The organism is Bacillus sanguinis (genome assembly GCF_018332475.1).
Lineage (GTDB): Bacteria > Bacillota > Bacilli > Bacillales > Bacillaceae_G > Bacillus_A > Bacillus_A sanguinis.
In genome coordinates this window covers 1-43678 of sequence record NZ_BOQB01000010.1, presented here as the reverse complement: position 1 = coordinate 43678, position 43678 = coordinate 1, and the positions used below count along the sequence as shown (strand labels likewise).

Here is a 43678-nt window from a genome sequence, read left to right as displayed (position 1 = left end):
GATTTGTTATGTATTTAACAATGCTCTGTTTAGGAGAGTTAGCTGTTGCGATGCCTGACGCAGGATCTTATCAAACGTATGCTACAAAGCACATTTCTCCTGCAGCGGGTTATGTAGTCGGATGGATGTCGTGGCTAAACTGGTCTGCTACGATAGGGATTGAACTGATTGCAGTTAGTATTTTAATGAAACGATGGTTTCCTGATGTCCCGTCATGGATTTGGTGTGTAGTGTTTGCGGTGCTTCTCTTTGCTATCAATGCGTTATCCTCAAGAAGTTTTGCAGAAGTTGAATTTTGGTTTGCGAGTATTAAGGTAATTACAATCATTGCATTTATTATTTTGGGCGGGGCAGCAATGTTTGGTTTTCTAGATATGAAAGGAAACGAACCAGCACCAATGTTCTCTAGCTTTACTGATTATGGTGGATTGTTTCCAAATGGATTATCAGCTATTTTAATTACGATGATTGCAGTTAATTTTTCCTTCCAAGGAACGGAACTAGTTGGTATTGCAGCTGGAGAGAGTGAAAATCCAGAAAAAACAATCCCGAAGGCAATTAATAATACAGTTTGGCGTATACTTGTGTTCTTTGTATTATCTATTTTCATTCTTGCAGGATTATTCCCATGGCAACAAGCAGGAGTGATAGAAAGTCCATTCGTAGTTGTATTTGATAAAATTGGTATTCCTTATGCAGCCGATATTATCAATTTCGTTATTATTACAGCGGTTCTATCCGTTGCGAATTCAGGATTATATGCAACTTCTCGTATGTTATGGTCTATGTCTAATCAAGGGATGATTAGTCCAATTTTCGGTAAGTTATCTAAAAATGGTGTTCCTATTTATGCATTGATTGTAAGTACGGTTGTAGGTTGTCTTTCATTACTATCAGGTATTTATGCGGAAGATACAGTTTATTTATGGCTACTTTCTATTGCCGGATTCGGAGCGATATTAGTTTGGGCATCTATTGCTCTATCTAACTTATTAGCTAGAAGGACATATGTTAAGCAGGGCGGGGATGTGAAGGACTTGAAATTTAAAACACCGCTGTATCCATTCGTACCACTGCTTGCGTTAGTATTAAATTTGACAGTAATTGTTGGTATGGCCTTTATTCCAGAGCAAAGAATGGCATTGTATTGTGGTATTCCATTTATGATTGTTTGTTTACTGTTTTACCGTGCGACAAAAAATAAGGGAAGCAAGATAGAACATGTTGAAAAAGTAAATAAAACAGAAGCAAAAAGTTTATAAATATATTAGAAACTTATGCAAAAAAAGAGACTGTAAAATTGTAAACAGTCTCTTTTTTTGTGAAAATAAAGCTGGAAACATACTATGTATGCAAAGGGGAATTAGCGATGAATCAAGAAGTTTCACAGCTGTTAAAACAAATAGATTTAAGGAAAGAGGAATTACTAGAACTTACAAAAACATTAATTCGTTTTGAAACACCAGCACCGCCGGCGAGAAACACAAATGAGGCGCAACAATTTGTTGCAGATTTTCTAAGAAAACGAAATTTTAGTGTTGATAAATGGGATGTATATCCGAATGACCCGAACGTTGTTGGGGTGAAAAGAGGGATAGAAAGTGACACATATAAAAGTCTTATTATTAACGGACATATGGATGTAGCTGAAGTGTCAGCAGATGAGGCGTGGGAGACTAATCCGTTTGAGCCGTTTATAAAAGATGGTTGGTTAGTTGGGCGTGGTGCGGCAGATATGAAAGGTGGACTGGCTGGAGCGCTATTTGCTATTCAACTTTTACAAGAAGCTGGCATTGAATTACCTGGAGATGTAATCTTTCAATCCGTAATTGGGGAAGAAGTTGGAGAAGCTGGTACACTTCAATGTTGCAAAAGAGGTTATGATGCTGATTTTGCAGTCGTAGTGGATACGAGTGATTTACATATGCAAGGACAGGGCGGCGTAATTACTGGATGGGTCACTGTGAAAAGCCCCCAAACGTTTCATGATGCAACACGCAGGCAAATGATTCATGCTGGAGGACGTTTATTCGGAGCGAGTGCGATTGAAAAAATGATGAAAATTGTGCAAAGTTTACAAGAATTAGAGCGTCATTGGGCAGTTATGAAAACATATGAAGGCTATCCATCTGGAACAACAACAATTAACCCAGCCGTTATTGAAGGCGGACGGCATGCAGCGTTTATTGCGGATGAGTGCCGGTTATGGATAACAGTGCACTTCTATCCGAATGAAACACATGAACAAATAATAAAAGAAATTGAAGAGTATATTGGGAAAGTAGCGGCTGCTGATCCATGGTTAAGTGAAAATCCACCACAATTTAAATGGGGCGGAGAATCAATGATTGTGGATCGTGGCGAAATTTTCCCTTCTTTGGAAGTGGATAGTGAACATGCAGCAGTAAAAACTCTTAGCTCAGTACACGAATCAATTCTATCTAAACATGTAATTTTAGATATGTCTGCAACGGTAACGGATGGTGGTTGGTTTAGTGAATTTCATATCCCAGCTGTTATTTACGGACCTGGTACATTAGAAGAAGCTCATTCAATAAATGAGAAAGTTGAAGTAGAACAGTTAATTGAATTTACAAAAGTAATAACAGCATTTATATATGAATGGTGTCATACGAAAAAATAGATTAGTATGTTGAAATCGTACAGGTATGTATACTTGTACGATTTTTTAGTGAACTATTTCAGAGTTGGATAGAAACAACTGAAATAGTTCTTTGTTTTTCTATGTCTTTCGTTTTAGTTCGATTAATTTCTCTTTCGCTAATTCAACAGCAATTGCATCATCTAAATAGCCAATTGGAAAGAGATAGTCGGGAATAATATCTGTCGATAAAATGAAATACAGTAATGCGCCGCCAAGAACTGCCCGCTCTTCTTTTGGAATCGTTTCATTGCAAAATTGTTGATACATATCCGTTAATTGTTCAATGAAAGGACCAGCACTATCAATTTGTTCTAACTTGCTTGCAAAACTTTCATGAATACGCTTTTCACCCTCTGTTGTTTGAGCATATCGTTCATAGTTTTCAAGTTCTTGTTTTACGCGGGTTGTTGTGTAGTCGAAATCGAATAAGTTAGAGGATTGCAGAGTTTGCTGAATTGTATCAAGAGATGTGTACATATCCGTCTTTTCTTTATTAATGTGAGGAGAATCCGGATACATTTCATCAAATAACAATTGGGGTGGAACTTGCAGACATTCTGCGAATTTTTGTAGGTGTTTTTGTTTTGGCGGTTGTTTACCATTCATAATTCTTGAGATTGTTGCAGGATCAATATTTGTAAGCATTCCGAGTTGGCGCATAGATAAGGCACGTTCTTTTAAAAGTTTTTTTATTAATCTACTAAGCCGCTCATTTGGGTTTTCTTTAGGCATAGAGAAGGCACTCCTTTTTATTGTTGAAAAAATGTTGAGCATTTATTACATGTATATGAAACAGACAGGCACAGTTGCTCAACATTTTCATAAGATGCATGGAAAAGTGAGAAAAAGGGGTGGCTGTTTATGAGTACGGCAGGTCTATTTTCAATTTTTTTAATCGGAATTGCTTCTAATTTAGATAATGCAGGTGTCGGGATTGCATATGGTATTCGTAAAATTCGAATTTCGTGGCTTAACAATTTTATCATCGCATTTTTTGGTTTTTTATTTACTTTATTAGCTGGCTTTTTTGGAAACTGGATAGCGTTATTTATTTCAGAGTTTACTGCAAACCTAATTGGAGCAATCGTTTTAGGGGTAATCGGGGTGTTTATTTTGTGCCAGCCTTTCTTAGGGCAGAGAGATACCGTAAGCTCTAAAGATAGTAATGTACTTATGGGAATTTTACGTGATCCAGAAAAGGCAGATTTTGATGGTTCCAAAACAATTAGTTTTTCAGAAGCAATTGTTTTAGGAGTCGCATTATCTATTAATAATATTGCGGGTGGATTTGATGCTGGGGTAACAAACTTGAATCTGTGGCTTACAGCAACTATTTCTGGAGTGTTTAGTTTTATTTGTATTAGTGGTTTTGCGTATGTAGGAAAACGATTTTTAGCAGCATACTTAGGGAAATGGGCTACTGTGATTGCAGGCTTGCTATTAATTCTTATTGGGATCGATCAGTTGTTGTAAGGAGAGTAGAAAACAAGGTTCGAGTATTTCCTTGGAAATATGGCAAGGGATTGCATATATCGACGTACTTTTCTCCATACTAATACGGATTTCTTTTAAGAAAGGGGGATTTGTATGGGACGCGGAAAAGCATTTGATCATAAGAAAAAAGGGCACGATCATCAACCACCTAAAGGTGCGTTCATTCATAAAGATGTAAATGAACATACTTTGGAAGAGGAAGAACTACCAGTAAATATTGAGGCGTATAAAAATAGTTTAAAAAAACATTAAAAGCACCTACATAGGTGCTTTTTTACCGTATATCTTCAATTAATTGTTCTGACTCTTCATGCATACTGTACTCACTTAATACTTGGATACAAAGCCACTTTAATTCTTCAATCGTATGTTCAAGTTCTTCAGGAAGCACATGATGAATGTCTTCAAGTCCCATTCCGAAATGAATAAGTTCAAGTACTTGATCATCGATGTTCCGATCCATTAACAGTTCAAGTACTTCTAAATTGAATATGTATCGGTGAGCTTCATCGAGTGAAACAACTTTTAACTTCAAGCTTTCTACAATGCTCAATATAAAAAGGAGAATTGTTTTTTCAAGAACAGGCTGTTTTCCCATTTGAAATATTAGTTTCATCTTTCACACCTCCACATATAGCGCTAGGTTGTACTATATTATTCAGGAGGGGGGAGCAAATATGCATGATAGAGAGAAACTTTCATCACGGTTTTTGTAAGGGCGTGGATAGCTGATAAAGTTAAGAGTTTTATGAAATGAAAAAATCCTGCTAGTATAGCAGGATAGCTCTGAATTAAAAAATGCTCCAACCCTCTTGAGCAGAAAGAAGTTCAAGAATTTTAAAACCAGCGATACTATTTCCGTTTGCATCTAAAGCTGGTCCGAAAATACCAATTCCCATTTCTCCTTTTACGCAGCCGAAAATGCCACCAGCTACACCGCTTTTTGCTGGGATACCAACACGAATCGCAAATTCACCAGATTCGTTATACATACCACATGTAACCATAAATGTTTTACAAATCTTTGTAATATGCTTAGGGATAATTTGTTTTTTCTTATATGGATCATATCCATCCATCGCAAAAATTAAACCGATACGTGCTAAATCAATACAGTTTACCTCAACTGCACATTGACGAGTGTATAAGTCCATAAGCTCTTCGATATCACAATCGATAATTCCGTTTTGTTTCATATAGTAACAAAGTGAACGGTTTAAGTAAGCTGTCTCTAATTCTGAATTGGCAACTTTAGAAGAATAATTAATAGTAGGATTATCTGTTATTTCACGTACGAAATGAAGAATGCGCTCCATTTTTTCTTCATTATCTTTTCCTGCTAACATACTTGTAATAGCTAGTGCCCCCGCATTAATCATTGGGTTAAGTGGTTTAGAAGGACTTGTCGTTTCTAACTTAATAATAGAATTAAATGGATCACCAGTCGGTTCCATTCCAACTTTAGAAAATACATATTCTTCACCACGATCTAAAAGTGCAAGTGCAAGTGTAATTACTTTTGAAATACTTTGAAGAGTAAATAGTGTTTGTGAGTTGCCAGCATGGATGTATTCTGTTTCTTTATGGAAAATGGCAATCCCTAAATCATCTGGATTAGCATTTCCTAGTTCGGGGATATAAGTAGCAAGCTTTCCTTTTTTCGTATATGGTTTTACTTGTTCTAACAACTGTTGTAAGTTGTTTGTTTCAATGCACTGCATAGTACCAACGCTCCTATTTCGAATTAACTAAGTTTACTTTTCCCGATATGCTCGGAAATAAATAATAACATGAAAAAGTGGAATGATAAAACGAAAGTTACATGTTCTATAGTAGGTATTTCGTTTCGAGTATTCTATATTAAAAAAGGAGAATTTTCCTTTTATATAACAGTTTGGAAATAGGAGATTTATCCATAAAAAATTCGAAAATAAAAACTACACATCTATACAACTATATGTTATTATGGTTATGTAAATAGAAAGCGTTTTCTAAGGCGTACTTATAATGATAACGATTTCATAAATTTGATAGGGGGAATTAAAATGTTGCAGTTTCTACAACGTATTGGTAAAGCGTTAATGCTTCCAATCGCCGTACTACCAGCAGCAGGATTATTGCTTCGTTTAGGACAAGAAGATGTATTTAACATTCCTGTTATGGCACAGGCCGGTGCAGCAATTTTTGATAATTTAGCACTTATTTTTGCAATTGGTGTTGCAATCGGTTTGTCTATTGATGGTAGTGGAGCAGCTGGACTTGCCGGGGCAATTGGATATCTTGTTTTACAAAATACAACAAATGCTCTAAGTAAGACATATTCAGCAGCAGAGTTAAATGATAAATTAAAAAGTGTTCAAGATTTAGTCGGTTCAGTAGATCCAACTAAATTAGCAGATACAATGACAAAAGTTTCAAAAGCAGCGGCGTTAACGCCGAAAATTAATATGGCCATACTCGGTGGTATTATTGCAGGGGTTGTTGCAGGTTTACTATACAACAAATTCCATAAGATTAAACTACCAGAATGGTTAGGATTCTTTGCAGGAAAACGTTTTGTACCAATTATTACTTCAATCGTAATGCTTCTTTTAGGATTAGTATTCGGTCAAATTTGGCCAACAATTCAAAGTGGTATTGATGCAGTAGCACATGGCATCGTGAACTTAGGTTCAATCGGTGCTGGTTTATTCGGATTATTAAACCGTTTATTAATTCCAATCGGTTTACACCACGTAATGAACACATACTTCTGGTTCGTACTTGGTGACTTTACAAATGCAGCTGGGGATATCGTTCATGGTGATATTGCACGCTTCTTTGCAAAAGATCCATCAGCAGGTATGTTCATGACAGGTTTCTTCCCAGTTATGATGTTCGGTTTACCAGCAGCATGTTTCGCAATGATTGCGGCTGCTAAACCAGAAAAACGTAAAATGGTTACAGGTATGTTAGGTGGTCTAGCATTAACTTCATTCTTAACTGGTATTACAGAACCAATTGAATTCTCATTCATGTTCTTATCACCAGTATTATATGGTATTCATGCTGTATTAACAGGTCTGTCTCTATTCATTACAACAACACTTGGCATTCACGATGGTTTCTCATTTAGTGCCGGGGCAATCGATTACTTCTTAAACTTCGGTATTGCAACAAAACCATTGTTACTAGCAGGAATCGGTTTAATTTACGCAGCAATTTACTTTGTAGTATTCTACTTCTTAATTAAGAAGTTCGACCTAAAAACTCCTGGTCGTGAAGACGAAGAGGAACTAGCTGAAGGTGAAGAAGCTCCAGTTGCAGGTTCAATTGGTGAAACTTACGTATTAGCTTTAGGCGGAAAAGAAAACTTAACAGTTATTGATAACTGTGCGACACGTCTACGCTTACAAGTGAAAGATGCTGGTCAAGTAAACGAAGCAGCATTAAAACGTGCTGGTGCAAAAGGTGTTATGAAACTAAGTAACACGAGTGTTCAAGTTATCGTAGGTACAAATGTTGAATCTGTTGCCGATGATATGAAAAAACACGTATAAATAATTAGATAAGGGGATATCCAAAAAGATTGATGAAATCAGTTCTTTAGAGGATATCCTCTTTTTTTATGTTAAAAATTTAACAGGAATCTTACTTTTATAAATTTTCTTTTTCTTTTTTATGCATATAGGTTGGTAATATGTGCAGTGCGTGATAAAGTAGGGATGACATAGGATGGAGTATCCATAATCTACTAAAATAAATCTTTAGTAGAGGAAGTAAATTATTGTTGAATAAGGGGAAAAAAGCAATCATGGATCACGAAAAAAATAATGCGAATGGGAAATCACGTCGGCCGATTGTATACATAAAAAGAACAATCATTCTCGTCTTACTATTTTCACTTGTATATTTCATGTATACAAAAATTGTTGCGCATAATAAGAAACAAGAAACTTTAAAAGCAGCGGCAGAAATGAAGAAACAAGAAGAGCTAAAAAAGAAAGAAGAAAAAAAGAAACAAGAAGCACCAAAACAAAAAGAGCAGGAAGAACAAGTGAAGCAAGCACAAGCTGCAGAACAGCCTGCTGAGGGACCACCTCAAGAAATTAATGAAAACGCTCAATTAGATCAATATTTACAAAACGCAGGATTTAGTGGGACAGCTGTTATTGTGAAGAACGGAAAAGTTCTTTTGAATAAAGGATACGGTATGGCGAACAAAGAGAAGCAAGTACCGAATAATTCAGAGACAACTTTTTATATTGGTTCTATTTCAAAGGCGTTTGTAGCGACTGCCATTATGCAATTAAAAGATCAAAATAAGTTAAATGTAGAGGATACGATTGCAAAGTATATTCCAGATTTCCCTCAAGGTAACGGTATTCAGTTAAAACATTTATTAACACATACATCAGGAATTCCAGAATATGAGCAGGGAACAGAGGATATTTCTCATGAAGAACTGATAAAACGAATAGGAAACCAAAAGCGTGTTGCAGGTCCAGGAGAAAAATGGAAGTATTCAGATTCGAACTACTCTATACTTGCTTACATTGCCGAGAAAGTAAGTGGCCAACCGCTAGAAGAATATATTAAGCAGCATATTTTTGCACCTGCTGGTATGAAACATTCTGGTTTTGGTAGAGAGTTAGAACAAACAAGATTCCCATCCACGGGTTATAAAATAGTAAATAACAATATGACAACACCTAATATTCCAAGTATGTCACAACTATATGGTTGTGGTGATATATATACAAGTGCACATGATTTATATTTATTTAATGAAGCACTCTTCTCTGGAAAGTTAATTTCAAAAGAGAGCTATGATCAAATGTTTACAGCCGTGAAAAAGGATTACGGATTTGGTTGGTATGTAGACCCGGGCAGTTATTCGAATCACGGTGTAATGCCAGGATGGAATTGCTTAAATGGATTTAGTAAAAACGGAAGTGTGTATGTCGTTTTATTATCTAACATTCAAAATAATATTAAATCGTTTGGTAAAGTGAACAACGATATTTATACGATGTTGCGAAATATTGAAGTGTAAGAAGATGGTATTCCGTTAGAAGCTGTTAAGTATTTCTCCGCAAGCGGTGGTTCTCTTGTTACAGCTTCTATAAGTGAACAGGCAGAATTACCACCAGCGGTTTATTATAGCGTAGCTGCCATTGTTACAATTAAAAATTAAAATATTTATAAAGATAGATGGGATACCATCTATCTTTTTTATGTGATTAGAAAAGATTGTTTCTTTGAAAAATGTATGCCTTACCTATCACAAAAAAAGTCTGCTTTGTATACATTAAGATGTATGGATGTATTTTGTATACATTAAAAATAATAGGAGGAGAAGCATATGTGTCTGTTTAGGAAATATTGGCATAAATTATCCCGATTGTTTAATAGACAATTAGGCTATTTTTTAGATGACAAATTATTACCTGCTGTGGAACGACTTTTATTTTCGCAAAACTTTGCAAGGTTTATTCAAAGAAATTCAAAGAAAGCTACGGAAGAATTTATTGAATCAAGTCAATTTCAATCTATTATTTGTAAAATATTAAAAGAATGTAATACATCACCGTTTAAAGAAATTGCAGAGCAGTATTTGGGTAAAAACGTTGAAATTACTGTGACGGTTGGACAGTTAACAGGTGTGATTGTAGCAGTTGGTGATGATTTCTTAACACTACAAGAAGGAATAGGAACGGAAGTTTTATTACCATTTACAAGTATTATATCAATAAAAGAAGCGTAAGAAAGGAGATTTATATATGTTATTTACTGATGAATTGCGTAACCATGTTGGTGAGTTAGTGCAAGTTGTGACAGCTGTCGAAATTGTTGCAGGTATTCTGTTATCTGTGACAGACGGGGCAGTAAGCGTTCGTACTTCTCCTTCTTATGGACCACCGGAAGATGTAGTTGTACGTATTCCTATTATTTCTTATGTTCGCTTGGAAGGGTAAGAGTGATACAAGTATGAGAGTATCAGTTGTTATTCCAGTGCATAATGAAGCGAGTACTTTATCACAAGTTTTAGTAGAAGTGGAGAAGCTGAAGCCATATGAAATTATCGTAGTAGATAATGGATCGACAGATGGGACAAAAGAAATAGCGTTCCAACATCATTGCCATGTCATTTATTATCAATATTCTCTTGGTAATGATGTTGGACGGGCGATTGGAGCAAGAGAAGCGAAGGGTGACATTGTTTTATTTTTAGATGGTGACATCGTTATTGATAATAAAGAGTTGCAACGTTTCATAAAAGGAATCCGGCAAGGCCACCAAATTGTTGTGAATAATTTAACATGGTCCGTTTATTTAAAAGTGAGACCGCATTATACGACAGTTGGAAAATTTATGTTGAATCGCTATTTGAATAAAAAAGAGCTTGTTGTTGGATCTTTAATCGCAATTCCACACGCAATGAGTAGGGAAGTTATTCAGAAATTTGGCTGGTGGAATTTAGCAGATCCAGCACTGTTTCAAGCGATGGCGATGTCTAGAGGAGTAGATATTGTCGATATGGCTTCGGTCGATGTTATTCATACAAATAAAGTGCGTCCTGTTCATACTGGTACATCACCCGGTTCTCCTTATCCGAAAGCGACTAGTCGTATTATGGGAGATCATTTACGTGCTTTGCAATATGTAATCGAAATATATGGTAAGCGTGGTGGTTTTTCGGAGGGAAATAGGGATAGAGAGTTTATAGGAAAGTATAAACCAGTTGTATTACAAAAGAAAAAAGCAAAATATAGTGCCATTATCCCCGTATCAGAAGAGAAAATGACTATAAGATCTGTTATACAAGAAGTGAAAAAAGCAGGTGTAGATGAAATTATAGTGGTTGCGAATGGAGCTGATATCGAGACAATTAAACAAGCGAAGCTCGAGAATGTTATCGTTATTGAATTCGAGGAAGCGCTCGGACATAATGTGGCCCGAGCGATAGGAGCTATGCATGCCACGGCCGACATTTGTTTATTTGTCGATGGTGATTTTGTTATTCCAGGAAAAAAACTAATTCCATTTTTACACGCTATTGAAGATGGATATGATGTGGCATTAAATGATTTACAGTGTTTATTAGATACGTTTCATCCGGCAGACCCAATTAGTATGGGAAAATATTTTGTGAATTTGGTAGCAAAACGACCAGATTTATGGAATAACTCATTAACAGCAGTACCACATGCTATGCATAAAAAGGTAATAGAGAAAATAAGGTATGATTCTCTTATCATTCCACCGTTAGCTCAAATGAAAGCCATTTTGGAGGGATTCTCTATTACAGCGGTAGAATTTGTAGATGTTATAAAAACAAATCGAGTACGCCCAGAGCAACATGGATTTGTAAATGGGCGTATTCCAGCATTTGACCGTATTTTTGGTGATCAACTTGAGGCAATTGCATATTTATTGCAATCCACAGACGAGCGCGGGAGTTTTACAGATGGAGAGCGGGATAGAAATATAATTCAACAATTGAGAAAGGAAGAAGAGAATACAGATGAGTGCTAGTAGTACAGTTGCTATTATCGGATTAGGGTATGTTGGCCTTCCTTTGGCAGTTCATTTTGCAGAGAGAGGGCATACAGTAATTGGATTAGATAAAGATACTAGAAAAATAGAATCAATTATAAAAGGAGAAAGTTATATTCCAGATGTTTCTTCTAAATTGTTACAAACTTTATTGACTAAAAAAAAATTAATAGCAAATACACCGGATCAAGGTATTGCTGATTTTCAAAATAGTGATTATGTTATTGTCACTGTTCCAACTCCAATTAATGAAAAAAGAGAACCAGACTTAAGTGCCCTCATTTCAGCTTCGCATTATATACAACAAAATCTTCAAAAAGGACAAACCTTCATTTTCGAAAGCTCCACATATCCAGGTACGCTCGAGGAAGTTATTATTCCGATTATTTCTCAAGCAGGACAAAAGGTAGGAGAAGATTTCTATATCGGATATTCCCCTGAGAGAATTGATCCAGCAAATAGTCACTACTCCGTTCAAACGATTCCAAAAGTTATTAGTGGACAAACAGAAAAGTGTAAACAAAAAGTACAGGAGTTGTATAGCACGATCTTTGATGTAGTTGTTCCAGTTAGTTCTCCGAAAGTAGCGGAAATGTGTAAGTTATTTGAGAATATTCAACGCCTAGTCAATATTTCGTTAGTAAATGAGTTAAACACATTATGTGAAAGTTTAGGAATTGATTTTTATGAGGCGCTTGAAGCTGCATCTACAAAACCGTTTGGATTTACCCCATATTGGCCAGGACCAGGAATAGGAGGACATTGTATTCCGGTAGATCCTTTATATTTCCAATGGAGAATAAAAAAGAATGGGACAATCAGTCAATTAATTGAAGCAGCACATGTGATTAATGAAGAAATGCCAGAGAAAATAGTCCGGAAAGTAAAAGGCATGGCGCAGTCACCTACATCAGTTTTAATTGTAGGAATTGCGTATAAGAAAGATGTAAATGATTTGAGAGAATCACCAGCGTTGCCAATTATTGAATTGTTAATAAAAGAAGGATATGAGATAGAATATCACGATCCATATATTTCTTCTGCGAAATTTGGAGATAAAGTGTATCAATCTGTTTCTTTGGATGAACAAGCTATGAAACAAGCGGGTTGTATTTTAATTTTAACTGATCACTCTAATATCGATTGGAAGCTTTTTAAAGGAATGAAGCGAGTAATAGATACACGTGGAATTATAAAGAAGGTGAGTGTATGAGTGCTAAATGTTTAATTACAGGTGGAGCAGGATTCATTGGATCACATCTAGCTGAAGAATTGGTGAAAAGAGGAAATGAAGTCACGATTGTGGATAACTTTTATAAAGGAAAAAATAAATATCATGATGAGCTAATGAAAGAAATTCGGGTTATTCCAATAAGCGTTTTAGATAAAAATTCTATTTATGAATTGGTAAATCAACATGATGTAGTGTTTCATTTAGCAGCAATTTTAGGTGTGAAAACGACAATGGAAAAGAGTATAGAGCTTATTGAAACGAATTTTGATGGAACGAGAAACATTTTACAAGCAGCGCTAAAAGGAAAGAAGAAAGTAGTCTTTGCGTCTACCTCAGAAGTATATGGTAAGGCAAAGCCACCCTTCTCTGAAGAGGGGGATCGATTATACGGGGCAACTTCTAAAATACGCTGGAGTTATGCAGTGTGTAAAACGTTAGAAGAAACATTATGTTTAGGATACGCTTTAGAAGGTTTACCCGTAACGATTGTTCGTTATTTTAATATTTATGGTCCAAGAGCGAAAGATGGTCCGTATGCAGGGGTAATCCCACGATTTATCAGTGCGGCCCTGCAAGGAGAAGACATTCTCGTATATGGAGATGGAAAGCAGACACGTTGCTTTACGTATGTAAGTGATGCGGTAGAGGCAACGATTCGAGCAATGGATGAGAAGGTAAATGGTGAGATTATTAATATAGGTTCTGAGAACGAACAGAGTATAAAAGAAGTAGCAGAAGTAATTAAAAAGTTAACGAAATCTTCTTCAAAGATTATCCAAGTTCCTTTCGAAGAGGTATACCCACATGGCTTTGAAGAAATTCCAAATAGAAGACCAGATGTAACGAAATTAAAAGAACTTGTGCATTTTCAAGCCGCAGTAACGTGGGAACAAGGATTGAAGGAAACTATTAAATGGTTTCGTGAAGAACACAATGGCTAAGTCGCTATCAATTATTATACCTGTATGTAATGAAGCGGATACGATTTCAGACGTTATTCAATCGGTAAAAGGATTAAATCCAATAGAGATTATTGTAGTAGCAAACGGTTGTCATGATGGTACAGAAGAGGTTGCTAATCGTTTAGGGTGTAAAGTAATCAAGTATACAGAGCTACTGGGGAATGATGTGGGCCGTGCAGTTGGCGCAAAACACGCGATAGGTGACGTATTACTATTTATAGATGGAGATTTTGCTATTCAAACTTCAAAATTACAATTATTCCTGAATCCCATTTTACATGATCAAGCCGACATCGTTTTAAATAATTTGGATGCGTTATTTTTAAAGAAACAAAAACCACATTCTGTGGCAGTATGGCGCCAAATATTAAATGCAATGTTAGAGCGTGAAGAGTTAAAAGTTGATTCTTTATTATTTGTACCTCATGCGTTGACGAAAGAAGTTGTTCAAAGTATTGGATATGAAGGTTTTGTTAATCCTATTGTCGCTCATTTACGCCTAGTACAAAGCAAATGGAGAATTAGTCGTCATTGCGCAATTGACGTTATTACGCCGAATAAATTTAGGCCGACCGAGCATGCTGCATATGGCACGGGTCTTTCTCAATCTGAAAAACGGATGATAGGTGATCATATAGAAGCTGTAGCGGAGCGAATAGTAGGTAGCGATGAGCGCGGAGGGTATTATGATGGCGATAGGAAAAGAGATAGCGTTTATCATACTTTAGATTTCGAAGATCTTTATCAAGGATGGGGCGTCACATCTAATTTGTATAAAGGAAAGCAATTATCGGTCATTATTCCTGTACAAGATGAAGAAAAAACAATTGGAAATGTTATAGATGAACTTCGAAAAATTGAACCTTTTGAAATTATCGTTGTTGTAAATGGTTCGTCTGATCAAACAGCAACGATTGCAAAAGAAAAGGGAGCAACAACAATTGTATATAAAGAAGTGCTTGGAAACGATGTAGGGCGTTCACTTGGAACTTACTTTGCAAAAGGGGATATTGTGCTGTTTATAGACGGCGACTTTGTTATCCCGGCTAGGGAGTTATATCCTTTCGCAAAAGCTATTGCAGATGGAATGGATGTCGCATTAAATGACCTAAATCATTATTTAGATTTAAGAGTACCACTTCATCTTGTAACTGCACTTAAATATGCATTAAATTTAGCTTGTGATAGAAAAGATCTAGGAGTAGGATCTCTTATTGCTGTACCGAATGCGTTTAGTCGTAAGTGCTTGAAAGAAATCGGTTATAGATCTTTACTCTCACCTTGTGTAGCACAAGTGAAAGCGATTTTGTCGGGATTCGAGATTGCATGTGTAAGTCGTGTAGAGGTCGATAAGATGAACCGTATTCGCCTTAGTGAACATTTTGCAAAAATAGGCCATCCTCCAGCTGTTTTACGAATTGTAGGTGATCATATAGAAGGATTAGAGCAATTAATTGCATTAGAAGGCAGTCGTGGTGGATTCTATGGTGGGAATAGAAAAAGAGATGTTTTAGAGTAGTAACAAAAAAAGTGTACAACATATGTACACTTTTTGTTCTGTTATAAAAACTATAACAGATTAGGAGATAAGAGTATTACAGCTCTACAATGGGTATTGTTCTTATATTACAAAATAGGACTCGTATATAAGGATACCAAAAAAATACAATTAAGGGAAGGGTTAATTATAAAGACTTTTAAGTGAAGTTAACACTATACATATAGTAGTTTGCTCAACATTTCACAAACATGTCACAACTATTTCGTTCACTTTCGCCAAAAAGTAGTATTCTAAGTGTGTAAGCTGTTATATAAAAAATCTTAGTCCTGTACTAATCAAAAATGGAGGAGATTAGGATGACTCAAGTATTAGAAAATGTTAAAAACGCATGGGAAAACTTTAAAGGTGAAAAATGGAAAGCAGAGATTGATGTTCGCGATTTCATTTTAAATAATGTAAACGTTTTCGAAGGAGATGAATCTTTCTTAGCGGGAGCAACTGAAGCAACGAAACAACTTTGGGATCAAGTAATGGATTTAACAACAAAAGAACGTGAAAACGGTGGCGTTCTTGATATGGATACAAAAATTGTTTCTTCTATTACATCACATGAACCAGGATATTTAAATAAAGATATTGAAAAAGTAGTCGGTTTCCAAACTGAAAAACCATTTAAACGTTCTTTACAACCATATGGTGGTATTCGTATGGCGGAACAAGCTTGTGAATCTTATGGATACGAAATGGATAAAGAACTTAGTCGTATTTTCAGAGACTGGAGAAAAACTCATAACCAAGGTGTATTCGATGCTTATACACCAGAAATGAGAAATGCACGTAAATCAGGTGTAATTACTGGTCTTCCAGATGCATACGGACGTGGACGTATTATCGGTGACTATCGACGCGTAGCGTTATATGGTATTGATCATTTAATTGAAGCGAAAAAAGCAGATTTAAATTTAACTGGCGGTGTAATGAGCGAAGATACAATGCGTTTACGCGAAGAGTTATCTGAGCAAATGCGTGCACTTCAAGAGTTAAAACAAATGGCTGCTTCTCATGGCTTTGATATTTCTAAGCCAGCAACAAATACACAAGAAGCATTCCAATGGTTATACTTCGCATATCTTGCAGCAATTAAAGAGCAAAACGGAGCTGCAATGAGTCTTGGACGTACTTCTACATTCTTAGATATTTATATTGAAAGAGATTTAGCAAATGGTACTTTAACAGAAGAAGAAGTACAAGAAATTGTGGATCACTTCATTATGAAATTGCGTCTTGTGAAATTTGCAAGAACACCTGATTATAATGAATTATTCTCTGGTGACCCAACTTGGGTAACTGAGTCTATTGGTGGTATGGCATTAGATGGCCGTCCATTAGTAACAAAGAACTCATTCCGTTTCTTGCATACATTAGATAATTTAGGACCAGCTCCAGAACCAAACTTAACAGTTCTTTGGTCTAAACAATTACCACAGAACTTTAAAAACTACTGTGCAAAAATGTCTATTAAAACATCAGCAATTCAATATGAAAATGATGACATTATGCGTGCTGACTACGGCGATGACTACGGAATTGCTTGTTGTGTATCTGCAATGAGAATTGGTAAACAAATGCAGTTCTTCGGCGCACGTGCAAACTTAGCAAAAGCATTACTATATGCGATTAACGGCGGTAAAGATGAAAAATCTAAAGCACAAGTTGGTCCTGAGTATGCACCAATTACTTCTGAAGTATTAGATTATGAAGAAGTTATGCATAAGTTTGATATGACAATGGAATGGTTAGCGGGTCTATATTTAAACACATTAAATGTTATTCACTACATGCACGATAAATATAGCTACGAACGTATTGAAATGGCACTTCATGATACAAATGTTCTTCGTACAATGGCAACAGGTATCGCGGGTCTATCTGTAGTAGCAGACTCTTTAAGTGCAATTAAACACGCAAAAGTAAAACCAATTCGCGATGAAAACGGGATTGCAGTTGACTTTGAAATCGAAGGAGATTTCCCTAAATACGGTAACAATGATGACCGTGTAGATGAAATCGCTGTAAATCTTGTGAAAACATTTATGAATAAACTTCGTAAACATAAAACATATAGAAATTCTGTTCATACAATGTCAATCTTAACAATCACATCTAACGTTGTATACGGTAAGAAAACTGGTAACACTCCAGATGGTCGCCGTACTGGAGAGCCATTCGCACCTGGTGCGAACCCAATGCATGGACGTGATACAAAAGGTGCATTAGCTTCATTATTATCTGTAGCTAAATTACCATATGAAGATGCACAAGATGGTATTTCTAATACATTCTCTATTATTCCAAAAGCACTTGGTAAAGAAGATGATGTACAAGTACGTAACTTAGTATCAATGCTTGATGGTTATGCAGTAAAAGAAGGACATCACTTAAATATTAACGTATTTAACCGTGAAACATTAATGGATGCAATGGAACATCCTGAGAAATATCCACAATTAACAATTCGCGTATCTGGTTACGCTGTAAACTTTATTAAATTAACTCGTGAACAACAAATTGATGTAATTAACCGTACAATGCATGAAAGCATGTAAGTGAAAAAAGTGTCCCTCTGCATTTTATAAATAGCAGAGGGAGGCTGTTTCAATAAAGGAGGAAGTAACATGGTAAAAGGAAGAATTCATTCTGTAGAGTCTTGTGGTACTGTTGATGGCCCAGGAATTCGTTATGTCATATTTACACAAGGGTGTTTATTACGTTGTCAATATTGTCATAATGCTGATACGTGGGAGATCGGTAAAGGAAAAGAAATAACAGTCGAAGAAGTAATGCAGGATGTGACATGCTACCTTCCTTTTATTGAAGCTTCCGGAGGCGGTATAACAGTTAGTGGTGGGGAACCATTATTACAGCTAGATTTCTTAATTGAATTATTTAAGAAATGTAAGGAAGCTGGAATTCATACAACAATTGATTCTTCCGGTGGTTGTTATTCGGAAGAACCAGAATTCCAAAACAAGCTAGACATTTTAATGGATTACACAGATTTAGTTTTATTGGATTTAAAACATATTGATTCAAAGAAACATCGTAAATTAACAGGAAAACCAAATGAACATATTTTACAATTTGCTCGTTATTTATCGGATAAAAATAAACCAATTTGGGTACGACACGTATTAGTTCCTGGTATTACGGATAATGAAGAGGATCTACAAAAATTATCTAGCTTTATTCAAAGTCTGTCTAATGTTCAGAAAGTCGAAGTGCTACCATACCATAAGCTTGGTGTATATAAATGGGAGGCACTTGGACATAAGTATCCACTTGCAAATGTAGAACCACCTACTGAAAAAAATGTAGAACAAGCAAGACATATTTTACATGCAGTCTAATCCAAATATTGGGTTAGGCTTTTTGCTTTCTTTACAATAAAACCTAGAGTATATATATTGAAAAGAGTATACTGAAAATAGAATATCCATATTTTTGTAAGGGATAAGTGGAGAAATTTACATAATTGTAAAGGGAAATCAAAATAGTAAAAAGAATTAAGAAGTAAAAGAGTGAGTATCATGGAATAGAGAACATTTGTAAGTTATTGCGAAAGCTCTTATAGGAAAGTATAATGTAAAGATATGAGCACAGATAGGATTAAGGGGTCAATCTTATATGCTTTGCATATCCACGACAGGTACATAGCTGAAAGAGAAGTATTAGAATCTGTTTATGTAATTTTTAAGGAAAATGTTTTTCCTATTGTCGTATATGCAATATGGAGAAACAATAAGCTAGGAGTGGATTTGTTTGATAAAAAACCCCAAGGTTTTAATATTAACTGCACATTACGGTAATGGGCATGTGCAAGTAGCGAAAACATTAGAACAAACATTTCGCCAAAAAGGAATTGAAGATGTAATTGTATGCGATTTGTTCGGAGAGTCACATCCAGTTATAACCGATATTACAAAATATTTATATTTAAAAAGTTATACAATAGGAAAAGAATTATACCGCTTGTTTTATTACGGCGTAGAAAAAATTTATGATAAAAAAATAGCATCTTGGTATGCAAACTTTGGAAGAAAACGTTTGAAATTACTTTTACAAGCAGAGAAACCGGATATTGTTATTAATACATTTCCGATCATAGCTGTACCAGAGTTAAAAAAGCAAACAGGTATTTCAATTCCTGTGTATAACGTATTAACGGATTTTTGTGTGCACAAAATATGGATTCATCGGGAAGTAGATCGTTATTTTGTAGCAACTGATCACGTGAAAAAAGTTATGGTTGATATCGGTGTGCCTGCGGAGCAAATTGTTGAAACTGGAATTCCGATTCGTAGTAGTTTTGAGCTAAAGATCAATCCAGACATTATATATAATAAATATCAGTTATGTAAGAATAAAAAGATTTTACTAATTGTAGCAGGTGCTCATGGGGTATTAGGAAGTGTAAAAGAACTATGCCAATCATTTATGTCGGTATCTGATCTACAAGTAGTTGTCGTTTGTGGGAAAAATGAAGCGTTAAAACAGGATTTATTAGGGTTACAGGAAAAAAATCCTGATGCATTAAAAGTATTTGGTTATGTTGAAAATATTGATGAATTATTCCGTGTTACTTCTTGTATGATTACGAAGCCAGGCGGTATTACGTTAAGTGAAGCGGCAGCATTGCAAGTACCTGTCATTTTATATAAGCCTGTTCCAGGACAAGAAAATGAAAATGCGATGTACTTTGAAAGAAAAGGAGCTGCAGTTGTCATTCGTGATGATAGTGAGGTTTTTGCAAAGACAGAGGCGTTATTACAAGATGATATGAAGCTTCTTCAAATGAAAGAAGCGATGAGAAGCATTTATCGTCCGGAGCCAGCTGGTCATATTGTGGATACAATTTTGGCAGAAAATCATGTAGAACCAAATCATATACCTATTAAATCACCTGCTCTTGCACAACTATTTACGTAGTATGAAACCCTCTTTTATATGTTTAAAGAGGGTTCTTTATTGTTTTTATAAAATAAAGTAGTAACTTATCCACATGAAGATTGCGCTTTCATTAAACAGTGAAGTCGAAATATTAACAACTATATCCACATTGTCCACAATTTTTAGAAAAATATCCACAATTCTAACATTTACTATGCGTTACAACATATAAACGTGTGAAGGATTTGTTGAATTTATTCACAATTCTATAAATTGTGTGGATAACGTTATCCACACAAAAAAGGTTCCTTATTTATAAGGAACCTTTTTGTCTATTCTATCACGTAGAAAAAATATGTAATGAGAATGAATAATTAGGGGGGAAAACTTCTAATTATTCATTCTCACTTTAAATACTTTTCGAGCGATAACCCGCTGCGCGATCTGCTTTGCGAAATTCTCGTTGGTAGAGAACTTCTTGTGTACCAGATAATGTGTTTTTTACTTTGTCACGTTTCTTTTTATCCATTACAAATCACCTCGTGTCCTAAAGTCACTATCTATCGTTTCCAAAGACATGGGGTGATATACGCATATGGCAAAATGTTAATGATTAATTGTTTTTTCTAAAAATTTAGATTATGCTTCTTTTAATTGGTGAGTATCTTGGAATGTTGTATCTCGCATTGTAGCAAGTGTATATTGATCTTTTGGAATTTCATATAAGTTATATACTTCTTCATTTGCGTTAATTTCATCATAAACGGCTTTTCGTGTTTCGTTTGCTAGATTAACATATTGTAGTTTTTCGGCAGCTTTAATAGAACGAATATTTATTTTACGAATACGCATAAAGATTGTTTCGATATCTAATTCATAGAAAAGTTCGCTAAAAAATGAATCTTTCGCCAATTTATTATAGCCTTTTCCATGATAAGGTTTCCCAAGCCATGTTCCGAGAAATCCGGCTTTTTCTTGCACATCAAATAAAGTAATTGTTCCGATAGGGTTACCCCATTCATCTAAAATTGTACGTGAAATTAATTCCCCACGCTCTTCAGCTTCAATCGTTTGTTTCGTTAAAAATAAATATTCCTCATAAGAATAAGCCTTTTGACGCACAAAAGGGAAGACAGCTGGATCCACCATTAACTCGTATAGAACGTGGCTGTCGTGTAAGTCGCGTTTTTTCAACATACTAACTCCTCCTCACACGAGGGTAGCATGACGAAAAAACACCCCACCCTCGAAATTTTTATATCAATCTTTAAAAAATTTCGGGGTGGGAATCGAACCCACTAGAACCAGTTTCTAACGCTGGTGGCGCACCATTTGCCTTCCCCATTCATCAATTTGAAAATGATAATCACGACACAAATTGATTATGGTTTCATTCAGTTTATAATCGTATAATACTTTATCTAGTCAAAAAAATAAACTAGTTTTTTTTATTTTTTTTGTAAATTATTTTTCCATCAATCATGGTTAGTACAGGCTTGGCTAAATAATGGAAAGGATGATGAGTCCATAACACGAGATCAGCGTCTTTTCCAACTTCAATACTTCCAATTCTATCCTCTAAACGTAAATTTCGTGCTGGAAATATAGTGATTCCTTCTAGGGCAGTTTTTTCGTCTAATCCTTCTCTTACTGCGACAGCAGCACAAACATTTAAATATTGGATGGGTGTATAAGGGTGATCTGTTGTTATAGAAACTTCCACTCCATTTTTCGATAATATATGGTAAGTATCCCATGTTTTGTTTTTTAGTTCGATTTTAGAACGGCGTGTAAGAGTGGGGCCAACTGAAACCTTCAAATTGTGTTTCGAAAGCTCATCAACAATAAAGTGTCCTTCTGTACAATGTTCAATGCGTAAATCAAGATTGAATTCTGTTGCAAAGCGTAGAGCAGAACTAATATCATCTGCTCGGTGAGCGTGGATACGTACGGGTATTTCTCGGCGTAATGCTTTTAAGATAGGAAGCATTCGAAAATCAGCTTCATGCCCGTAGTGCTGTGCTTCATAGAATGATTCTCGAAGTAACCCCATAATTCCCATACGTGTTATGGATTCTTTTGTTCCATTACTATGGACCTTTTTAGGGTTTTCTCCAAAGGCAATCTTTAAGCCGGCAGGTTCTTGAATAATCATATGATCAATACAAGTTCCAGCTGTTTTTATTACACAAGTCGTACCACCGATAATGTTTTGACTTCCTGGCATAACGTGAACAGTTGTGATTCCATTTTGTACAGCATCTTGAAATGCAATATCAAAAGGATGGATTCCGTCCAAAGAACGGATATGTGGTGTTGAAACTTCAGATGTTTCATTTGCATCATTGCCAGCCCAACCAGTCCCTTCATCATAGAGACCAAGATGAGTATGGACATCGATAAATCCAGGTAAAAGATGAAGAGCACGAGCGTCTATAACAGTCATATCTTGGGTAGGTTGAATGGAAGGCTTGACCTCGGCAATTCTTTCTCCTATAACGAGTACATCCCCTTGAAATTTTTGGGATGTAATAGGATAGACAATGGCTTGTTTGAGCAATATTTTCATAGGTACCTCATTTCTGTTACTTTACAATGTTAATGGAATTTAAGGGAAAGTAACTGAAAGATTATTTGTGTAATAATGCTCCGGATTCTAGAAAATGAAAGTTTTGAAAGGGGCCCCTGTAAAACTGTGTTTTAGAAGTACTACATTGTATGCGAAAGTATATTTTGTAATGCATGGTCTATTGCCGGAAATGTGTATTGATACCCATGTTCAATTGCTTTACTAGGTAATACATGTTGTCCTTCTAGTACAAGCATACTCATCTCACCCAATAAAGTGTGAAGCATGAATGAAGGGACAGGTAACCAATGAGGTTTTTTCATTATAGTTGCAATGGTTTCTCCAAACTCCTTCATTCTTATAGGTAGGGGAGCTGTAATGTTAAGCGGTCCATCAATTTCTTCTTTGTGTATGATGAAATCAATCAGGCGAACGACATCGTCTATATGAATCCATGATAACCATTGGTTTCCAGATCCAATTGTACCTCCGATATAGAATTGATAAGGGAGTAGCATTTTTGGAAGAGCTCCTCCGTCTGCGCCTAATACAACTCCAAGTCTTGCGTAGATTGTTCGTATTCCGAGAGAACGTGCTTTAGATGCTTCTTGTTCCCATGAATATACTGTATTTGCTAAAAAGTCATTTCCAGGAATCTCATGCTGTTCTGTAAAAGACTCAGTTTCAGACGTTCCATAGTATCCAATGGCACTTGCATTAATAAATGTGTGCGGTTTTATGTTGAGTGTTTGTAATTGTTTAATGAGTCCTTTTGTTGTTTGAATTCTACTGTTAAAAATGGAGTCCTTTTGTTTCTTTGTCCATCTCCTATTAATAGACTCTCCAGCTAGATTAATAACTACATCAATAGAGGAGAGTGGGAAGGTTTGTAAATCTGGAGTCCATTGTACATATTGAAGATTAGGGTGGGAAGTTTCAATAGTTTTGTTTCGAGTAAGAATGTAAACATTATATCCTTTTTGAATAAAAAAAGTAGAAAGGTATTTACCGATAAAGCCAGTACCACCAGAAATTACGATTCTCACAATTATTTCCTCCTCATTATATATATTCTTGAAAAGCAAAAACGTTCCTGGACTATGTTAAAATAATAGAGAGGTGAGAGTATGGCTGTCATTACAAAAATAGAAGTGCAAAAACGATCGAAAGAACGGTTTAATATTTATATTGATAAAGGTCAAGGTGAAGAGTACGGATTTAGTGTGAATGAAGTAATCTTAATAAAACACGGATTACAAAAGGGCTTAGAAATTGATGAAATAGCGTTAGGAAATATTTTGTACAATGAAGAGGTACAAAAAGCATATTTACAAGCAGTCTCCTATTTATCCTATCAAATGAGAACGAAACAAGAAATAGAAGATTTTTTACGAAAAAAAGAAGTGGGACAGGCCATCATCTCTGAAGTCGTTTCGAAATTATTACATGACCGATATATTAATGATAAAGAGTACGCTGTTTTATATACGAGAACGCAAAGTAATGTGAATCGAAAGGGTCCCACTGTTATTAAAAGAGAGTTGTTAAATAAAGGTGTTCAGGATCTAATTATTACGCATAGTTTACAAGAATATCCGAAGGAAAAGCAAATTGAGAATGCTTTCATTCTTATAGAAAAGAAGAAAAGGTCCTATCAAAAGCATTCCTTTTTACAAATGAAGCTAAAGTTAGACGAAATGCTTGTTCGTAAAGGATATTCTAGAGATGTGATTCAAATTTGTTTAGAAGAATTAAAAGACGAAAAAGATGACGAACAGCAACAAGAAGCGTTACACTATCATGGGAATAAATATTATGAGAAATATAAAAAGTATGATGGATGGACATTCGAAAATAAGATGAAACAAGCGTTATATCGCAAAGGATTTTCTATTGATGAGATAGAGATATTTTTGCAGATGAAACGCGAAGAGGGATGAGGGGAAATAAGATGAATATGCCAAAGCGCTACAGTGAAATGACACCACATGAGCTAAGGGAAGAAATTGGAGTTTTGAAAGAGCAAGCGATAAAGGCTGAGCAGCTTGGAATTGTAAATGAGTTCGATGTATTAATGAGAAAGATGGCAATGGCTCGCGCTTATATGACTGATATAAACAAATTCCATATTGGTGAGACATATGAATTGGTAGAAGAACCTGGTATATTATTTGAAATTACGTATTTCAATGGGGTATTTGCTTGGGGACATAAGCAAAATGATAATGAAGAGATTGGAATACCGATTTCCTTATTGCAAGAAAAATAAAAACCAGAGAGCGAATATCTCTCTGGTTTTCATCTTTGGTAGGCGTTACAGGAGATAGGAGATTCTAGAATTGGCGTTTTTTACATTCATTCGCCAATATAATGAGAGACTGGGTTTGTTGCGTCTGTCCGTTAACTTGCGCTTTAGCATGTTTCGGACGAGTCCACGTATGGTTAAATAATTCAGAACGACTATCTAAGCGATCACGGTAGCTCATCTTTATCACCTCGTGTAGGAAGTTAATTTAATTTGTACTATTCTTCCTGCTGATTTGCAGCACGCATACGTTCTTGTGGGTGCGTGTTAATTGTGCCGTTAGGTCGTTTCGAAGCGAAGCGTGATTTCGCTTTCGGTTGACCATCGATTTTGCTGTTGTTTTTTGACTCAGACCAAAATTCGGCTTGTTTACCCATTGCGAACGCCCTCCTCATCATCAGTTGATACCTCTTTAAGAAGTATCAATTATAGAATGTGCAAAATAGAAGAAACTATCCTTTAGAAATGAAGGGATAAATAGGTAAAAGGAGATTAGAAAATGAATGATATTTATGAAGCACTAACGAAAGAACTATTAGACAAAAATGACAAACTTTCTTACGCGCAGGCTCGCGCGTGGGTTGAATTACTATGGGAAGATTTTCAAACAACTTATGCGAAGTCAGGTCGTTACCAAGGTGATGAAATGACTGAACAAGTGGTAAGAACATGGATTAATAACCACGGAGCGCGTCTTCATGAAATGCGTACAAATAATCCGAAATATAGCCATTTAATCAATCAAGAAGATCATTTGAAACATTAAAAAAAGCGACTTAAGTCGCTTTTTTTAATGTGGAAGTAACTCCAGCTTTTTTCGAAGTTTTTCTTCACTAAAAATCCATCCTGTATAGGAACTAATAATATTTAAATTATGATCGAGTTGAACGATTGCAACGAATGGATAATAATCTTTACTGCGATATCGCAAATCAATGAATCGAACTTCATAATAATGATCATAATCGAAAACGTCCCAGCGATACACAGGGGAGAATGATAAAAATGCTGAGATATTTTCATCTTGTTTCGCAGCGCGCATAATAGCATTGTCTGGGAACGGTACCCGGTCGAACTTATCATATACCATGATGTTACCACGATGCCATCTAGCAACGTAGTAATAATCAGTTGTAACGATTGCTAAATGATAATGATAAAATCGATAAGAAGGGGAAATGATTATCTTCTCAACGTTATTGAAACGTTTATATACGACGCTACGTATGTTTCTATGCATCATAATCCGCCCGATATAGTAAACAATCATCAATATATAAGCTGATAAGGCCGTATACCCTTTATGGGAACCTACGAGCATACAAGCAATTGCGAGTAGATGAATAAAGAAAATGACGGTATCGAATATATTAATGATACCGAGCGCTACCCATTTTTTTGTGAAGGGCCGTAATGCCTGTGTGCCGTATGCATTGAAAATATCCACAAAGACATGAAGAAAGACGGCAATAAATGACCAAAGTAGTAGATGCAAATATGGAGCGTCTGAAAAAAAGGCGAAAGAGATGCCACTTATAAGGAATGACCAAAGAATTACTGCAGGAATGGAATGAGTAATCCCGCGATGATTTCTTATATATTTAGCGTTATTACGCAATTTTAAAACTGTATCGATGTCAGGAATATTGGAACCGGCAATTGTAGCGAGCATAACTGCTTGTGGCCCAATATCACTTTGTGCTATGGCTGGATCTAACGTGGCCAAACTGCCTAGAGTAACGCCCATAACAAGGTGAGTGGCTGTATCCATAGAAATCCACCTCCGTTTTTTTATTAATGTAACTCTTTTTATTCGATACCTCAAGTCCTTTGCCTTCTATTTCCTATGTCATCTTACTTAAATTTTTTCCTAAAATCTTTATAATAGTACTTATATGCAAAAAAATGAGGGGGATCAAGTTTGACACTTGAAATATTAAATAATTTTAACATAGAGCAGTTTCAAAATGATTTAATTGGTTGGTTTGAAAAAGAGCAACGCGACTTACCGTGGCGTAAAAATAAAGATCCATATCGCGTCTGGGTTTCAGAAATTATGTTGCAGCAAACGAGGGTAGAAGCTGTAAAACCATATTACGCGAATTTTATGGGGAAGTTTCCTACTCTAGAAGCTTTGGCAAATGCGGATGATGAAGAAGTGTTAAAAGCATGGGAAGGTTTAGGATATTATTCTAGAGCACGAAATTTACACGCGGCCGTAAAAGAAGTAAAAGAAGTATACGGCGGGGTCGTACCGAGTGATGTAAAGAAAATCGAAAAATTAAAAGGAGTCGGCCCCTATACAAAAGGTGCTATTTTAAGTATCGCATATGGTATACCAGAGCCGGCGGTTGACGGAAATGTTATGCGTGTATTATCTCGCATTTTATCAGTATGGGATGACATCGCAAAACCGAAAACGAGAAAAGTGTTTGAAGAAATTGTGCGTGAAATTATTTCGTCTGAAAATCCATCTTATTTTAATCAAGGTTTAATGGAGTTAGGGGCACTCATTTGTATTCCGAAAAATCCAGCATGCTTACTTTGTCCTGTACGTGAGCATTGCAGGGGATATGCTGAAGGTGTTCAAAAGGAGTTGCCAGTAAAAAGTAAAGCGAAGGCTCCTACGATGGTACCAATTGTTGCAGGAGTACTGCAAACGGAAGATGGTCGTTACGTCATTAATAAACGTCCAAGTACCGGGTTATTAGCTAATATGTGGGAGTTTCCGAATGCGGAACTTGGCGAAGGGATTCGGAATCAGAAGGAGCAGCTTACAGATTATATGAAAGAAAAATTTGGGCTCTCGATTTCCATTGAAGAATACGCAATGAATGTGCAACATACGTTTACACATCGCACTTGGGATATATTCGTATTTTACGGAAAAGTAACCGGTGATATTGTTGAAACAGATACATTGAAATTTGTATCGAAAGAAGCATTTGAGCAGTTACCTTTCTCGAAATCGCATCGTACGATTTATGAGAATTGCGTTGAGAAAATTACGATGCAATAAATAAAAAAGTGTTCCCTAGATAGGGAACACTTTTTTAATCGTAAGAAATTTTTGTTCCATGAGTCCAACTAGCCTCACCTTCTTGTAAGCCGCCTCTTGTTTCAATTTCTATTACAATTTCTTTGTAAATACTTTGACCCTCTGCATTTAAATAAGGCAGAATCTGTTGTAATGAATGATGAAAATAAGCTAATTCATCTTCTTGCCACTCACTTTTTGAAACCATCGTTAGTTCAGTCATATCGCGTCCTATATACATATTTCCACCTCCATTTTCTATAGTTTGAATGAGTGATGGGAGATATATGCAGAATTTTTTTAAAAGAAAATTACGGATAACTCTTAAGTCAATTGGTTACATTATTGATTGTGGAGGTGAGAAAGATGAGTAAAAAACAACAAGGTTATAACAAGGCAACTTCTGGCGCTAGCATTCAAAGTACAAATGCTAGTTATGGTACAGAGTTTGCGACTGAAACAAATGTACAAGCAGTAAAACAAGCAAACGCACAATCAGAAGCAAAGAAAGCACAAGCTTCTGGTGCACAAAGTGCAAACGCTAGTTATGGTACTGAATTTGCAACTGAAACAGACGTGCATGCTGTGAAAAAACAAAATGCACAATCAGCTGCAAAACAATCACAATCTTCTAGTTCAAATCAGTAATGAAAGAAAAACACTTCTCTAACTCAGGAGAAGTGTTTTCTTTGTGCCTGGAGCATGGTAATGAAAAGAAAGTGAACGACATAACTTCTAATAAGTCAACAAATGTAGTCAAAGGAGAAGGAAGTTAAAGATTAGAAATATGTAATGAGGAATCATAACTGATAAATAAGTCTAAAAGGGGGTAAGTAATGAACGATTTTGATAAGTTGGTAGGGGAACAATTGGAAACGATGGATGAGTTGTTAAAGCTACAAGCTCATCTAGAGAAGTATCAGCAAATTGAAATGAGTGAAAAGGATAAGTGCGATAAAAAGGAATTACATTTTATCCGCCAAGAAATATATAGAACAGAATTAGCGTTAAAACTATTACACGAGAAATTTGAAGAGCAAACAAATAGTGTGATTCAATCTTTTGAAACTGAAAAAATGATTTCGAATTTAGGATAAGACATATTGTTACCTTCCGGTGAAAGGTCCTTCTTTAGATAGAAATAAGGAAGGGCTTTTTCTATTCTCATTTCCTCGCTTGTAAATCATTCAGCAAAAACCCTGTCACCAAGAAGATTAGGGATATAGTGTTCAGTGTGAAAAATAGAGTCTTGTCGCTTTAGTTTTAAAATTTCGACAAAAAAGTTATAATAGAAAAAAAGTGGATGCAGTTCAAAGGGCATTTGCAGTTGAAAGAAGGGAGCATTTATGGGATTTCCCAAAGAAGGAGAAAAAGTACAAATACATAGTTATAAACATAATGGCTCCATTCATAGAATGTGGGAAGAGACAACAATTTTAAAAGGGACACAGAGTCTTGTGATCGGAGCAAATGATCGTACAGTAGTGACAGAATCAGATGGTCGAACATGGATTACTCGTGAACCAGCAATTTGTTATTTTCATGCAAACTATTGGTTTAATGTGATTGGAATGTTAAGGGAAGAGGGAGTATATTATTATTGTAATTTAAGCTCACCTTTTGCATATGATTCTGAAGCACTGAAGTACATTGATTATGATTTAGATATTAAAGTGTATCCAGATATGACATATACGCTGTTAGATGAAGATGAGTATGAAAAACATAGTCAAATTATGCAGTATCCACCTGTTATTGATACCATTTTAAAACGGAATGTAGCACAATTAACACAATGGATTCATCAACGAAAAGGGCCATTCGCGCCAGATTTTGTAGATATGTGGTATGAGAGATATTTAATGTACAGAAATTAAAACAAACCTGCAGGGGATTTCCCGGCAGGTTTGTCCTATTAGAGGGGGGATTATGTGCAAGGTATAAAAAGATATTTACAATTTGTTAAACCATATCGATGGCTTATTGCTATTACGATTATGATTGGTCTAGTTAAATTCGGTATTCCGCTTATTATGCCGTGGTTATTAAAATATATTATCGATGATGTAATTCAAGGCGGAGGGTCACTTCAAGATAAAACATCTCAATTAGTAACAGCTGTTGGGATTGCTTTTTTTATTTTTGCAGTAGTAAGACCACCAATTGAATATTATCGTCAATATTTCGCACAACGTATCGCAAATACAATATTATATGATTTACGAAAACATATTTTTGGTCATTTGCAAAAGTTGAGTTTACGCTATTATTCGAATACAAAAACAGGGGAAATTATTTCACGTGTCATTCATGATGTAGAACAAACGAAGGACTTTGTAATTACTGGTTTGATGAATGTTTGGTTAGATACGGCAACAATTGCTATTGCTATTATTGTTATGTTTTCTATGAATGTAAAATTAACATTTGTTGCGCTATTAATTTTACCTATTTATGTAGTGGCAGTGAAATATTTTTTCGGACGCCTTCGAAAATTGACGAAAGAGCGTTCACAAGCGTTAGCAACGATGCAAGGGTATTTACATGAACGTATTCAAGGGATGCAAGTGACACGTAGCTTTGCATTAGAAGAATATGAGGGTAAGCAGTTTGAAAAAAGAAATAATGAATTTTTGACAAAAGCATTAACACATACGAGTTGGACGGCGAGAACATTTTCGGCAGTAAATACGTTAACAGATTTAGGCCCGTTACTTGTGATCGGTTTTGCAGCGTACGAAGTAATTCAGGGGCAGTTAACATTAGGTACTATGGTTGCCTTTGTTGGATATATGGATAGTTTGTATAGCCCGCTTCGCCGTCTTGTTAATTCCTCTACAACATTAACACAGTCTTTCGCATCGATGGATCGAGTGTTTGAATTGTTAGATGAGAAATACGATATTGTGAATGTGCCAAGTGCGGTACAAACGAAAAAATTAAATGGTGAAGTGATATTTGATAATGTATCTTTTCGTTACAATTCAGATGAAAAAGAGATATTACATAACCTTTCGTTAACTATGTTGCCAGGAGAGAAGGTAGCACTTGTAGGAGCGAGTGGGGGAGGGAAGTCATCTCTTGCTAGTTTAATCCCTCGTTTCTATGATGTTTCTTCAGGTGCAGTTTATGTAGATGGGATAGATGTCAGAAAGTATGATATGAGAAATTTACGTAGTCATATTGGAATTGTACTGCAAGATAATTTGTTGTTTAGTGATACAATCGGGGCAAATATTTTATATGGAAATCCGAAAGCTACAGAAGAAGAAGTGATTGCAGCTGCCAAAGCTGCGCAAATTCATGATTTTATTATAGAGTTACCTGATGGTTATGATACTGTCGTTGGGGAACGCGGTGTGAAGTTATCTGGTGGGCAAAGGCAACGTGTAGCGATTGCAAGAGTGTTTCTAAAGAATCCATCGTTACTTATACTAGATGAAGCGACTTCCGCTTTAGATTTAGAAAATGAACGGTATATTCAGCAGGCGCTTCAGACGTTAGCTGCTGATCGAACGACGATCATAATTGCACATCGATTGGCGACGATTACGCACGTGGATACGATTATTTACATTGAAGATGGTGAAATTAAAGAAACAGGTTCTCATGAAGAGTTAATGAAAAAAAGAGGTTTTTATTATAATTTATATCAACTTCAGCATATAAAAGAAACAGCTCCTTTAGCGTAAAAGGAGCTGTTTTCTTTATTCGTCTTCTTTTTTATCTTCGATTTGGAGTTCTGCTTCTGGTTTATGGTATGTGTAGAAGCTATCCACAAGTAAATCTAAATGCTCTACTTCTTCACTATAGTTAATAATGGCAGAAATAAGAGGGAAGAGGTGTAGCCATGTTTTATACGCTTCCTCATCGTCTTTGTTTTGATAATCCATAAAGATATCAATTAATTCTTGTTTACCTGTTTCAACTTCATCAAGCATTTCAACAGATTGTTGTTTTTTTGCTTTACCAATAAATTTTAATAAAACTTGTTCATGGTAATGCGTTAATGAATCAAGTTCGTTTTGAATAGATTCCTGAAATTCTTCTGGCATATAGCGCAGTTCATTTTCAGTACGATGTAATGATTTTAACGTACTTAAAGCACGGCTTGTCGTCGCTAACATTTGTCTGAATAAAACGAGCTTACGAATTTTTGCGAACTTTACTTTTTTCGTGTAGCTTCTTTCTTCTTTATACAGCAAATAGTAATGGTTTAATTTGATCATTTTTTCTTTCATACGATCAATATCAGTTTTTAGCGTTGTAAAATCAGAAGCTTGCCTACTATTCATTCGAATCCATTTAACAATTTCTTCTGTATTATCAACGATACGATGATATAGTTTTGTTTCGTATTTTGGCGGCATAAACATTAAATTTACAAGTGAAGCCGCAATAATTCCAATCATAATCGTCGCAAAGCGAAGTAAGGCAAAACTAAAGAAATCTTCGCCCTGATACTCCATAATGGCGATAACTGTTACTAAAGCAATTGATATTGTGTTTTCTAATCGTAATTGCAGTGTAAGCGCAATTACTAATATACATGTTAATCCAATGATAAAAGGATTATGTCCAAAAGCAGTAGCAAATACGATAGCGAATACCGCGCCAATGACGTTTGCTTGAATTTGCTCAAGAGCAGTTAAATACGAGCGGTATACAGACGGTTGAACAGCGAAGATAGCTGAGATTCCCGCAAATACCGGACTCGGTAATTGAAGTAAAATACAAGCAAATAAAGCTAATGTGATGGCAATACCCGTTTTTAAAATGCGAGCACCAAGTTTCATACCCTTAATAAGATCCTTTCTCTTGTCATAATGAATGTACAACATGATACTATACATTCATTACAATATGTTAGCAAGTGATATTTTAGTGACGTTAATAAGAAATTAAGATTCATTTATACTTTTTCCTAATTCTTTTTAAACATCAATTTTTAGTAAAAAAACCTGCTGAATTTCAGCAGGTTTCAAATTGTTACTATAGATTACTATGAGAAGTGTACTTCGTCAATTTATTCTTGAAAATGAAAGTTAGCTATGTCACTCTGTTGAGATAGATGGATCAGCCTGCTCTTTTTTCGGGATAATTTCAAAGAACTGGTGCTGCATATCATCGAGTAACGGTGTTAATAAAGCAACTTCCTCGTATTGCTCATGCTCATTTAATACACGAATATAATCTAGCAATAACTCAGTCACATCTTGCACACCATTTTTACTAATTGGTTGTAATGTAACATTTGCTCCTTTTGCGATTCTTCTTTTTAAGGCCTGTTCTGTTAAACCTAAGCTTGAATCATGACGTAAATAAACAACACCGCCAGTCATACCAGCACAGATCCATGGGCCAGGATCCCCTAAAACAAGCGCTCGCCCATTTGTCATATATTCAAAAGCGAAACCTTTAATATTGGAGTATGCCCCTATATTCCCTCGTTCTTTTTCGCGGAGTGGCTTTGTCATGCGCCCTCCAATTATCATGTCTGCTCCAGAGAGGCGAATGCCAGCGCGAGCATCAGCGTTACCTTGAACGTATAGCGCTCCTTTTTGTGCACCGTATCCAAAACCTTTTCCGACAGAACCGTTATAATATATGCCGTCTTTTCCTTTTGCTTTCGTTATATAAATACCACCACCAAAGGAGGTTTTACCAATACCATCTTGTGCACCACCATTTACGTGTATAAATAAGTTTTCGCTATTGTAAGCACCTAACCCATTTCCAGGAATAGAGCCATTCGTATACTTTAAGGTAAGTGGTTCAAGCTTCGTGTCTTCATATAATTTACTACGAACGCGATAGCAAGATTCTAGACCACCCATAACGCGTTGCTCTACACCAACGCCTACTAATTCTTTTGAATGAGGGGAATGAACTGTTTCAAATTGTTTTTCAGGCATCTGTTCCGTTTTTGTAACAGATGGATGTTCTATCGTTTGTAGTAAATTACATAAGTCTAATAAATTTTCACCTCGAACTTGTGCTAATAAATCGGAACGCCCGACAATTTCTTGTAAATTTGTATAACCAAGATTTCCTGTTAATCGTTTTAGTTCTACGCCAAAAGTAGTGAATAAATGTAATAACCCAGAAACGGCGCTTTCTAATTCACGCGGGACGAAGCGACGTAATCCGTGTTCTTTCGCCTGTGCTTCAGATTCAATTTGTGTTGCAATTCCGACGTGACAAGTATCTAGATGACATCCGCGGCAAGTTGTACAGCCAATTGCAATCATCGATAATGTACCAAATCCAATACGATTTGCTCCAAGGAGCATGATTTTTAAGGCATCATTCACACTTCGAATACCACCATCAGCCCAAATTTCTACTTTATGTCTCATATTCGCTTCTAATAAAGCATTGTGAGCGGCTTTCACACCAATTTCTACAGGAAGACCTACATGTTGCAGTGCATGAATACGTGCAGCACCTGTACCACCATCAAATCCGCTAATGTTAATAAAATCAGCACCAGCTTTTGCGATACCGACAGCGATTGTTCCAATGTTAGGGACGACAGGGACTTTTACAGCTACTTTCGCAAGTTGATTAGCTGTTTTAATTTCTGTAATCATTTGAGCTAAGTCTTCAATGGAATAAATATCATGGTTGTTAGAAGGTGAAATTAAATCAGAGCCAATTGTAGCATTACGCGCTTCAGCGATTTTGGCTGTTACTTTTGAGCCGGGCAAATGTCCGCCTTCACCAGGTTTTGCGCCTTGCCCAATTTTTATTTCAATTAAGTTTGATGAATTTAGTAGTTCGGCGTTTACGCCAAATCGCCCAGATGCAACTTGTTGTCCACGTGTATGTGGATATTTTCCAATCATATCTTTAATTTCGCCGCCTTCACCGTTCAAGCTAATCATATTTAGCTGATCGGCCGCTTCTGCATATGCACGAAAGGCAATTTCATTTTGAGAACCGAATGACATGGAACTAATAATAAATGGTAAATCATGATTTTGAATGCGGATGGACACTTCTTCAGCTGGAACGACATGTTTTGTTTCTTTCGTTTGAACAAGGTGTCTAATCGCGATTGGATTATTTTCTTCTAATTCACTTAATTTTTCACGGTAATCATCATAAGAATTTCCTTTTGCGACATCGCCGATTGCTTTCCAAATTCGCGGGAATATATGAAAAGATTTTCGCATTCTAACTTTAGGATTGTTATAATCATCCGCGCGCATTTGTGCATCTTCAGCAAGTGACTCAAGTGAAAAAGCTAAAGTATTTGAACCGAGGAAATTCGTAATTTGTAATATATTTGCGATTTCCTCATGTAATCCGATAGAAGAATAGAGGCGACCGTAACCACGTAATTCATGAATTCCAATTGTTGAAATGACTTTTTCTAGTCCTTTATTAAGTGCATGATATAAATTTGTAATGGGTGTTTTCGTCCCATCATTTACGGTTGCAAATAATAAATATGGATTAATACTATCTGCTCCTAATCCATATAGTGTGACGATATCGTGTAAGGAGCGAAGGGCACCAGAACGTATAACGAGAGAGCAGTTTCGGCGTAATTTATTTTCGCTTAATACTTGATGTACTTTAGCGGTAACTAAATGCGGATCAATCCATAACCGTCCATTTAGATGAGCATTGGCATCGTCTATTAATAATAGGGAAGCTCCATCGGTCACGGCTGTTATCGCTTCAGAACTAATTCGATTTAAGGCGCATTGTAGAGTTTCTGCCGGACTGAATGTAGCAGAGATTGTAGCGATAGAGCTATGAGTATTGAATAGTTGTATAAGTTGTTCGTACGTAATGGTGTGTAATTCCTCTGCAATAGATTGCGCTACACTTCCTTCTAAAATAATGGGGGAAAGCATCTCAACTACAAATGGTTGTTGAGCACCAGCCAATAAACTTGGGCGTTCTCCGAGTATCGTTCGTGTGGAGAAGTGTTCGACCTCTCGATCGCGATCGATTGCTGGATTTGTAACGACGGCTACACTTTCCTTAATGAAGTCAGCGATATTTCGTCTATCAGTATCGAGTGCAGCAAGTGGTGAGTCATGACCAAGTGAGCGAATTGGCTCAACGCCTTTTGTTGCCATCTGTTCAAGAAGTTGAATATGTTCACGATCCCATCCGAAAGCAACGTATTGCTTCGTTTCAACTTGCATAGAATCACATAATCCTTGGATTTCTTTCGTTTCAGGGGTAGATAAGTTTAAATGATAATCTTTAGTATCAACTCGCTTTTTAAAACGGTCGTATACTTGAGCTTGGTATTTGTCATATTCATAAAGAACAAGCTCATCTTGTTCATTCCACTTTAGCCCAACCTTTTCCCCAGGAGCGAGTGGTTTCGGTTCAGCTACATATTCAGTTGGAGATACAACTCCAGGTTCAGAAGAGAAGATATAAGAATTCTCTGTCTCTACTTTCCAAACTGGTCGTAGTCCAAGGGAATCGACGCTGAAAACAGCTTCATCTTTATAACGTGAGATAATACCAGCTGGACCTTGTGCAAAATGGCCCCATGCTTCACGTATATACGTATATAAATCTTGTAAATGCGGTTCATAAAGTTTAATTTCATTAATAATTGGTGGGAATAGTATATCCATTGCTTCAAATAAGCTGTAGTCGTATTGAACAAGTAGAGTTTCTAAGGTGCGGTTTAAATCTTGGGAGTCGCTGCCCCCAGCAGTAAGTGGAACATGAATCATGTCAGCTTGATCGCGTAATTTTGCAATTGTGTTAATTTCACCATTATGTCCGAGAATGCTAAATGGTTGTACACGAAAAAAATTAGATAATGTATTAGTAGAATAGCGATTATGTCCAAGTGTCATAGTTGAAGCGATCAGTGGATGTTGTAAATCGTTGTAATAGGCAACAAGTGTATCCCCAGCACCTAGAACTTTATATACAACATGATCACGACTTAATGAAGCAACATGAATTGCTTCGTTTTCCTCTATTTTTATCGTTACTGAAAATAATGTTTGCTCAATATTTGTAACTTCATTTTCTGCGATAAGCGCAACTTGCCAAAATAAAGGTTCTTCTTGTTTACCAAGTGGACCAAGTGCATCGGAATTTATTACGTCGTCACTTTCGAAAAGGATTGCAAAGTTTTCGTTGTTTAGTTGTGTACGAATATGATTTTTTAAATTAACGATATTTGCGTTTTTGTTTAGAAAAAAATGTCCAACGATAAAGTGGGGATGATCCACAATCGTTGGATTATATCCGCTATTTTTTAGTTTTTCACTCCAAAGTGCTTTTGGTACATCAATGTGAATACCGATTCCATCGCCTTCACCATTAATGAAGCCAGCTCTATGATTCATTTTGACGAGTGATTGTATACAAAGGTCAATGTTTTCTTTTGTAGGAATTTTTCGTTTCTCCATAACGGAAACGATTCCACACGCATCATGTTCTGCATTTTTATAATCTCGAAATAAAGACGGTGTCCATGTATTTGTTTTATTGAGCATCCGTCAATCCCCCCTCTTATTGAAGTTTGAATAATCTTACTATTTAAGGTGTGAGCAGCCTTGTTTATAAAGATAGTAAGGATATAAAATAAAATTAAACAGATAATTATGAATAATTATACTATTAATAAGGAATTTATGAAATAGAAAAAAGGAAAAAAGAAAGATGTGCTTTCTTTTTTCCTTTTAATGACAAGATTATTTATTGTCTGCTAAAGCAACAAATGCTCTGCCTACAGCTTCAATTGTATATTCAATATCTTCTTTTGTATGTTCTGTCGTTAAGAACCATGCCTCGTATTTAGAAGGTGCTAAGTTAACTCCTTCTTGAAGCATAAGCTTGAAGAATTTACCGAACATTTCACCGTCTGTATCTTGTGCTGCATCGTAATCTTCAATTGTATTTGTTGTGAAGTATACAGTTAAAGCACCTTTTAGTCGGTTTAATGTAATATCGATATTATGTTTTGCAGCTTGCTCCAAAATGCCTTTTTCAAGCATCGCACCAAGTGTATCTAATTTCTCGTAAAGTCCTTCTCGTTGAAGAACTTCTAGACAAGCGATACCTGATGCCATAGAAGCAGGATTTCCTGCCATCGTACCAGCTTGATATGCAGGTCCAAGAGGGGCGACTTGTTCCATAATTTCTTTCTTACCACCGTAAGCACCGATTGGAAGTCCACCGCCAATAACTTTACCAAGCGCTGTTAAGTCTGGTGTCACGCCAAGTAAGTCTTGAGCACCACCGTACATGAAGCGGAAAGCAGTAATAACTTCATCATAAATTACTAGTGCACCAGCTTCGTGTACAAGTTCATTCACTTTTTCAAGGAAGCCAGGTTTTGGTTCTACAATACCGAAGTTTCCAACAATCGGTTCTACAAGAATAGCTGCTACTTCATGTCCCCATTTATCTAATGCTTCTTTTAAAGTTTCTACATTATTAAATGGAACGGTAATAACTTCTTGAGCGATACTTTGTGGTACACCGGCTGAGTCAGGAGTTCCTAGTGTAGAAGGGCCAGATCCAGCTGCAACAAGTACTAAATCAGAATGACCGTGGTAACAACCAGCAAATTTCATAATTTTTGTGCGGCCTGTGTAAGCACGAGCGACACGAATTGTTGTCATTACTGCTTCAGTACCAGAATTTACGAAGCGGACTTTATCTAATGCAGGCATTGCTTCTTTTAACATTTTTGCAAATTTTACTTCTAGTGCTGTTGGTGTTCCGTAAAGTACACCATTTTCAGCAGCAGTTGTAATTGCTTTTGTGATATGTGGGTGAGCATGTCCAGTAATAATGGGGCCGTATGCTGCTAAATAATCGATATATTTATTTCCGTCTACATCCCAGAAATAAGCACCTTTTCCACGTTCCATAGCAACAGGAGCGCCGCCGCCAACTGCTTTAAAAGAACGAGAAGGACTATTAACGCCACCAACGATATGTTCTAAAGCTTCTTTATGTAATGCTTCTGATTTTGTGAATTTCACTACCATTCATCTCCTTACAAAAATCTATGTATTATTCTAACATGTTTTTCGAAAAGACGTATTGTTTGTGATAGCGAAGGCAGTTGGGTAAACTATTCGTTGTGACATTTAGGAAGGGGGTCCGGTTATGAAATCGGTAATTGAGGTACAAGGATTACGTAAAGAATTTACAGCCTATTCAAGTCGTCCAGGTTTAAAGGGTGCATTTCGCGATTTATTAAATCGTAATTATAAAATAGTACCAGCAGTAAATGACGTATCTTTTACTGTGAAACAAGGTGAAATGGTTGGGTATATTGGTGAGAATGGTGCCGGTAAATCAACGACAATTAAAATGCTTACGGGTATTTTGACTCCGACATCAGGCGAGATTTTAGTAAATGGGATGAATCCCCATAAACAGAGAGAAGAATTCGTAAGAACAATTGGTGTTGTTTTCGGTCAACGCTCGCAACTTTGGTGGGATATTGCTGTACAAGAATCGTTTCGTTTATTAAAAAAGGTGTATGGTGTATCAGACGCCCAGTATAAAGAGCATATGGAGCACGTGATTGAAACGTTAGATATTGGGCCTTTATTAGATAAGCCAGTGCGAAAGTTATCTCTTGGTCAAAGAATGCGTTGTGAATTAGCGGCAGCATTAATTCATAATCCGCCGTTATTATTTTTAGATGAACCAACAATTGGTTTAGATGTACTTGTGAAATTGAAAATACGTGAATTTTTAAAAGAGATGAATGAACGTTATAAAACAACAATTTTATTAACAACCCATGATATTACTGATATTGAAGCTTTATGTGAGCGCGTCATCATGCTCGATGAAGGAAATATTATGTATGACGGTTCTTTAAATAATCTTCGTACGCAGTGGGGAGCAGAGAAGGAAATACATTTTCAATTTATTGCACCAGTTTCCTATCAAGCTTTATCAATGGTTATGCCAGATAGTCATGTCGTTTGGTCGAAAGCGAAAGAGGAAAATGCGTGGATTGCAAAAATACCGAATGAAGAAGTTATCATTTCAATGCTTATTTCTAAAGTAGTACAAGCCTTTCAAATTAAAGATTTAAAAATTAACGAAGTGTCTACAGAGGAAATTATTCGTAACATCTATGAAGAAGGTATTAAACATGGGTAAGTATATTGAAATGATTCGAATTCGCTTTTTAATGATGCTTGCGTATCGTACAAACTATTATAGCGGGATTTTAATTTATACAATTAATATCGGCGCGTATTATTTTTTATGGCAAGCAATTTATAGCGGAAAAGAGAATATTGAAAGTTTATCTATTTCGCAAATGACCACGTATATCGCAATTGCGTGGATGGCACGTGCCTTTTATTTTAATAATATAGACAGGGAAATTGCGATGGAAATTCAAGAAGGACGTGTAGCGGTAGAACTGATTCGTCCGTATAACTATTTAGGGATGAAAGTGATGCAAGGTCTTGGTGAAGGAATATTTCGTTTTGCCTTCTTTTCAATTCCAGGTATGGTTATCGTTACCTTATTATTCTCATTGCAAATTACAACGAATTTTCAAACGTGGTTATATTTCTTCTTATCTTTAATATTTAGTTTTATTATTAATACACAAATTAATTTAATGACGGGAATGCTCACGTTCTTCCTATTTAATAATAGTGGAATTATGTATGCAAAACGTGTTGTTATTGATTTATTTTCAGGTCTATTATTACCAATTAGTTTTTATCCGTTATGGGCTCAGAAGGCAATGGTATTTTTACCGTTTCAGGCCATTAGTTATATTCCGAGTATGATTTTTTCAGAAGGTATACAAGGAAGTAAATTGTATGAGGCATTATTATTCCAAGTAATTTGGGCAATTGTACTTATTATTCCAATTGTACTCATGTGGAGAACGGCGAGAAAACGTCTAATTGTACAAGGGGGATGATGAGATGATATATATAAACCTATTTTTGCAATATGCAAGCCAATATATAAAAACAAAATTGGAGTATCGAGGCGATTTTATCGTTGGGTTACTTTCTGATTTATCACTACAGGCTGTTAATTTAATCTTTATTCTCGTTGTGTTTGGGCATACACAAGCATTAAAAGGCTGGAGTAGAGAAGAAGTAATCTTTATTTATGGTTTCTTTTTAGTGCCGTTTGCCATTTTCTCAGCTTTCTTTAACATATGGGACTTTAATGATCGTTACATTATTAAAGGAGAAATGGATCGTATATTAACGAGACCGATTCATAGTTTATTTCAAATTATATTAGAAAGAATGGAGCTTGAATCTTTAATTGGAGCGATTACAGGAATGATTGTAATGGGCTATGCAGCAGTGGAGTTGCAATTATCTTTTTACTGGTATGATTTCTTCCTATTCTTACTGATGGTAGGGGGAGGAGCACTTGTATATGGAGGGATATTTGTTACGCTTGCAAGTCTTGGTTTTTGGTCGGATGCGAAAAGTTCAATTATGCCGCTAATGTATAACATAGGTAACTATGGTCGCTATCCTGTTAACATTTATAACCGTGTGATTCGCTTTATTTTAACGTTTGTCCTACCATTTGCGTTTGTTGGAGTGTATCCGGCAGCATACTTCTTAAGAAAAACAGAGTGGAATAGTTATGCATTTGCAACACCATTTGTTGGTGTTATCTGTTTTACGATTGCAATCACTCTTTGGAATCAAGGGGTAAAAAGGTACCGTGGTGCTGGCAATTAATTATAGAAGCTTGTTTGTTTCTAAGGGATAAATCCAATGGCCGCCTCATACATATAAAATGAGGTGGAGGACATGTTATGGGGATTTATTCTATTGATTGCAGCAATTGCTATTTTGAGAAGTGTCCAATTGTTATGGAGCTCATATTCAGATTCTAGACGTTTCTTTTCGCTGTATAATTTAGCCTCCTTATTTTTAATTTATACAACGGTATTGATTGCGTTTGGGTTAAGTTATGTTGTGTTAGAAGAAATGGGCTTTGCAGTTTTGAAGGAAGATGGAGAAAGCTTGCATGCTCAATCTTTTCAACTTGTAGAAATTTGCTTGTATTTTAGCGCAGTCACTTTATTGTCCGTTGGGTACGGTGATATAGCTCCGATTGGAATAGGGAGATGGATTGCAATTGCAGAAGCGCTAATTGGATATACATTACCGTTTGCTTTTGTAATGAGGTCTGTAATAGACAATGAAAAATAAGATAGCATTTGATATAGTAGAAGAAAAGAGTAGGAGTGATAACAATGATCACAGTAGGAGAAATGGCTCCACAATTTACATTAGAGGGAAGTAACGGGGAACAAGTTCGCTTAGCTGATTTTCGTGGTAAAAACGTAGTTCTATATTTTTATCCGAAAGATATGACTCCGGGGTGTACTACTGAAGCATGTGATTTTCGAGATGCATATGGATTATTTCAAGAGAAAAATACAGTTATTCTTGGTGTAAGTCCTGATTCAGCGAACAGACATCTGAAATTTATTGAGAAGCATGAACTTCCATTTGTACTTTTAGTAGATGAAGATCATAAGGTAGCGGAATTGTACGATGTTTGGAAATTGAAAAAGAACTTTGGAAAAGAGTATATGGGAATCGAGCGTTCTACATTCCTTATTAATAAAGATGGTGAGCTTGTAAAAGAATGGCGTAAAGTGAAAGTGAAGGGACATATTGAAGATGTTCTTTCTTATATAAAGTAAATCCATTGGGGAGATAAAATATATAGAAGTAAGGCGAGTGTCTATACATATTTTATCATCGTTACATAAAGTGAAGTGTAGGGCATACCTCCTCAGATGATAGTATTCCAAGTGCGATTATGTCGCACTTTTTTCTATGTAAATGTATAAAAAATAGGGAAAGATACATAAGAATAAGGCTATATACAAAAATAAACCACATACTTATAGTAGAAATATTGACGATTTATAAGAAAAGGAGTACACTCTTTATAAGAATTATAAAATAATAATCCGTATAGAATCGGGGTGCATGACGGTGGTCAAAGAAGAATTAAAAGAAGCGCTAGAAATGCTGAAAAATACGGGTGTACGCATTACTCCACAGCGTCATGCTATTTTAGAGTACCTTGTGGAATCTATGACGCACCCAACAGCGGATGACATTTATAAAGCATTAGAAGGTAAGTTTCCAAATATGAGTGTTGCAACTGTTTATAATAACTTACGTGTATTTAAAGAGGTTGGACTTGTAAAGGAATTAACTTATGGAGACGCTTCAAGTAGATTTGATTATGTTACAAGTCAACATTACCATGTGATTTGCGAAAAATGTGGTAAGATTGTTGATTTTCCTTATGGAGGTTTGGAACAGCTTGAAGAGGAAGCTGCGAAAACGACAGGCTTCGTTATTAATAGTCATCGCTTAGAAATTTATGGCGTTTGTCCAGAGTGTCATAAGGCGTAATATATAATAAAGAAAGAG

At 36.0% G+C, this 43678-nt stretch carries 44 protein-coding genes; 30 read left to right on the top strand and 14 right to left on the bottom strand.

Features of this window, described 5'->3' with window-relative positions; genetic code table 11:
• Positions 1-1262 (top strand): amino acid permease (locus KI369_RS01260; RefSeq protein ID WP_212954820.1); only part of this gene is annotated, 1262 nt, incomplete at its 5' end.
• Between the two features lie 107 nt (positions 1263-1369).
• Complete coding sequence (locus tag KI369_RS01255) at positions 1370-2644, top strand: acetylornithine deacetylase (protein ID WP_212954819.1); 1275 nt, start codon at positions 1370-1372, stop codon at positions 2642-2644.
• Positions 2645-2743: 99 nt separating this feature from the next.
• Here the strand turns inward: KI369_RS01255 and KI369_RS01250 are convergent, their stop codons facing one another.
• Positions 2744-3397 (bottom strand): helix-turn-helix domain-containing protein, encoded by a 654-nt coding sequence (locus tag KI369_RS01250; RefSeq protein ID WP_001123717.1) that lies wholly within the window; start codon positions 3395-3397, stop codon positions 2744-2746.
• A 129-nt stretch (positions 3398-3526) separates the two neighbouring features.
• On the opposite strand from KI369_RS01250, the gene ytaF reads away from it, so the two are divergent.
• Positions 3527-4138 (top strand): sporulation membrane protein YtaF, encoded by a 612-nt coding sequence (gene ytaF / locus KI369_RS01245; RefSeq protein ID WP_212954818.1) that lies wholly within the window; start codon positions 3527-3529, stop codon positions 4136-4138.
• A 114-nt stretch (positions 4139-4252) separates the two neighbouring features.
• Entirely contained in the window at positions 4253-4411 is a 159-nt protein-coding gene (locus tag KI369_RS01240; RefSeq protein ID WP_000532409.1) for a hypothetical protein, read from the top strand.
• A 22-nt stretch (positions 4412-4433) separates the two neighbouring features.
• Here the strand turns inward: KI369_RS01240 and KI369_RS01235 are convergent, their stop codons facing one another.
• The gene (locus KI369_RS01235) at positions 4434-4775 is read right to left on the bottom strand and encodes a DUF3969 family protein (protein ID WP_000766603.1); all 342 of its coding nucleotides are present in this window, start codon (positions 4773-4775) and stop codon (positions 4434-4436) included.
• 175 nt (positions 4776-4950) lie between these two features.
• Positions 4951-5880, bottom strand: coding sequence for a glutaminase A (glsA, locus tag KI369_RS01230; RefSeq protein WP_001149853.1), 930 nt, complete (start codon positions 5878-5880; stop codon positions 4951-4953).
• A 69-nt stretch (positions 5881-5949) separates the two neighbouring features.
• On the opposite strand from glsA, the gene KI369_RS29725 reads away from it, so the two are divergent.
• The 12 genes from KI369_RS29725 to KI369_RS01175 all read left to right on the top strand — a co-directional run bounded on the left by KI369_RS29725 (position 5950) and on the right by KI369_RS01175 (position 20381).
• Positions 5950-6063 (top strand): transcriptional regulator, encoded by a 114-nt coding sequence (locus KI369_RS29725; RefSeq protein WP_306467514.1) that lies wholly within the window; start codon positions 5950-5952, stop codon positions 6061-6063.
• A gap of 141 nt (positions 6064-6204) precedes the next feature.
• Complete coding sequence (gene nagE / locus KI369_RS01225; RefSeq protein WP_212954817.1) at positions 6205-7698, top strand: N-acetylglucosamine-specific PTS transporter subunit IIBC; 1494 nt, start codon at positions 6205-6207, stop codon at positions 7696-7698.
• A 254-nt stretch (positions 7699-7952) separates the two neighbouring features.
• Positions 7953-9194, top strand: a complete 1242-nt coding sequence (locus KI369_RS01220; protein WP_212954816.1) for a serine hydrolase domain-containing protein — start codon at positions 7953-7955, stop codon at positions 9192-9194.
• Between the two features lie 309 nt (positions 9195-9503).
• The gene (locus KI369_RS01215) at positions 9504-9905 is read left to right on the top strand and encodes an LSm family protein (protein ID WP_212954815.1); all 402 of its coding nucleotides are present in this window, start codon (positions 9504-9506) and stop codon (positions 9903-9905) included.
• A 16-nt stretch (positions 9906-9921) separates the two neighbouring features.
• Positions 9922-10116, top strand: coding sequence for an LSm family protein (locus KI369_RS01210; protein WP_002166988.1), 195 nt, complete (start codon positions 9922-9924; stop codon positions 10114-10116).
• Positions 10097-11677 (top strand): glycosyltransferase family 2 protein, encoded by a 1581-nt coding sequence (locus KI369_RS01205; RefSeq protein WP_212954821.1) that lies wholly within the window; start codon positions 10097-10099, stop codon positions 11675-11677. Before KI369_RS01210 ends, KI369_RS01205 begins: the two co-directional genes overlap by 20 nt.
• Positions 11667-12911 (top strand): nucleotide sugar dehydrogenase, encoded by a 1245-nt coding sequence (locus KI369_RS01200; RefSeq protein WP_212954814.1) that lies wholly within the window; start codon positions 11667-11669, stop codon positions 12909-12911. Before KI369_RS01205 ends, KI369_RS01200 begins: the two co-directional genes overlap by 11 nt.
• The gene (locus KI369_RS01195) at positions 12908-13873 is read left to right on the top strand and encodes a UDP-N-acetyl-alpha-D-glucosaminuronate decarboxylase (protein WP_212954813.1); all 966 of its coding nucleotides are present in this window, start codon (positions 12908-12910) and stop codon (positions 13871-13873) included. The genes KI369_RS01200 and KI369_RS01195 overlap by 4 nt, the downstream gene beginning before the upstream one ends.
• On the top strand, positions 13866-15413 hold the full coding sequence (locus KI369_RS01190; protein WP_212954812.1) for a glycosyltransferase family 2 protein: 1548 nt from the start codon (positions 13866-13868) through the stop codon (positions 15411-15413). Before KI369_RS01195 ends, KI369_RS01190 begins: the two co-directional genes overlap by 8 nt.
• 338 nt (positions 15414-15751) lie before the next feature.
• Positions 15752-18001, top strand: coding sequence for a formate C-acetyltransferase (gene pflB / locus KI369_RS01185; RefSeq protein WP_000195477.1), 2250 nt, complete (start codon positions 15752-15754; stop codon positions 17999-18001).
• Positions 18002-18070: 69 nt separating this feature from the next.
• Positions 18071-18802 carry a pyruvate formate-lyase-activating protein gene (gene pflA / locus KI369_RS01180; protein WP_144615622.1) on the top strand — a complete coding sequence of 244 codons (732 nt, stop codon included), beginning with the start codon at positions 18071-18073 and terminating at the stop codon, positions 18800-18802.
• A 412-nt stretch (positions 18803-19214) separates the two neighbouring features.
• On the top strand, positions 19215-20381 hold the full coding sequence (locus KI369_RS01175; protein WP_212954811.1) for a diglucosyl diacylglycerol synthase: 1167 nt from the start codon (positions 19215-19217) through the stop codon (positions 20379-20381).
• A gap of 370 nt (positions 20382-20751) precedes the next feature.
• On the opposite strand, the gene KI369_RS01170 is transcribed toward KI369_RS01175, so the two are convergent.
• The 4 genes from KI369_RS01170 to KI369_RS01155 form a co-directional block, all read right to left on the bottom strand.
• Complete coding sequence (locus tag KI369_RS01170) at positions 20752-20871, bottom strand: YfhE family protein (RefSeq protein ID WP_144615626.1); 120 nt, start codon at positions 20869-20871, stop codon at positions 20752-20754.
• A 110-nt stretch (positions 20872-20981) separates the two neighbouring features.
• On the bottom strand, positions 20982-21539 hold the full coding sequence (locus tag KI369_RS01165; RefSeq protein WP_098664416.1) for a GNAT family N-acetyltransferase: 558 nt from the start codon (positions 21537-21539) through the stop codon (positions 20982-20984).
• A gap of 241 nt (positions 21540-21780) precedes the next feature.
• Positions 21781-22911 (bottom strand): amidohydrolase, encoded by a 1131-nt coding sequence (locus KI369_RS01160; RefSeq protein WP_212954810.1) that lies wholly within the window; start codon positions 22909-22911, stop codon positions 21781-21783.
• A gap of 140 nt (positions 22912-23051) precedes the next feature.
• A complete protein-coding gene (locus KI369_RS01155) occupies positions 23052-23957 on the bottom strand; it encodes a TIGR01777 family oxidoreductase (RefSeq protein WP_212954809.1) in 906 nt (301 codons plus the stop codon).
• 81 nt (positions 23958-24038) lie between these two features.
• On the opposite strand from KI369_RS01155, the gene recX reads away from it, so the two are divergent.
• Together recX and KI369_RS01145 are read left to right on the top strand one after the other, a co-directional pair.
• The gene (gene recX / locus KI369_RS01150) at positions 24039-24851 is read left to right on the top strand and encodes a recombination regulator RecX (protein WP_144615633.1); all 813 of its coding nucleotides are present in this window, start codon (positions 24039-24041) and stop codon (positions 24849-24851) included.
• An 11-nt stretch (positions 24852-24862) separates the two neighbouring features.
• A complete protein-coding gene (locus KI369_RS01145) occupies positions 24863-25180 on the top strand; it encodes a YfhH family protein (RefSeq protein ID WP_001057030.1) in 318 nt (105 codons plus the stop codon).
• A gap of 64 nt (positions 25181-25244) precedes the next feature.
• On the opposite strand, the gene KI369_RS01140 is transcribed toward KI369_RS01145, so the two are convergent.
• Positions 25245-25397, bottom strand: coding sequence for a YpzG family protein (locus KI369_RS01140; RefSeq protein WP_000122093.1), 153 nt, complete (start codon positions 25395-25397; stop codon positions 25245-25247).
• A 37-nt stretch (positions 25398-25434) separates the two neighbouring features.
• Positions 25435-25593 (bottom strand): small, acid-soluble spore protein K, encoded by a 159-nt coding sequence (locus KI369_RS01135; protein ID WP_000517891.1) that lies wholly within the window; start codon positions 25591-25593, stop codon positions 25435-25437.
• Between the two features lie 122 nt (positions 25594-25715).
• Here KI369_RS01135 and KI369_RS01130 point away from each other — a divergent pair, with 122 nt between their 5' ends.
• Positions 25716-25982 carry a YfhJ family protein gene (locus KI369_RS01130; RefSeq protein WP_060629438.1) on the top strand — a complete coding sequence of 89 codons (267 nt, stop codon included), beginning with the start codon at positions 25716-25718 and terminating at the stop codon, positions 25980-25982.
• A 24-nt stretch (positions 25983-26006) separates the two neighbouring features.
• Here the strand turns inward: KI369_RS01130 and KI369_RS01125 are convergent, their stop codons facing one another.
• The gene (locus KI369_RS01125) at positions 26007-26987 is read right to left on the bottom strand and encodes a metal-dependent hydrolase (RefSeq protein ID WP_212954808.1); all 981 of its coding nucleotides are present in this window, start codon (positions 26985-26987) and stop codon (positions 26007-26009) included.
• A gap of 150 nt (positions 26988-27137) precedes the next feature.
• Between KI369_RS01125 and mutY the strand changes: the two genes are divergently transcribed.
• Positions 27138-28235, top strand: coding sequence for an A/G-specific adenine glycosylase (mutY, locus tag KI369_RS01120; protein ID WP_212954807.1), 1098 nt, complete (start codon positions 27138-27140; stop codon positions 28233-28235).
• 34 nt (positions 28236-28269) lie between these two features.
• On the opposite strand, the gene yfhS is transcribed toward mutY, so the two are convergent.
• On the bottom strand, positions 28270-28494 hold the full coding sequence (gene yfhS, locus KI369_RS01115; protein ID WP_061676749.1) for a mother cell protein YfhS: 225 nt from the start codon (positions 28492-28494) through the stop codon (positions 28270-28272).
• 125 nt (positions 28495-28619) lie between these two features.
• Between yfhS and KI369_RS01110 the strand changes: the two genes are divergently transcribed.
• From KI369_RS01110 to KI369_RS01095, 4 genes are all read left to right on the top strand, one after another.
• A complete protein-coding gene (locus KI369_RS01110; RefSeq protein ID WP_000039039.1) occupies positions 28620-28901 on the top strand; it encodes a gamma-type small acid-soluble spore protein in 282 nt (93 codons plus the stop codon).
• Positions 28902-29089: 188 nt separating this feature from the next.
• A complete protein-coding gene (locus tag KI369_RS01105) occupies positions 29090-29350 on the top strand; it encodes a YgaB family protein (RefSeq protein WP_212954806.1) in 261 nt (86 codons plus the stop codon).
• Between the two features lie 249 nt (positions 29351-29599).
• A complete protein-coding gene (ntdP, locus tag KI369_RS01100; RefSeq protein WP_000506628.1) occupies positions 29600-30130 on the top strand; it encodes a nucleoside tri-diphosphate phosphatase in 531 nt (176 codons plus the stop codon).
• 54 nt (positions 30131-30184) lie between these two features.
• The gene (locus KI369_RS01095) at positions 30185-31945 is read left to right on the top strand and encodes an ABC transporter ATP-binding protein (protein ID WP_212954805.1); all 1761 of its coding nucleotides are present in this window, start codon (positions 30185-30187) and stop codon (positions 31943-31945) included.
• Positions 31946-31960: 15 nt separating this feature from the next.
• Here KI369_RS01095 and KI369_RS01090 read toward each other — a convergent pair whose 3' ends face one another.
• The 3 genes from KI369_RS01090 to hemL all read right to left on the bottom strand — a co-directional run bounded on the left by KI369_RS01090 (position 31961) and on the right by hemL (position 39247).
• On the bottom strand, positions 31961-33049 hold the full coding sequence (locus KI369_RS01090; RefSeq protein WP_212954804.1) for an aromatic acid exporter family protein: 1089 nt from the start codon (positions 33047-33049) through the stop codon (positions 31961-31963).
• A gap of 258 nt (positions 33050-33307) precedes the next feature.
• Positions 33308-37744: a glutamate synthase-related protein gene (locus KI369_RS01085; RefSeq protein ID WP_212954803.1), complete on the bottom strand. Its 4437-nt coding sequence runs from the start codon at positions 37742-37744 to the stop codon at positions 33308-33310.
• Positions 37745-37942: 198 nt separating this feature from the next.
• Complete coding sequence (gene hemL, locus KI369_RS01080; RefSeq protein WP_212954802.1) at positions 37943-39247, bottom strand: glutamate-1-semialdehyde 2,1-aminomutase; 1305 nt, start codon at positions 39245-39247, stop codon at positions 37943-37945.
• 121 nt (positions 39248-39368) lie between these two features.
• Between hemL and KI369_RS01075 the strand changes: the two genes are divergently transcribed.
• The 6 genes from KI369_RS01075 to perR all read left to right on the top strand — a co-directional run bounded on the left by KI369_RS01075 (position 39369) and on the right by perR (position 43660).
• Positions 39369-40382 (top strand): ABC transporter ATP-binding protein, encoded by a 1014-nt coding sequence (locus tag KI369_RS01075; protein WP_048527860.1) that lies wholly within the window; start codon positions 39369-39371, stop codon positions 40380-40382.
• A complete protein-coding gene (locus tag KI369_RS01070) occupies positions 40375-41166 on the top strand; it encodes an ABC transporter permease (RefSeq protein ID WP_000521523.1) in 792 nt (263 codons plus the stop codon). Before KI369_RS01075 ends, KI369_RS01070 begins: the two co-directional genes overlap by 8 nt.
• A 4-nt stretch (positions 41167-41170) precedes the next feature.
• Positions 41171-41956: an ABC transporter permease gene (locus KI369_RS01065; RefSeq protein WP_016089409.1), complete on the top strand. Its 786-nt coding sequence runs from the start codon at positions 41171-41173 to the stop codon at positions 41954-41956.
• A gap of 72 nt (positions 41957-42028) precedes the next feature.
• Complete coding sequence (locus KI369_RS01060) at positions 42029-42433, top strand: potassium channel family protein (protein WP_000964347.1); 405 nt, start codon at positions 42029-42031, stop codon at positions 42431-42433.
• A 44-nt stretch (positions 42434-42477) separates the two neighbouring features.
• Positions 42478-42933, top strand: a complete 456-nt coding sequence (gene bcp, locus KI369_RS01055; RefSeq protein ID WP_212954801.1) for a thioredoxin-dependent thiol peroxidase — start codon at positions 42478-42480, stop codon at positions 42931-42933.
• Positions 42934-43231: 298 nt separating this feature from the next.
• A complete protein-coding gene (gene perR, locus KI369_RS01050) occupies positions 43232-43660 on the top strand; it encodes a peroxide-responsive transcriptional repressor PerR (protein WP_000237831.1) in 429 nt (142 codons plus the stop codon).
• Positions 43661-43678 lie beyond the last annotated feature (18 nt).

What these genes read in the sequence shown, in the direction of transcription:
- KI369_RS01255 (WP_212954819.1), top strand. Translation starts at nt 1,370, where the DNA reads ATGAATCAAGAAGTTTCACAGCTGTTAAAACAAATAGATTTAAGGAAA.
- KI369_RS01250 (WP_001123717.1), bottom strand. Translation starts at nt 3,397, where the DNA reads ATGCCTAAAGAAAACCCAAATGAGCGGCTTAGTAGATTAATAAAAAAA.
- ytaF (WP_212954818.1), top strand. Translation starts at nt 3,527, where the DNA reads ATGAGTACGGCAGGTCTATTTTCAATTTTTTTAATCGGAATTGCTTCT.
- KI369_RS01240 (WP_000532409.1), top strand. Translation starts at nt 4,253, where the DNA reads ATGGGACGCGGAAAAGCATTTGATCATAAGAAAAAAGGGCACGATCAT.
- KI369_RS01235 (WP_000766603.1), bottom strand. Translation starts at nt 4,775, where the DNA reads ATGAAACTAATATTTCAAATGGGAAAACAGCCTGTTCTTGAAAAAACA.
- glsA (WP_001149853.1), bottom strand. Translation starts at nt 5,880, where the DNA reads ATGCAGTGCATTGAAACAAACAACTTACAACAGTTGTTAGAACAAGTA.
- KI369_RS29725 (WP_306467514.1), top strand. Translation starts at nt 5,950, where the DNA reads ATGAAAAAGTGGAATGATAAAACGAAAGTTACATGTTCTATAGTAGGT.
- nagE (WP_212954817.1), top strand. Translation starts at nt 6,205, where the DNA reads ATGTTGCAGTTTCTACAACGTATTGGTAAAGCGTTAATGCTTCCAATC.
- KI369_RS01220 (WP_212954816.1), top strand. Translation starts at nt 7,953, where the DNA reads ATGGATCACGAAAAAAATAATGCGAATGGGAAATCACGTCGGCCGATT.
- KI369_RS01215 (WP_212954815.1), top strand. Translation starts at nt 9,504, where the DNA reads ATGTGTCTGTTTAGGAAATATTGGCATAAATTATCCCGATTGTTTAAT.
- KI369_RS01210 (WP_002166988.1), top strand. Translation starts at nt 9,922, where the DNA reads ATGTTATTTACTGATGAATTGCGTAACCATGTTGGTGAGTTAGTGCAA.
- KI369_RS01205 (WP_212954821.1), top strand. Translation starts at nt 10,097, where the DNA reads ATGTTCGCTTGGAAGGGTAAGAGTGATACAAGTATGAGAGTATCAGTT.
- KI369_RS01200 (WP_212954814.1), top strand. Translation starts at nt 11,667, where the DNA reads ATGAGTGCTAGTAGTACAGTTGCTATTATCGGATTAGGGTATGTTGGC.
- KI369_RS01195 (WP_212954813.1), top strand. Translation starts at nt 12,908, where the DNA reads ATGAGTGCTAAATGTTTAATTACAGGTGGAGCAGGATTCATTGGATCA.
- KI369_RS01190 (WP_212954812.1), top strand. Translation starts at nt 13,866, where the DNA reads ATGGCTAAGTCGCTATCAATTATTATACCTGTATGTAATGAAGCGGAT.
- pflB (WP_000195477.1), top strand. Translation starts at nt 15,752, where the DNA reads ATGACTCAAGTATTAGAAAATGTTAAAAACGCATGGGAAAACTTTAAA.
- pflA (WP_144615622.1), top strand. Translation starts at nt 18,071, where the DNA reads ATGGTAAAAGGAAGAATTCATTCTGTAGAGTCTTGTGGTACTGTTGAT.
- KI369_RS01170 (WP_144615626.1), bottom strand. Translation starts at nt 20,871, where the DNA reads ATGGATAAAAAGAAACGTGACAAAGTAAAAAACACATTATCTGGTACA.
- KI369_RS01165 (WP_098664416.1), bottom strand. Translation starts at nt 21,539, where the DNA reads ATGTTGAAAAAACGCGACTTACACGACAGCCACGTTCTATACGAGTTA.
- KI369_RS01160 (WP_212954810.1), bottom strand. Translation starts at nt 22,911, where the DNA reads ATGAAAATATTGCTCAAACAAGCCATTGTCTATCCTATTACATCCCAA.
- recX (WP_144615633.1), top strand. Translation starts at nt 24,039, where the DNA reads ATGGCTGTCATTACAAAAATAGAAGTGCAAAAACGATCGAAAGAACGG.
- KI369_RS01145 (WP_001057030.1), top strand. Translation starts at nt 24,863, where the DNA reads ATGAATATGCCAAAGCGCTACAGTGAAATGACACCACATGAGCTAAGG.
- KI369_RS01140 (WP_000122093.1), bottom strand. Translation starts at nt 25,397, where the DNA reads ATGAGCTACCGTGATCGCTTAGATAGTCGTTCTGAATTATTTAACCAT.
- KI369_RS01135 (WP_000517891.1), bottom strand. Translation starts at nt 25,593, where the DNA reads ATGGGTAAACAAGCCGAATTTTGGTCTGAGTCAAAAAACAACAGCAAA.
- KI369_RS01130 (WP_060629438.1), top strand. Translation starts at nt 25,716, where the DNA reads ATGAATGATATTTATGAAGCACTAACGAAAGAACTATTAGACAAAAAT.
- KI369_RS01125 (WP_212954808.1), bottom strand. Translation starts at nt 26,987, where the DNA reads ATGGATACAGCCACTCACCTTGTTATGGGCGTTACTCTAGGCAGTTTG.
- yfhS (WP_061676749.1), bottom strand. Translation starts at nt 28,494, where the DNA reads ATGTATATAGGACGCGATATGACTGAACTAACGATGGTTTCAAAAAGT.
- KI369_RS01110 (WP_000039039.1), top strand. Translation starts at nt 28,620, where the DNA reads ATGAGTAAAAAACAACAAGGTTATAACAAGGCAACTTCTGGCGCTAGC.
- KI369_RS01105 (WP_212954806.1), top strand. Translation starts at nt 29,090, where the DNA reads ATGAACGATTTTGATAAGTTGGTAGGGGAACAATTGGAAACGATGGAT.
- ntdP (WP_000506628.1), top strand. Translation starts at nt 29,600, where the DNA reads ATGGGATTTCCCAAAGAAGGAGAAAAAGTACAAATACATAGTTATAAA.
- KI369_RS01090 (WP_212954804.1), bottom strand. Translation starts at nt 33,049, where the DNA reads ATGAAACTTGGTGCTCGCATTTTAAAAACGGGTATTGCCATCACATTA.
- KI369_RS01085 (WP_212954803.1), bottom strand. Translation starts at nt 37,744, where the DNA reads ATGCTCAATAAAACAAATACATGGACACCGTCTTTATTTCGAGATTAT.
- hemL (WP_212954802.1), bottom strand. Translation starts at nt 39,247, where the DNA reads ATGGTAGTGAAATTCACAAAATCAGAAGCATTACATAAAGAAGCTTTA.
- KI369_RS01075 (WP_048527860.1), top strand. Translation starts at nt 39,369, where the DNA reads ATGAAATCGGTAATTGAGGTACAAGGATTACGTAAAGAATTTACAGCC.
- KI369_RS01070 (WP_000521523.1), top strand. Translation starts at nt 40,375, where the DNA reads ATGGGTAAGTATATTGAAATGATTCGAATTCGCTTTTTAATGATGCTT.
- KI369_RS01065 (WP_016089409.1), top strand. Translation starts at nt 41,171, where the DNA reads ATGATATATATAAACCTATTTTTGCAATATGCAAGCCAATATATAAAA.
- KI369_RS01060 (WP_000964347.1), top strand. Translation starts at nt 42,029, where the DNA reads ATGTTATGGGGATTTATTCTATTGATTGCAGCAATTGCTATTTTGAGA.
- bcp (WP_212954801.1), top strand. Translation starts at nt 42,478, where the DNA reads ATGATCACAGTAGGAGAAATGGCTCCACAATTTACATTAGAGGGAAGT.